The organism is Sagittula sp. NFXS13 (genome assembly GCF_040148795.1).
Taxonomy (GTDB): domain Bacteria; phylum Pseudomonadota; class Alphaproteobacteria; order Rhodobacterales; family Rhodobacteraceae; genus Sagittula; species Sagittula marina.
Window position 1 is genome coordinate 114622 of sequence record NZ_JAGEMH010000009.1, and the last position, 52453, is coordinate 167074.

Genomic DNA, 52453 nt, shown 5'->3' on the forward strand with positions numbered 1-52453 from the left:
CGCGTTACAGAGGCCCGTGTCGATATAGACGGCACGGCCGTCGGCCAGATCGGCCCGGGCGCCCTGATCCTGATTTGCGCCATGCAGGGCGACACAAAGGCACAGGCCGACAAACTGGCTGCCAAGATTGCCAAACTCCGCATTTTCAAAGACGACGAGGGACGCATGAACCGCTCCCTGCTGGACATGGGCGGCGGCGCCCTTATCGTCAGCCAATTCACGTTGGCAGCCGATACTTCACGCGGCAACCGCCCCGGCTTCTCTGCGGCGGCCCCGCCAGCAGAAGGCGAAGCGCTTTATACCTACTTTACCCAACAGGTCGCGGCGCAGGGCATTCAGACGGCCAATGGCCGCTTTGGCGCGGACATGCAGGTCAGCCTGACCAACGATGGCCCCGTGACAATCTGGATGGACACAGACGCCTGACCTCAGCATGTCTGTACCGCGAGATATCCACGCGCGGCAGACCCGAGGAGACCGCCAAAGGCGGACGAACGAGAAACGAAGCGCGCGCCAGCGCTCATTCGGATTACGGCTCGCGGAAGGCCTCCCGCGATTTGTACAGCGGTTTCAAGAGGTACTGCAGCACCGTCTTCTCTCCCGTGTGCAACTCTGCCTGCGCCTGCATCCCCGGTCGGATCGCCATGCTCACTTGACGATCGGTCAGCGACGTCAGATCCACCCGCACCGTCACCTTGTAGTGCGGCGGCATTTCCGGGCGCTGTTCGTCCTTGAACGTATCGGCAGAGATCACATCCACCCGCCCCTTCAGCGTTCCGTAGATCGTGTAGTCGTAGGCTGACAGCTTGATCGTCGCTTCTTGGCCGGGGCGAATGTTGGCGATGTCCTCGGGACGCACCTTCGCTTCAACGAACAGCTCCTCATCCACAGGAATGATCTGCATGATCTCCTCACCCGGACGCACAACGCCGCCGATGGTGGTGACCGACAACTTGTTCACCACGCCATGCATGGGGGAGGTCAGCACCGTGCGGTTCAACTGATCCACTGAGCTTTTGAGGTTCTGCTTCAGCGTCGCAAGCTCCTTGAGCGTCTCGGAATATTCCTCGGCGCGACCCAGTTCGGTCTGCGTCACGATCTCATCGTATTTTTTCCGCGCATCCGCATCGGCCTTGCGGGCGCGGGTTACTTCGATCAACGCCACGACCTTCTTGTCGAGGAGGTTCTCCAGCAGAGAAAGCTCTTCCGCCGCCTGGTCCAGCACCTTCTGCGCACCAGCACGGCGCGAGTAATAGTCTGATTGCCGTGCCGCCAGCAGAGATTGCTCCGACGCGACCATATTTGGCAGACGCTCCCGCAAGGCCTCTGGCACATCGACAACCGAGGCCCCCGCCAGTTCGGCCTCAAGCCGCAAACGCCGGATTTCAAGCGCGGTGATCTGGTCGTTCAGGTCGTCCACCGACGACTGGAACTGGATCCCCTGCAGCCGCGCCAGTGTATCGCCACGCAGCACCTCGTCGCCTTCCTTGACCATCAGTTCCGACAGGATGCCGCCTTCGAGGTTCTGAATGATCTGCGGACGCGAGGAGGAGATGATCTCGCCATCGCCCCGCACGATCTCATCCAGCCAGGCCATGGATGCCCAGATGATGAAGCACCAGACAGTAATCGCGCACAGCCAGATGGTCATCGACGGCCCGCGCATCCGTCCTGACAACTGCCGTTGCAGGTTGGTCGACGATATTGCCATCACGCGGCTCCCTTGCGCAGATGCGCCAGAACCTGATCCCGCGGCCCGTCCACGGCCATGCGCCCGTGGGCAAGGATCATTGTCCGCGTCGCCAGTTGCAGGATCGGCACCCGGTGCGTTGCAATGACCGCAGTGCGCCCGGCCAGCCATGTTTCCAACCGCGTGATAAGCGCCTTTTCCAGCGTCTGGTCCAGCGCGGCGGTTGGTTCGTCCAGCAAGCAGATCTGAGGATCCTGCAACCAAAGCCTTGCCCAGCCGATGGATTGACGCTGCCCGACAGACAGCCCTTCGCCACCATCATGGATGTCGAGGTCCAGGCCCTTGGGATGTGCCCGCACATATGGTCCGAGGCCTGCGAAATCGAGCGCCTCCATCAATCGGTCGTCATCGCGCTCCAGCAAGGACAGGTTCATGTTGTCGCGCAGCGTGCCGTGAAACAGACGCACGTCCTGGCCAAGATAGCCGATACCGCGTCGCAGATCCTTTGGCTCGATCTGCGTCATCTCGGTGCCGTCAATCAGCATCTTGCCAGAGGCGGGCGCATACAGCCCGGTCAGCATTTTCAGCAACGTCGATTTCCCGGACCCATTCGCCCCGAGCACGGCCAGCACCTGCCCCGGCAGGATCTGCAGCCCCTTGAGATCCAGCACCGCAGCGCCTTCGGGATCATAGCGGTAGGTCACGGCGTCCAGCTCGAACTTGCCCTCAAACCGTTCCCGCCGCAGATAGGTCCGCGTCGCGGAGCGGTCCTGCGGCACATGCGCGATCTTGTCCAACCCATCGAGCGCGGACTTCACGTTGCCCCAGCGCGCCATGATACCCGACAGTTGCGTCAGCGGGGCCAGTGTCCGCGAACACAGGATACCCACGGCGATGATGCTGCCGACGGTGAAGTCCCCGGCAAACACAAGGTATGTCCCGGTGATGACTGCCGCCACATACGTCGCCTGCTGCATCCCTTGGGACCAGAAGCCCAGGCTCGCAGCCAGCTTGCGCTGGTCCGATGATTTGAGCGCCTGCACGGCGGTCAGCTCTTCCCACAAACGGACAAAACGATCCTCTGCGCGCTGCGTCTTGATCGTGTCCAGTTCGACCACGGCCTCTTGCAGCAAACGCGACATCTTGGTTGAGGCGCCCTGCATTTCCTGTGTCAGGCGGATCATCTTGCGCTGCATCAGCAGGCCCGGCACGACCATCAGGACACCGCCGATGATCAGCACCCAGACGACTGACCCGGCAATGGACCAGACCAGCAGCAAGAAGACGAAGATAAAAGGTATATCCGCCAGCGCCCCGGCCGTGGAGGCGGTAAAGAACTCCCTGACCGACCCGAACTCCCGCATGGAGCTGAACAATTGCGCGGGCGACCGGCCCGGCAGATCGGACCTCATGCCCAGAAGCCGCTTCATCAGCAGGTTCTGCACGCCAAGTTCAATCTGGCGCCCTGCCCCATCCAGCAGTTGCGACCGCGCAACTTTCAAGAACGCCTCCAGCAGCAGCGCCAAACCGGCGCCTGCGGCCAACACCCAAAGCGTTGCCTCGGACTGGTGCGGGATCACCCGATCATAGACCTGCAAGGAAAACAGCGCCACGGACACGGCCAACAGGTTCGCCACGAAAGAGCCGAGGGCGACTTCGCCGAACTGCTTGGAAAATCTGCCGAACTGCCCCCAGAACCAGTGCTTTTCACGATCAACCTGCGCATGGGTCTCCGCCAGGAGTGACACCGGCGCCTCGGCCCGGATCAACTGCCCGCTGAAGTAACGCCCAAACTCAGCCACGCTCACTTCGGACTGACGTGACACCGTGGTGGTGTCATAGATCATCAGCTCGCCTGCGTCCTGGCTCAACACCAGAACCGCCTGGCCATTGGACATGACCGCGATGGCGGGCCACAGGTCGGGAACCAACTTGTCCGGCTCGTCTTCCAAGGCCAGCAAACCAGCGGCCTCGGCGCCCATGCGCAAGGCAAACGCGTCGTAACTGTCATCGCAGCCGGCGTTTTGCGACAGCGCTTCAAGGATGTCTGTCGCCTTGGCCTCGACCCCCATCCGCCCCGCCAGCACGCGGATCAGATCCGCGCGCGACGTCGCTTTCTGTGAAAACTTGGAGGTCTTCGTGCTGGACTTCGGAACCGCCTTGCGGACCGCAGCAGCCATCTGCAGGACTTGGCTCAAATCGAAGCTCCCTCCGCCAACGCGCCCCGCAGGCGTGACAGTTCAAGCTCCGCACGGGCGGCTTTGTACTTCAGCTGGATCTCGGTTTCGAGCGCCCGGGCAAAGGTCTCGTAGGTGCCGACCACATCCATCACCTGACGCTGGCCGCCTTCAAATTGGCGCTGGAACAGCTCAAGGTTCTGTTTCGCCGCTTGCCGCAGGCCAATCGCCTCTTCGGCCTGGCGGCGGTAAGCTGTCAGCTTCGATTGCTGACTGGCGATGTGACGCGCGGCGATTTCACGGGACTCGGCGACTCTGCGATCGGCGGTTTCCTTGGTGGCCTCGATCGCCTTGAACTCGGCCATGGTGCCCAAGCCGAACAACGTGTCGGTGGTCACTTCAAGACCACCCCCCATCGTGCCATCACGATCAATCGACCCATTGGCGGCGAGGCCCGGCAAATGGCTGGCGCGGGCGATGCGTGCCTCTGCCATGGCCTGCTCCCGCTCTGCCCGCGCGCGCAGCACGCCGAGCGGCTCACCCGCTTCGGCATCGCGTACCTGGCCAAGGCCACGCAGGTCGGACAGGGGCCGTGCGGACATCGCGTTCAGCTCCGCCAAGGCGGTAGACGCGGCCTCCTGGGCCTCCCCGGATCGCGCACGGATCGACGCCAGTTTTTGTTGCACAACATTGAGGTTGGACATGTCCGACACGCCGCCCTGAACCCTCTGTTGCATCACCCATTCAAATCGCGCCATGTCGTCGTAGGCGCGGTTCAAATGTGTCGCCAGATCACGGTTTTCCTCAGCCGTCACATACAGGGACAGCGCATCATAAACGCGGCTGTTGCCATCCTCGACCAACTGAACGGCGGCGCGTTCCACGTTGGCCTTGGCCAGATCGCGTTCCGCCACTTTGCGCCCGTTGTCAAAAAGCACCTGATTTATGACCAGTTGCGCCACCACATCGCCAAGCGATGTCAGCGAGATGTTCGGTCCGATGCGCGGCATCCAGTTCTTTTGCGCGGCCTCGGCCCGCAACTGCGCCACGCGCAACTCCGCAGCCGCCACACGGGTGTCGGATGCGATCACCGCGTCGGCAACCTGTGAATAGGGCGTGCCCGAAATGATCACCGTCGGGCGCGTCTGCAACGCATGGATCAGTTCAGACGCGTCCGATGGTTTCACCACGGCTTTTTGCACCGGCCCGGTGCCGGTCGGCGCCGTGGCCTCCGATCCGCGAAACCGCGAGACCGTTTCTCCCAAATCGCTCATACAGCCCGGCAGAAGCGCCAGAATAGCGATCATGCCCAAGCTTTGCCTGCTCTTGCTCATAGTCATATCCCCGTTATGGCGCGAAATTGTATTGCCGCGGGATCCGGGGCCCGGTTGATCCGGGCCTCCGGAAAATAATCGTTAAACGACCGTAGTGATGTTGGTAATATCGTCTTCGATCAGCACCGTCGTATCACCAAGGGTGAAGACGTTGTAATTCACACCACCTTCGGAATGGGTGCCTCCGGCCACTGCACCGTCAATCGTGATGCTGTCGTCGGCCCCGCCCCGGATCGCCACAGTGTCAGAGGTCGCGGACAGTTCCGCGATCTGCGACTCGGTGAGCGTCAGGTTGGAATCTTCGGCAAAGTGCAGATCGATGGTGTCGACGTTGTAGACCCGCAGCGCGCTGGCGATATCGTCAGACATCTGTACCTGGTTCGTGGCGGGATCGTCCGTCACGAGGTAGGCCCCAGAGGTGTTGCCCGCCGCATCGGTCGACGCCAGCACAAGGTGCGTGCCATCGGCCACCGGCGCATCAAGGAACAGGTAAGCATCATTCCCGGACTCGACGGTGTTCGCGATATTCACCTCGGACACGCTTGCCGAACCAGACGGATTGTCCACCTGGCCAAGGAACATCGCGTCATCCGTCGCCTCGGTCCAGACCTGCGCCACACCGCCGCCAGAGCGGCCATAGCCGGTCCAGCTCAGCGTCTCGGAGGCCTCGGTGTCGATGCTCAGCGTCTGGCTGATGCTGTCGGTGTTGCCGGCCGCATCGGTCGCCGCAATGGTCACCGGTGTGTCCAGCGTGCCCGTCGGGATGGAGGAGGACGGAATGTCCACGCTCCACGCGCCGGACGCTGCGACCACCGCCGTATGCACCACACCACCCAGCGTGACCGACACGGTGGAGCCGGGCTCCACATCGCCGGTCAGGGTGATCCCCGCCTGTGCCTCTGCTGCGTTCACCACGCCATCACCCGTGGCGTTGCTGTCCATGGACAGCGCATTCACATAGGTGTCGATGGCAAAGTTCACCGTGGTCGTCGCGGTGTTGCCCGCGATGTCGGTGGTGTCCACGGTCGCCGACGTGTTCATCTCACCCGACGGGATATCCGACGCTGCAAAGTTGACCGTCCAGCTGCCATTCGCGGCCACCGTGGCCGTCTGGGTCACGCCTTCGAAGGTCACGGTAACCGTGGCCCCCGCTTCGGTCGTGCCGTTCAGGCTGAACCCATCAGAGGCCTCGTCAGCGTTGATGACATTGTCCGTCTCCACCGGATCACCGGATGCGGCGAAGTTCAGAACTTCGGTGTCCACATGCACGCTGTCTGTCCGGGTCAGCGTGTTGCCAGCGCTGTCGGTGATGGTTGCCGTGATGGCGGCATCATAGGTGCCCGGTGCGATCTCGGACCCCGAGAACGGCGCGACCCAGGTGCCGGTGGCATCGGTCAGAACCGTGTGGCTGACACCGTTCATGGTCACGTCGACCCATTGCCCCGGATCGGACGTGCCGGTCAGCACCACACCGTCAGAGGCTTCGACCATGTTGACGACATCATCGCCCTCAACCGGATCGGGGGATATGGTCAATCTGCCCGCATCCGTGTCGATCACGACGTTTTGGGTCAGGGTGTCGGTGTTGCCTGCCAGATCGGTGGTGACCGCCGTAAGGGTGGTGGTCACTTCGCCGGAGGGCAGTTGGCTGGCACTGAAACGCGCCGTCCACGACCCGTCCGCCGCCACCGAGGCTGTGACCGTGTGGCCGTTCAGCGTCAGCTGAACCGCACCGCCGGGTTCCGTGGTGCCGGTCAGCTCCAGACCGGAGCTCGCCTCGGCCGCGTTGACGACACCGTCCGCGCCGCCGGGCGTGGATGTGATGCCGAAGTTGCGCACAAGCGTGTCAACGTCGATCGTGCTGGAGGCCGTTTCAGCGTTGCCCGCCGGGTCGATGGCGTTGGCTGTCACTGTCACGGTCTGCTCGCCGGTCGGGATTTCCGATGCGGCGAACTTCACGGTCCAGCTGCCATTTGCCATGACGGTGGCGTCATGGGTGACACCCGCCATGGTGACGGTCACGCTTGCGCCCGGCTCTGCCGTGCCATTCAGCACAACCCCGTCAGAGCGTTCGGCCGCGTTGACCACCCCTTCACCCTCGACCGTATCGGTCGGGACAGTGACAAAGGTCGTCGTGTCGATGTCGACCGCATAGACGTTGCTGTCGGTGTTGCCTGCTTCATCCGTGGCCGTGACGCCGACGCTCAGGCTGGTCTCTCCCTGCGGCACGTTGGCTGCGGGGATGGTGATCGACCATGTCTGTCCGGTGACGATCGCGTTGTATTCTGCGCCGCCCACCGCAACCACCACAGAGGCACCCGCCTCGGTCGTGCCGGTCAGTTGCAGACCATCCGCGCGTTCCGCGGCGTTCACGGTGCCATCGCCTTCGACCGTGGACGGGTCCATGCCGACGTTGGTGATCGTGTCGATCGCGATGCTGATGTTTGCCGCGCTGGTGTTGCCCGCCGGATCGGTGGCGCTCACGGCGGCGGTCATGGTGGTTTCGCCCGTCGGCACAATCGCCGCCGGCACGTCAACAGACCAAGAGCCATCGGCCAGCGCCGTGGTGCTCATGCTGACGCCCGCGACCACGACAGAGATCGCCGCGCCCGCCTCGGAGGTGCCGCTCAGGGTCACCCCATCCGCACGCTCGGCCGCGTTGATGATCTGGTCGCTGTCCTCGAAGAAGCCCAGGACGGTGGTGTTGGTGTCCACCGTGACCGACCCGGACGAAGACGCGGTATTGCCGGCAAGGTCTGTGGCCGTCGCGGTGATTGTGCCGGAATAGCCCAATTCAGAGTGACCCGGCCCGCCGTCGATCAGCGAGGGACTGAAGGCGATGGACCAGGTGCCGTTTGCGGCCACCGTGGTCGTGCCCAGCGTGTTGAAGCCCGAGGTAACGACGAGTGTCGAGCCTGCTTCACCCGCGCCGGTCAGCGTTACGCTGCTGGCATATTCTGCCGCGTTGACAGTGCCATCCCCGGCGACGATGCCCGTGTTGAGCGAAACTGCCGTCGTGGTGTCGATGTCGACAGCGTAGGATTCCGTCGCGGTGTTGCCCGCGACATCCGTCGCCGCAACGCCCACGGTCATGCTGGTTTCGCCCTGCGGCACTGCGTTTGCAGGAACGGTCACCGACCATGTGCCATCGGTGACGGTGGCCTCATAGGCGGTGCCACCGACCGTCACGACAACCGAAGCGCCCGCCTCGGTGGTGCCGGTCAACTGCACGCCATCGGCCCGCTCGGAGGCGTTGACCGTGCCGTCGCCTTCGACGGTGGAGGCATTCATATCGACAAAGACAGTGGTGTCCACGGCGACGTTGATGCTGGCAGAGGCGCTGTTGCCCGCCAGATCCGTTGCCGTGACCTCTGCGGTCAGGGTTGTCTCGCCGGTGGGAATCAGAGCGGCGGCGATATTCACCGACCATGTGCCATCGGCCAGTGCCGTGGTGGTCAGGGTTTCCCCCGCCACGACCACCGAGATGGCCGCGCCCGGCTCTGCTGCCCCGCTCAGGCTTACACCATCTGCGCGCTCGGACGCGTTGATGATCTGGTCGCCGTCGTCAAACATCCCGATAACGGAGGTATTGGTGTCCACAGTGACTTGGCCAGAGGTCGTCGTGACGTTGCTCGCCGCGTCAGTTGCCGTCGCGGTGATCGTCCCGGTGTACCCCAGATCCGCATCGCCCGGACCACCGTCCAGCAATGTCGGGTCAAAAACGATGGACCAGGTGCCATCCGCCGCCACTGTGGCGGTGCCCAGCGCGTTTGCGCCAGAGGCCACGACCACGGTCGCGCCCGCTTCACCCGTGCCGGTCAGGGTCACGTCAGAGGCAAATTCCGCTGCATTCACCACGCCGTCACCCGCAAAGGTGTCGGTGTCGATGGTCAACCCCAGGTCCGTATCGACAGAGAAGTCATGCGTGATCGTGGTGACGTTGCCCGCATCATCGGTGGAGGTGATTTCCGCCGTGGTGTCATAGGTCCCGTCCGCCAGATCGGTGGAAGAGAATGTCACGCTCCACGCGCCATCAGTGCCCGCAACCACGCTTTGGGACACACCCTCAATGGTCACGACGACTTCGGCGCCGGATTGCGTTGTGCCGGTCAAGGTCACGCCCGCGTCCAGTTCCTCGGCCGAAATCAGGTTGTCCCCGGTCAGCGGCGCATTGTCCAGCGACACGGTATTGACGGTGTCGACGCGCACGGCATCGGTGACGACGGTGGTGTTGCCCATCGCATCGGTCGCTGTCAGCGTAATGTCGGTGGTATATTCACCCTCGGCAAAGACCGTTTCGTCAAAGGTAAAGGACCATGTCCCGTCTTCGGCGATGGTCTGCGTCTCGGTGTAGTCGCCGACGGTGATGGTCAGCTCTGCGCCCGCTTCGCCAGTGCCGCCAACGGTCACACCGTCCTGAAATTCCTCGGCATTCTCGACATCGCCCAAGGAAACCGTGCCTTCGGCAATCTCGATGGCCGGAGGCGTGGTATCGATGTTGTACGACGGGCCGTCCAGATCCGTCACAGTGCCGTTCGGGTCGGTCACGGTCACGGGCACATCGTCGTACGTGCCATCACCGGGGAAGCTGCCCTCTTCGAAGACCACTTGCCATGTGCCGTCGTCCCCGGACGTCCCGACAGCCGTGCTGTCACCGATCACGATCTCGACGGTCGAGCCCGGCTCTGCCGTGCCTGTGATGACCAGGACAGCTTCGTCATTGCCGCTGATGCCGTGGGTGGCGTCCGCATCGTCTACGGTCGGAGCGGTCCAATCGCCTCCACCAGAGCCGCCGCCGCCGCCACCGTCGCCTTTACCGCCGACCAGCAGTGGCAAACCCAGCAACGCACCAGCACCGCCAGCCGCCGCACCGCCACCAAGACCCAGCAGAGGCAGCGCTGCGGCCATGCCCACTTCTTCGTCTTCGTACTCGCCCGCGACCTGCGGCATGACCTCTGGATCGTTGATGAAGATAAGCTCGTCCGAGGGGCTCCATTTGCCCCACGTCTCTGTCGGGCCGTATTGCGCGAACAATGCGCCGCCTTCGGCCTCAACGAAGCTGACCTCGTTCAACTCGCCATCGGCGCTCAAGAACAACCGGCTATTCGCCGCGCCCAGCGCACCCTCGCTGAAATAATTTTCCAGCACGATCACCCGGCCATCGGACAGCGTGATCAACAGGTCATTGTCTGCGCGGTCATAGCCGCTCAGGTCCATCTGGCTCAAATTTAGGGAAATATCGTTTCCGTATCCGGCATCCAGCAGAAATTCCTGCCCTTCACCGCCCACAGAACCACGCTCCACCGTACCCGCACCGGTACGGATCACGAAATCAATCGCGTTCATGAATACACCACTCTAACCTCTGTGCCCGCCTTGTTTTTTATGCGGCAGGCTTTTTGCTCTGACTTTTTGTTACCGTAACTTCGCCACATTCGCCAGATTCAAAGTGTCGTGGCGCCCAAATGACGGGGGTCTGTGGCACGTAAGCCCTAAAACCCTTTTAACCTGTGTTGAAAATGTGGCACACACCTTAGCGTGTAAAGCGCACCGTCGCGCCTTATGTCAAACGCGCGACATAGGCAGCGACGCTTGTGTCGATCCAACCACGCGACACTTCGGCACGGCGTCCCTCCTGATCGAAACTGATCCGCGTCGCACACAGCGTCAATCCACCCGGCGCCACCCCATAGGCAAGCGGCGCCCAAGCGGGCACCTCTGCGACGCTCATGCGATCCTCGACCCGGCGCACCGTCAACCCCAGCTTGTCGCGGTAATACAGGTAAAGCGACTCGGACAGGTCAGCCCGCGTGATCCGGGGCGCGTACTCCGCATCAAGCCAGATCTCCTCAAGGATCGCTGGCACCTTGTTGAGGAAGCGCAAGCGACGAATGCGATGTGCCTCGGGGCCTCGACCAAAGGCAGGGAAATCATCCGGCTTGCGCATCCGCGTGACGTCCAGCACCTGCGCTGTGGGCAGGCCGCCGCCTTCCAACAGCTCCACCCGAAAGAAGGCATAGACCGCCTGCACATCAACCTTGGCCCGGATATAGTTGCCGGAGCCCTGAACACGCTCCAAAAGCCCCTTTTGCACCAGCACTTCCAAGGCTTTGCGCAGGGTGCCGACGGAAATGCCCAACTCCTGCGCAAAGGCCCGCTCCGGCGGCAGGCGCACGCCATCCGCCAGCCGTCCGGCGTTGATGTCGCGGATCAGCATCTCGGAAATCTGAAGGTACAGCGGCAAGGCGTGGCGGTCAGGCATCTCTGGCATGAGGAGGGTCATACCCAATGAGCTACCGCATTCCCGGATCTGTGCAATGTGAAATTCTTGGCGGCCATACCGGCCTTTCGGCATCTACCGGCGCGGGACGTGCTGTGGCAGTGTGCCGGACAGCCACGTTTCGGAGCGCCCCCAATGACACTCAACCGCGTACAATTGACCGACGAGGTCTCCCTCTCCCGCCTTGTATATGGCATGTGGAGGCTGGGCGATGACCGCGACACCTCGCCGGAGCATGTGCGCGCCAAGATCGACGCATGTCTCGATCAGGGCATCACCACCATGGATCAGGCCGACATCTACGGCGGCTACATGGCCGAGCACATCCTGGGACAGGCGCTGACCCCTGAGCTGCGCAGGAAGGTGGAAATAGTCACGAAATGTGACATCGTCGCGCCTGTGGGCCGTCACGCCAGCGCCCGCGTCAAACATTATGACACCACGCGTCGCCACATTCGTCAGTCCGTCGACACCTCACTCAAACTGATGAAGACCGATTACATCGACCTGTTGCTGATCCACCGCCCCGACCCGCTGATGGATCACCTGGAAACAGGCGCCGCGCTGGATGAAATGGTCAATGCGGGCAAAGTTCGCGCGGTCGGCGTCTCTAACTTTCGCCCCTGGGACTGGGAGCTGCTGCAATCGGGGATGGAGACACAGCTCACCACCAATCAGATTGAGGTCTCACTGCTGCATCACGCCCCGCTGACCAATGGCGACCTCGCCTTTCATCAACGTCAGGCGCATCCGGTGATGGCGTGGTCCCCGCTGGGCGGTGGCACGCTGTTTGCGGAATCCTCCGCCGCGCTACGCGCCCGGCTGGACCAAATCGCCCGAGAGACGAATACCGATGCGGCCGCCGTCGCCGTGGCGTGGCTGCTGCGCCACCCCGCCTGCATCCTGCCAGTTCTGGGCACAAACACCCTGAGCCGCATTGCCCGGATTGGCGACGCGCTGGAGGTTAATCTTGATCGACAGACGTGGTTCGAACTTTATACCCTCGCCCTCGGGCATGAGGTGCCCTAAGTCTGCAGCATGACAGACCACACGCCACATATATTCGACCCCGCCGATGCCGACCCCCGCGCGTTTCGCGATGCGCTTGGGCGGTTCGCCACCGGCGTTTGTGTTGTCACCTGCGCGACGCCGGACGGCCCGTTGGGCATCACGGCGAACAGTTTCGCCTCCGTGTCGCTCGACCCGCCGCTGGTGCTGTGGTCGCCGGCAAAGCAGTCTTTCCGGCACCCGATGTTTGTGCAGGCCAAGCGGTTCGCCATCCACGTCATGGGCATGGACCAGGAGGCGATTTGCAACGGCTTCACCAAGTCGGGAGACGCCTTTGACCACTGCGATCTGACCTACGACGCGCATGGCACGCCGCTGATCGAAAACTGCCTGTCGCGCTTCGAATGCACGCAGGAAGCCGCGCATGACGCAGGCGACCACACTATTATCGTAGGCCATGTAACGCGGGTCGGGATCCGTCCGGCAGGACAGCCAAGCGCCCCGCTTCTGTTCCATGCCGGGTTCTACGGACGGCTTGCCGAAGCAGATTGATTCTCTGCCGGAACGCGACATGCGATCCTTTGATTAAGCAGATTAGACGCGCACCAGACCGAAAGCGGAAACAATTCCCGCAAACAGATTAGATTTCGCGTATTTCTGTGGGTAAGTCTGGCGACATAGCCGGTAATCAAAGACTTGCCTTCAGATCACATCCAGATCACATTTTAGTCAGTAGTTCTTTCATAACTTAGTCAAAGGTCTGCCATGCCTGCGATCCACATTATTTCGACCGCCCTTGGGCGACTTGTCCGTTTTGCCTGCCTGTTTGCCGGGGTCACCGCCGCTGCCGCGCAGGCCGACACCATTGGGCCGGATGATTTCACCCGGTTTGATCCTGCGCAGGCGCGCCTTGGACAGCTTTTGTTTTACGATAAGATCCTGTCCGGGAACATGAACATCAGTTGCGCAACCTGTCACCATCACAGCCTGAACGGCACCGATGGTCTGAGCCTGGGGATTGGCGAAGGCGGGTTTGGCCTCGGGACCGCCCGGCGCTCCGCCTCCATCGGCTCGACCCGGATTCACGAGCGCATTCCCCGCAACGCCCCTGCCCTGTGGAATGTTGGCCATAAAGACCGCCACACGTTGTTTCACGACGGCCGCCTGCAGGCCGACCCCGACCAGCCGTCCGGCTTCAGGACCCCCGCCAAGGATCAGACGCCGCTCGGCCTGAACTCCATCGCTGCAGCGCAGGCGTTGTTTCCAATGACCTCCGCGGCAGAGATGAAGGGACACGCCGATGACAACGAGGTCGCCGCAGCGTTTGACGTCAGCTTCACCGAAGGCTGGCAGGTCATCACGCAGCGTGTCCGCGAAAAACCGGGCTATGAGGCCGCTTTTCGCATCGCCTATCCCGATGTGAACAGCGCCGAGGACATCTCGATCACCCATATCGTCAACGCCATCGCGGCCTTTGAAGGCACGGAATGGCAGAGTTTCGACAGCCCGTATGACGCCTACGTCCGCGACGGCACACCATTGGAGCCGCTCGCCGAACGTGGGCGCGCGCTGTTCTTTGGCGATGCCGGCTGTTCATCGTGTCACGCCGGGCCGCTGTTCACCGATCAGAACTTCTACGCTGCCGGGGTGCCGCAATTCGGGCCGGGCCGTAAATTCGACGGCAACGACCTGCCGCGCGACATGGGCCGGATGGAAACCACCCGCGACCCCGCCGACGCCTACAAATTCCGCACGCCCAGCCTGCGCAACGTGGCGCTCTCGGGACCGTGGGGCCACAACGGCGCATATGACAGCCTGCGCGAGATGATTCGCCATATGTGCGATCCGGTCACCACCCGCGCCAAGTGGTCCCCGGGCATGGCCCGCCTGCCCGACGTGCCGTGGCTGGCCAAAGACGATTTCACGATTGTCGCACACGGCGAGGAACAGCAGCGCCAGATCTCCACGCTCGACATCACACCGGTCAAGATGATCGACGCCGACATTGATGCGCTGGAGGCTTTCCTGCACGCACTCACCGGAGAAACCGCCCTGCAACGCCCGATGGGCCGCCCTGACACGGTGCCGTCAGGTCTGCCAGTCGACTGATCGAAGCGGGCGCCTCAGGGCGCCTTCTTCATGAGGTCGCGCATACCAGCCTGCATCGGGTCACGATGCAACGACATCAGGATCTCGGCCAGCTCGTCCTCAGCCACTCTTTTCGCTGCGGCTTTCGGCGTGAACCAACGCCGGTCGCGCTGTTTACGCTCTTTCCAATCCGGTTTGAGCTTCTGAACAATCATCGGATAAACACGCACCGTACAGGGCACGATGCGCCCATCCTTCATGATCTTGGGATAGCGATAGGTGCCCAAAGTCTCCGAGGCGATGTAGCCGACGGCCCCTGCCTCTTCGAGCGCTTCGATCTCTGCCGCGCGCCACGGCTTCTTGCCGTCCATTTCCCAGCCCTTGGGCATGACCCAACGGCCGGTGTCACGAGAGGTCACCATCAAAACCCGCACCCGTCCGTCATCGACCCAGCGCAGGGGCAATGCGGCAATCTGCTCTCCGATCTCAGGCATGCGCCCCTCCCGAAGCCGCAGTTTGGCAAACGCAGCGCGTGCGTCTCAGGAACTGTATATGCGACAAATGAAAAGACCGTGTCAGCGAACTGACACGGTCTTTTGATGTTGAATGCCGCGCATTTCCGACTCTTTCCGGCGAAATTTCTGAATCTTGTCAGTGAGCCGTGCCAAGCAATTCCGACCCAAATGCCAAGCATTTCCGACCCAACCGGACCTTCGGTGCCAAGGCGCAAGAAGGTTCGACATGCGCGGGAAACGGGAATGGTTCCCGGAAAGGCTGCCCTCACGTCTCCTGACGCTTCCGGCCCTCTCCGGACATTCGAGAGGTTCAGCTTTGCTGCGGCGCAGCTTCCCCGAACCGCCCCTTCATGACATCGTGCAGCGAAACAGCGCCCTTCTAAGTCAGCTTTGCGGGACAAAGCCGTCATCGTTTGTGGTACTTGGACGGCTTCACCATAGGCTCTGGCCGTTGCTGGCGGTGAAGGTCGTGACTTGCCTCTCCGAGATGTTCAGTTCACCGGCTTGTCGCAGCGTTTCCGCAAAATCCGGGCTGGCGAGGTGGGCATCCAGAGCCTCGCGGTCGCGCCAGCCTTCGGCGACATGGAACAGGCCCGGCTCCTTCACGTCCTCCGCAAACGCGTAGTGAAGGCATCCATCCTTGGCACGGGTTGGCGCAACCGAGGCGGCTGCAAGCGCCCGGAACGCCTCGGCATCGGTGGGATGCAGCCTGTAATAGCCGATCAGGGCCAGATGTTCATTGGTTTCGGATGCCATTCAAGTCTCCTTTTTTGCGTGAATGCGCGCCCGCCATGACACGCCTATGCGGTAGAGCTTCGCATATGATGAAGGCTATGCTATTGGCAAGTACTACCTATTTGGTAAGTGTTAATTTGGAGAGACCGAATGACCAGCGACAGGTTCGGATGCGGATTAGAAGCAGTGCTTGATCTCGTGTCCGGTAAATGGAAACTGCTTGTTCTTTTTCACCTAAACGGCAGCCGGCTTCGGTTCGGGGAACTGCGCCGGGCGCTTGGTTCCGTGACCGAGAAGATGCTCAGCCAGCAGCTGCAACAGCTGGTCGCGGATGGACTGGTGACCCGGATCGACTATGGGACTGTGCCGCCTCGGGTCGAGTACGAACTGACAGATCTGGGCGCGGACCTTTCGGAAGCGCTGCGGCCCCTTTGCCAGTGGGGTACGACCAACATGGACCGGATCGACAGCATTAGCCGGTCGCGCGGAATTCGGCCTCAAAGCGCACCCGAAGAGACTCTGCACGATCAAAAGAAACCAACGACACATATCCAGCCGTAAGACACGGCAGATTTGGGCACGGAGCGGACACGCGGCGCTGCAGCGGGCCGCATACACATGCCGCCCAAGTGCTCCGTCTCTTCCGGCCCAGACCCGATCTTCAGCCTTAAATCAGGATGCTGCAACGCAGTCAGTCAAAGCTGCCGTTCGCCGCGCCGGCGAACTCGGTCGGGGGCCGGCGTTGTTGCACTACCCCGGCCTGAGGCGTGACTACCCCTTTCCCCGCTGACGTCAGGCCACGCGGACGATCTCGGCGGTGCCGAGAGCGTTGAAGCGGTTCATGAGGGCGATGCGGATTTGAACTTCGGCGGTTTGGCGGTCTGGGTCTCTTGCAGCGATCCGTTCGCCGAAAGCTTTGAAGCACCGCATCTTCGCCTCGATGCGACTTCGGATATGGTAGGCCGTTCAGCGCTTCCAGAACGCCCTGCCGTAGTGACGCGTGGCGCGCAGGGTCTCGTTTCGGACTCTGGCAGCCGGACCGTCGTCCTTCCAGGGCCTGCCGTTCTTGCGGATCGGAATGATCGGGACGGCCTCGCGTTCGAGGACGGCGGTGTGACAGCGGCGGGTATCGTAAGCCCCATCAGCCGTCACCGTGCCGATTGGTTCGTCCTGAGGCACCTGATCGAGCAGCTCGGGCAGGACCGGACTGTCCCCGTCCCGGCTCGGCGTAAACTCCACGGCCCGGACGTTGGACGTGGCGGGGTCCATGGCGATATGAACCTTTCGCCACTGGCGGCGACCCTGCACGCCGTGCTTGCGGGCCTGCCATTCACCATCGCCGAGAAACTTGATGCCGGTGCTGTCCATAAGCAGGTTGAGCGGGCCATCGGCGCGGCGATACGGGATCTGCACCGCCAGGGTTTTCTGCCGGCGGCAGAGCGTAGATGCGTCTGGAACGGGCCAGTCGAGCCCTGCTTGCTGCAAGAGGGCGGCGACCATCCCTGCGGTCTGTCGCAGGGGGAGCCTGAACAGAACCTTGATCGACAAGCAGAACTGGATCGCCGCATCGGAGAAGACCGGTGGCCTGCCGGCACGACCGTCGTGCGGCGCGAGCCACGTCATGTCATTGTCGAACCAGATCAGCATCTCACCGCGCTTGCGCAGCGCGGCATTGTAGGTGGACCAGTTCGTGGTGCGGTAGCGGGTTGGCGTCGGCTTCGGCATGACGCCCTACTAACTTGCTGGATTCCGGCTGTGAATCCTCACCGGCTCAGGTTTTGCAACAACGCCTCGGGGCCCAAGGTCAGCAGTGCGGAGAGGGTGTGTGAAAACTCCCCCATTTCGGCGTGACTGATGGTATAATTTCCGTATTCGGTACGGAGGTTGTTGATGACGCAATTTATCGAGGGTCTGGACCGGCAGCAGACGATGTTGCTGCCTGAATGCCTGGACGATTATGTTGATGAGATCAGTCCGGTCCGTGCCATTGACGCCTTTGCAGACCTGCTTGATCTTACGGTGCTGGGCTTCAATGCGACGCCAGCGGCAACTGGACGGCCCGGCTATCATAGCGGCAACTGGACGGCCCGGCTATCATCCAGGCTTGCTGCTTCGGATTTATCTCTACGGGTATTTGAACCAGATCCAGTCATCGCGCCGTTTGGAGCGCGAGTGCGGTCGCAATCTGGAACTCGTCTGGCTGACGGGTCGGTTGAAGCCGGACTTCAAGACGATTGCCGACTTTCGGAAAGATAACGGCCCCGCGATCCGCAAGGTGTGCCAGCAGTTTGTCGCGCTATGCCGCAACATGAACCTGCTCAATGGGGATGTGGTTGCCATTGATGGTAGCCGGTTCAAGGCGCTGAACTCCAAAGCCAAGAATTACACACGCGGTAAGTTGCGCCAGAAGTTAGGCGAGATTGACAAGGCAATCGAGCGCTATTTGGGTGAGTTGGATCGTGCCGACGAAGTGTTTGAAAAGACCGGCACGGTGCTGCCTGAGGCCCGCATCGAACGCACCTTGAGAAAGCTGGAGCATCTGCAAAAAGAAGCAGTGCGCTACAGATCAATCGAGCAGCGCATGGATGAGACCGGCGAAACCCAAGTCTCGCTTAGTGATCCTGATGCCCGATCCATGGCAACAACGGCCCGGATGCCGCGCATTGTCGGCTATAATGTTCAAACGGCCGTCGAAGCCAATCACCACCTGATCGTTGCGCATGAAGTAACAATGCTTGGGTTTGACCGGGATGCCTTGTCGATGATGGCCGCGGCGGCAAACGATGTCATGACGACAGATCAGCTCACAGCAATCGCGGATAAAGGTTACTATAAGAGCGAGGAGATTGTCGCCAGCGAAGAGGCTGGCATCTCGGTTGTCGTTCCCAAATCCATGACATCAAACGCCGCTGCACGCAGTCAGTTTGACAAGGCTGACTTCGCATATGTCAGCGACAATGATGTCTATGTCTGCCCGGCAGGCGAGCAGCTGACCTACAGATTTACCGGCCAGCAAGACGGCAAAGCTATCAGATCATATTGGTCGGGTGCCTGCGCCGATTGCGTCATCAAGGCCAAATGCACGGCCAGCAAGGAACGGCGCGTGCGTCGATGGGAGAAAGAGGGCGTGCTTGAGCGGGTGCAAGAAAGGTTGGACGCAGACCCCGCCCAACTGGCCGTCCGCAGCATGACTGTCGAGCATCCTTACGGCACGATCAAATCTTGGATGGGGGCCACACACTTCAAAATGAGACGGCTGAAAAATGTCGCCACGGAAATGGCGCTGCATGTGCTGGCCTACAACATGACCCGCGTCATGAACCTGATGGGCGTCCCGGCAATGATCACAGCGATGAAGACGTAAGCGCCTCCGTTCGCCTTGCAACTAGCCCGAGAACGCCGTGATGAGCCAGAGATTGCCTCAGCCGCCATCACAACACATCTAAAGCGTGGAAATGATGATGCCGCGCCAAAATGCCCGCAAACACCCAAAGCTCACGCCAACACCACGATCAACTGAGTTCTCACACACCCTCCGGACGAAGCGGACATTCATCCGTTTTGCCCGCCTTTGCTCCCCTACAACTGGAACAGACCCAAGGCGTTCACCACGTCGCGCTTCGTCGCCTCGGTGCGTTCTCGCGCCCGTTCTGTGCCCTCTCTGATGACCTCAAGAACGTATTCCCGGTCTTCGGAGAGCTGTGATCTACGCATGCGAATTGGGGCGATAAGCTCTTGGAGGATCGCTTCCAGGCGCGCCTTGATCTTGCCATCACCAAGCCCGCCGCGCTGGTACTGTGCCTTAAGCTCGGCAAGCCCATCTTGTTCGGGATCGAAGGCATCGAGATAGGTGAAGACCACGTTACCCTCGACGCAGCCCGGGTCTTCGACACGCAGATGGTTCGGATCGGTGAACATCGCCTTGACGGCATTTCGAACCTTCTCGGGCGAGGCGGACAAGGCAATGGCGTTGCCACCGGATTTCGACATCTTGGCCTTGCCGTCGATACCGGGCAACCGGCCCGCTTTGGGTATGATCGCCCGCGCCTCGGGCAGCACGTCGCGGCCTGCGGTTGCGTTGATGCGCCGCACGATCTCGTTCGATTGCTCTATCAGCGGGGCCTGATCATCACCGACTGGCACAACCGTCGCCTTGAACGCCGTGATGTCCGCCGCCTGTGCTGCCGGATAACACAGAAATCCGGCGGGAATGTCGCGCCCGAAGCCACGCGCGCGGATTTCATCCTTGATTGTCGGGTTCCGTTCGAGCCGCGCGACCGTGACGAAGTTCAGATAGAGCACCGACAACTCCGCCAGCGCCGGAAGATGCGATTGCAGGCAGATAGTGGTGCGACTGGGATCAATGCCCACGGCCAGATAATCCAGTGCGACCTCCATCACGCTGCGCCGCACCTTCTCCGGGTCACGGGCATTGTCGGTCAGGGCTTGGGTATCCGCCAGAAGCAGAAATTGTTCATGGCTGTCCTGATAGCGCAGCCGGTTTGAAAGCGAGCCCGCATAATGCCCGATGTGAAGCGGCCCCGTGGTACGGTCGCCTGTCAGAATGGTTGGTCTATTCACTTGGGTCTTCCCATGAAACGAGAGGCGGCGCATCGGGAAGCTCGGAAAACAAAAGGCCGCCCATGCGGCGGCCTCGGAATACGATTGGTCATCCGGCCACCCTGTCAGGAGGCCAGCCACCAAGTCATTGCGATGATCGAAGTGCTTTCCATGGAAAGCTGCCTATCGTCGCCGAGGTCCCTCGTCAAGCAAATGGTATTATGGGCTCGAGGTGGACCTTCGCCGCGCACTGTGTCAAGGTCCGGTGAGCAGGACAAAGTCCCACTTCGCTACACATGCGCCAATGTCGGCTATTCGGATTTCGTCGTCTTACGGCTGTAGTATTTCGCCGATTTGGCTCTGCTACCACATGCGGCCATGCTGCACCAACGACGCGCGCGTCCGCGCCCCCGATCAATGAACAGCCAAGAACAGCGATCACAGTTCCGCATCCGTGCAAGATCATCGCTCCGAAGTAGTGCTTCAAGCAATAGGACGATCCTCACTTTGGGTAGCTTCAGATCGGATTGTTGGGCTGAAGTTACCCATCTGTAGGTATCTCCGTCGCTTTCAAGATGCGCGTTCCAAAGTGCTTGGCGAATGGCGTCCATGACTTGACTGCGTTCAGGCTCGGGCCAGTCCAGGTCCGCTTGTTTAGCCATCAGGCATCTGTGCAGTACTTCGCGAAAGCGCCGTGTGTCTGCCAAGACAGCTTGCGCCGCGTCAGCGTCGTCCTGCGCGCGCGCATGCAGGTCGCGGGCCTCCTGCTCGGACAGGACATCGGCCGCAACTGTCCACCACAGAAAGGTCGGAAAGTCGGTCAGTCGCTCCATATCGCGCAGCTTAGTGCGACCGCCAGCGGAATTTAGAAAATCCAAGACAGGATGACCTCCGACAAGGTCATCGCTGGTCCACTCGCTTCGATCCAACTTGCTCATATCTTACCTTAAAACACTTATTTGACAGTGTGAAGCAAGCGGGCATCCTACCATCAATGTATCTTTAAAGGTAAGAATGGAGATCGGAATGTCGGGTTGGACCTTGGATGAAACCTATGAGACGGCTGCGGGCAGAGTTGCGGCGGGGCGGATCGGCGAAGGACCGGACCTCGTGCTGGCCCACGGATGGCCCTAGTCATCATTCTCATGGCATCGCGTAATTCCCGATCTGGCGAAGAAGTTTCGCGTCCATTGGTACGATATGCCCGGCTACGGCCAATCGGCCAAAAACGCCGAACAACGCACATCGCTTGATGTTCAAGGCGAGGTCTTCGCTGAAATGCTGGTTCATTGGGGGCTATCGCGCCCGCTCGTCGTTGCGCACGACTTCGGCGGCGCAACGACATTGCGCGCCCATCTGCTGCATGGCTGTGATTTCGAGAAATATGTTCTCATGAACGTTGTGGCGATGCGCCCCTGGGGGTCAGATTTTTTTGACCACATGGGGCAAAATGTCGACGCTTTCCAAGGTTTGCCAGCACACATTCATCGCGCGCTGGTAGCTGCTTACCTTGAAGGTGCGCTCGTCAATGACATACCGGCAGACGATCTGGAAAACCTTGTTGCACCTTGGCTGACGGAGGACGGCGCTTCGAGCTTCTATCGTCAGTTCGCACAGGCTGACGAGAAATATACGGCAGAAGTTGAACCGCAGTTCGGCGCGGTTCGCTGTCCAACAAAAATCGTCTGGGGTGAGGATGATCCCTGGATTCCCCTCGAACGCGGGCGATCTCTTCACGATCTGATGCCGGATGCAGAGTTCGCGACCATGCCGGGTGTCGGGCATTTGCCGCAGCTCGAAAACCCTGATGCTGTGCTCGATCAGGTGCGGAAGTTTCTCTGAATGACAGTCGGTCCAATCCAACAAGCCACCACTCGCACACCGCGCAGCATCAGGCGCAATGGGCTCGTGGCGGCGGATCAACCTTCGCCCGCCTCGGGCTCAGCCTCGCCCCGGGTTTTCGCCATTTGAAGGCAGGTCGCGGGCGGGGATGGCCCCGCTACCCTCCTCCCGCCGGATATCATCGATCACATGCCCCCAGGCCCGCGCGATTGTCGTGGCTGCCAACTCGCGGTCAAAGGAGGCCCCGCGCAGGTGCCGCTGGAAGAAATGCAGCAGGGGCGAGGCGATAACGGCGGCGGTGATTTCACAGCGCCTCTGTTCAAGGCCGGGAAATGCCTGCTGCAACGCCTCGGTGAACTCGCGGATGCCGGGCATCTCGTCAGGAAAGAACGTGCGGAACAGCGCCGCGTCGGCCTCGGCCGCCTCATAGACGGGGCGCATGAAATCCGCGACCTCGTCCCACAGCGTCATGGCCTCGATGATCCAGTTTTCCAGCAAGGATTCGTCGCCGACGCGCAGCACGCCCGGAAGCCTGCCATAGAGCGGCCTGAACGGATCCCCGCCCCCCTGCAGCAAGAGCGGCAGGAAATCGCCTTTCCCCTTGAAATGCAGATAAAAGGTGGCGCGGCTACAGCCGGCTTCGGTGGCGATCTGCTCGACCGTGGCCTGGTGGTAACCATGACGGGCAAAGGCCCGCCGCGCCGCCTCGATCAGCACGCCGTGGGTGACATCCTTGTCGGTGTCGCGAATCCGGGGCCGACCGCGGCGCCGCGGTTGCCGCGAACTGTGGTGGCCGTCACCCGTCACTGCCTTTCCCCCATCACTGTCGCTCACCTGTCATGACCTGCCCCTTATCTGTCCCATCGTTTTGTTGACAGCGCGCTCAGAGGCGCGGTACCAATTTAATTAGACGGTGTGTCAATTTAAATAATGACACTGCCGGAGGAGGAGATCATGCACCACAGTCCGAGCTATGACAACGAGCTCGCCCAGACCCTTGGCAGCCTGCCGCAACTCGATCTGAACGATATCCCGGCCACGCGGGCGATGCTTGCCGAGCTTCAGCGCGCCCTGCCGCCCTATCAACCCGGCCCCGGCGTGACCCACCGCCAGACCGAGGTGCCGTGCGCCGATGGCCGCCCCCCGGTCCCCCTGCATATCCTGGCACCCAACCGGGACGATACCCCGATGCCGGCGCTGATGTGGCTCCACGGGGGCGGCTTCGTGCTTGGCAACGCGACGGAATCCCTGCCTTTTCTCGACGAAATCGTGCGCGCGACCGGGGCCATGTGTCTGTCCGTCGGATACCGTCTTGCGCCTGAAGCGCCGTTTCCTGCGGCGCTCGAGGATGCCGCCGCGGCGCTCGACTGGCTTTGCCGGCAGGCCGCCGGGCTGGGCGTCGATCCGGCCCGCATCGCCATCGGCGGGCAAAGCGCGGGCGGCGCGCTCGCCGCCGGTCTGGCGCTGTCTCATCGCGACCGCGGCGGCCCGCCATTGTGCCTGCAGCTGCTCGACAATCCGGTGACGGACGACCGGCTCGCGACCGCGTCCATCCGACAGGGCGACGCCACCCCCATGTGGGACAAGCATTGTGCAACGCTCAGTTGGCGCGCTTATCTGGGCGGCGCGACCGATGTATCGCCCTATGCCGCTCCGGCCCGCGCAGAGGATCTGACGACGCTGCCGCCCGCCTATGTTTCCCTGGCGCAGCACGACCCTCTGCGCGACGAGGGCCTCGAATATGGCCGGCGTCTGGCCGAGGCGGGCATACCGACCGAAATGCAGCTCTACCCCGGCACGTTCCACGCTTCTGCCTCGCTCATGCCGGGTGCCGCAGTTTCCCGTCGCCAGGGGGAGGACCTGCGACAGGCGCTCAAGCGCGCGTTCGGCGCCACAACCTGAAAGTCTCTGGGAGGAGAATATACATGACAGTCACGACACCCCCGACCGAAGTGGATGCCGTCATCATCGGCGCCGGTTTCGGTGGGCTCTATGCCCTGTACGAGCTGCGCCGCCGCGGCTTTCGCACCGCAACGTTCGAAGCCGGCAAAAGCGTCGGCGGCACATGGTTCTGGAACCGCTACCCCGGTGCACGCTGCGATGTCGAAAGCCTGGCCTACCAGTATTCCTTCAGCGAAGATCTGGTCAGCGAATGGACCTGGAGCGAACGCTACGCCACGCAGCCCGAGATCCTGGCCTATGTGGAGTGGGTCGCCGACCGGCTCGACCTTCGCAAGGATATCACTTTTGAAACAAAGGTGACCGCCGCCGAGTTCGACGACGACACCTCCCGCTGGAGTGTCACCACGTCGGACGGGCGCCGCTGGTCGGCGCGCTTTCTGATCGCCGCGACTGGCGCGCTTTCGGCGACCAGTGTGCCGCCCTTTGCCGGGGTTGACGACTATCAGGGCCAGGTTCTGCATCCCGGCAACTGGCCCGCCGGCGGCGTCGACCTTACCGGCAAGCGGGTCGCGGTGATCGGGGTCGGATCATCCTCGGTTCAGCTGATCCCCGAAGTGGCCAAACAGGCCGCCCAGCTGACCGTATTCCAGCGCACGCCCGCGTACACGATCCCGGCCCGCAACCGGCCCCTCTACCAGGATGAGATCGCCTCGGCCCGCCGCAACCACAGCGCGCTGGCGCAAAGCGCGCGCTGGACCTATGCGGGGATCAACCTGCCCATCACCGGCGACCGCATTCTCGAAACCGACCCGCACAAGCGTCAGGTCATGCTCGAAAAGAACTGGAAGCTCGGCGGCAACCTGTTTCTGACCGCGTTCATCGACACCGGCTCCGATCTGGACGCGAACGAGATCATGGCCGTATTCGTCCGGGACAAGATCGCGGACGTGGTCACCGATCCCGACACCGCCCGGCGCCTGACACCGACGGATTATCCCATCGGGGCCAAGCGGATCATCACCGACACGGATTACTATGCCACCTTCAATCTGCCGCATGTCCGGCTGGTCAGCGTGCTGGAGACCCCGATCACCCGGATCACGCCCAGCGGGATCGAGACGCCGGAGGAGGCGTTCGAGTTCGATACCATCATCTACGCCACCGGATATGACAGCATGACAGGCGCGCTGACACGGATCGATATTCGCGGGGCTGACGGGCTGACCCTGAAAGAGGCCTGGAAGGACGGCGCCCATACCTATCTGGGCCTTGGCGTGTCGGGCTTTCCCAATCTCTTTACTGTCACCGGTCCGCAAAGCCCCTCGGTCCTGGCCAATGTCATCGCCTCGATCGAGCAGCACGTCGAATGGATCTCGGATTGCATGACCCATATGCGCGATGAGGGCGCGGAGCGTATCGAAGCCGAGCCCAAGGCCGAGGACTGGTGGGCCGGACAGGTCGAGGAGGCCGTTCAGGGCACGCTCTACCTTCATGCCAAATCATGGTATCGCGGCACGAATATCGAGGGAAAGCCAAGCACGTTCCTGGTCTATTGCGGCGGTCTCGACCGGTATCGGCGCATCTGCGACGAGGTTGCCGCCGAGGGATATCGCGGCTTTCGCATCGACAAGGCGTCGGCGGGCAACCCGGCCAACCCCATGAGGGCCCAGGCAGTGACAGGGGCACGATCCGAATGACACGTCTTGCCGGAAAGACCGCGCTGATTACCGGCGCGGCAATGGGAATGGGCGCCGCCGTTGCCCGCATGTTCGTGGAGGAAGGCGCCAATGTGGTCCTGGCGGATGTCGCAGAGGACGAGGGCAGGCAGCTTGCCAAGGACCTGGGCGACGAACGGGCGCTGTTCGTGCTGCTGGACGTCACCGACCCCGCCGCTTGGGAGGCGGCGGTTGCCGCAACAACCGAGCGGTTCGGCCAGTTGAACATTCTGGTCAACAACGCCGGCATCTTCAACACCGGGTCGCTGGAGGACTACCCGCTCGAAACCTGGCACCAGACCATCGCGATCAACCTGACGGGTCCATTTCTTGGCCTGCGAGCCGCGCGGGATGCTCTGGTGGCCGGGGTCCCCTCCTCGGTGATCAATATATCCTCTACCGCCGGGCTACAGGGCTATCCGGGCTTTTACGGGTATTCGGCATCGAAATGGGGGGTGCGCGGCCTGACACGCTCGGCCGCGCTGGAGCTGGCGGATGTCGGGATACGGGTGAACTCGGTCCATCCGGGCGGGGTTGCAACCCCGCTGATGGACGGGGTCGCGCATCATCCCGGCTCTGATCCCGGGGCAAGCTCGCTCAACCGGCTCGCCCGGCCCGAAGAGATCGGCAACCTGATTCTCTTTCTCGCCAGCGACGAGGCCAGCTATTGCACCGGCTCCGAATATGTCGCCGATGGCGGGCATACGGCGGGCGTCATCCCCTGACCGCCGACTTCCCCGGTGAACAGACGCGCGGCACGTCACGGGGGCCCCCCGTCCTCGCCCGCGTCATCACCCGGGCCGTCAGGAGCCGGGATATGGAAACAGCGCAGGCGCGCAGTCCCGGGATCGCTCTTGCGGATTCGCCTGGACAGTCCCGGCCCCCGCACAGGCCATCTGGACGCGCCGCTCTCAGGTCATTTCGTGACACACGACGTCACCGGCGCGGCGGGTCGAGAAATATCTCAGATGCCGCAGGATCTGGGCGACCATCTCGATCACCATCAGACCGAATGCCAGCGGCACCATCATCATGAAAGGCCAGACCGGAAAGTACCGCGACCCGAGTTGCATGGTCCGCCCCGCCTCCATGCCATTGATCGCGAACACCCCAAGGCGCCATGTGAGATACATGAACACCGCCAACTCGACCAGCAGCGCCAGCACCGCCAGCGCATTGCCGAGGCGCGGCTTCAGAAGCTGCGGCAGGATTTCCAGCCTGGGAAACACACCGTCGCGATGCGCGATCGGCAAGGCCCAGAAGACCATGAGCGGGAAAAGCATCCGCTCGATGATATTGTACGAGCCGGGGATGAGATCGACCATCAGCACGTACCGCCCGAACACGCTGATCACTGTGATCATCATGATGGCAAGGAGGCAGATACCGGCCCCGATCGATGCAAGGCCCCATTCGAAGCGACCCAGCGCGGCGTAGAGAGTTCTCATGGCTCAGTTCCCCACATGGCTGGGCAGGAAGGTGACGATTTCCGGAAAGAGCACCGCGGCCCCGACCACAATCAGCGCCGCTGCGAGCGCGAATTTCGATGCCGGTTTGAAGACCTCCGACACCGGATATCTCTGCGCAGCAGCCGCCGCGTAGGCGGCAAGCCCGACAGGCGGCGTCAGCAGCCCCAGCGAAATCATGAAACCCGCAAGCACGCCGAACCAGAGCAGATCGACCTCGGCGGCTTCAAGGATCGGCAGCACGATCGGGATCATCAGCAGGATCACCGCCGCGCTCTCGAGGATCATGCCAGCGATGAAGAGGACCAGCATCAGGATCGCGACAAGCAGGGCCGGCTGATCGATATAGGGTGTCGCCAGCTCCAGCAGCTCCCGCGGGAGTCTGGAGAACGCGAGGAACCGCGCAAAGATCTGCGCCCCGATCACCAGCAGCATGAGCATCGCGGCGATCTTTGCGCTGTCGGCAAGCGACGCGGCCACGTCGGACACGCCGATGCGGCGCATCGCCATCAGCCCCGCCATGGCGGTAAAGGCTCCGATGGCGCCGGCTTCGCCCACCGTGATGATGCCGCCATAGATGCCTCCGAACACGACAACGAGCAGAGCGACGAGAAAGACCGACGCCCAGACCGCATTGCGCCCGGCGCCGTCCGGGCCTGTCTCGGTCGCGGCGCGTGGCGGAGAGAGGTCGTCCTGCGGCGCGGCATCCGCCGTGGTTTCCGCGAAGATCGCGAGACAGACCGCATAGACCGCAATGCAGAGCAGACCCGGCCCGAGCAGCCCGATGAACAGCTTGCCAATCGGGACCGAGGTGATCGAGCCATAGATGATCACGATCAGTGACGGTGGAATGACCGCCGACAAAGAGCCCGAGACCGTAGCGATCCCCAGCGCATAGCGCCGGGAATAACCAACGCGTTCAAGTTCTGGCCCCGCAAGCGTCGCCAGCGACGCCGCCGAGGCGGCCCCGGAGCCGGAGACCGCGCCGAGAAGCCCGCCGATCAACAGCGTTGCCAGACCTAGAGGATAGCGCCGGTAGCCCGCCAGCCGGTGGCCGACCCTGAAAAGATCAAGCACCAGCCCGCCGCGCATCAGCAACTGCGCCATGAGCAGGTAAAGCGGAATGATCGAAAGCGAATAGTTGGAGGCGGTAAAAAAGATGTCCTGCCCCACCAGCCCGTTAAGAACGGCCGGCTTTGTCCAGAGCATGACACCGATCACCCCCGTGCCGATCAGAACCGTGGAGACATGCTGGCCGATCAGCAGAAAGAAGGAGAACCAGGCCAGGACGATCGTAAGCGTGGCAATATCGGACACGTTGATTTTCCATGCGAGAGTGCGATGATTTGCCTGTCGCCGCGCGCTCGCGGCGACAGGCCACTGCCGGAAAAGTCCTCAGTCGCGGGACTGGAGATAGGCCTCGACGCCCTCGGGCAGCGCGCCGCCGTGCTTGCGCGTCAGCTCTGCCCAGAGACGGGCGGTTTCAAGCCCCGGATGGCCGGCGCTCTCGGTCTCTTCGATCCAGCGCGTCCAGGTGTTGACCGAGGCCTGCTCGATCCGGCTGCGCAGATCGGCGGGAATGTCCGCGACATCGACGAAGACGCCACCATCCGCCTCCGAGGCCTGCCGCACTTCGCCCTCCTGGCGGTCGATACCTTCGGCATTCTGCCGGGCGATTTCATGCGCGGTCTCGGTCCAGGTCTCGCGCTCCGCATCGCTGAGATCGGACCAGGCGGCGTCGGATATTGCAAGATAACTGCCCCAGTGGCCCACCGCCACACCGGTAATCGTGTAGCTCAGAACATCTTGGAGCGAATAGCTTTTCCAGTCGCCGACAGACAGGATCGTTCCCTTGATCGTGCCCCGCGCCAGCGCCTCGTAAGAGGCCGCCGCCGACATGGTGACCGGCGTCACGCCCAGCTCTTCGAGAAACACCGTATGGAGCGCGGATCCGGACCGCAGCGGGATCCCGGACAGCGCATCGGCCGATGCGGGCTCCATGCCGGCGAGACTGATCGAGTAGGCCGCCGTGGCGGCGACCGGCCAGGCATGGATGTCCTTCGAGCCGATCTCGTACTCATAGAACGTCTTGCCGTCCGCCAGTTCCACATCCGAGGCCATGAGGTCGAGAAACGCCTCGGTCTGCTCAACGGAACTTGTTCCGATCGTCGGTAGCTGGGTGACGTCGGTCAGTGGAAACGCCCCTTCGTGATAGGGTGCCAGAAGCGGCGCGACCGCATCCACGACACCGCCGGTCAGCGCGTCGAGCTCGCGCCCGACAGAGGTAATCTCGCCCGCGTAAAAGCGTGTGAAGGTCACGTCGGCGCTGTCTTCCATGACGTCGGCGAACGGGTCCATGAACCCGCCGACCCAGAAATGAACCTGAGGCAGCGACGATGCAAAGGTAAGATCCGTCGCCCTGGCCGAGACCGGCGCGATGGCTGCGGCTGCGATGGCCGCCGTGAGAATATGGCTTTTCATGTTTCCTCCCTGAGAACCCCTCCGCGCCCCGCTTGCGAGGCGCGGAACAAGGACACCTCACTCCCCACTTAGTGTCCTACAAACTTACAATCAGTCAATAATGCAGCCTTGTCAATACACCTGCGCTCCGCAGGGTCAACCGGCGCGGCAGGCGCCACCCACCGCAGCCGCGCGGCGGTGAGCCCGCCCGCAATGTCAGTGAGGGGAGACGAAATGATGCAGGTTTCGGTCCGGTGCGGCCTTGGCCCGCTTGAGCTCCTTGCGGGCGATGACCCGCATGTGAACCTCGTCGGGGCCATCGAGAAAGCGCATCGCCCGCCCCCAAGTCCACAGGAAGCTGAGCGGCGTGTCGGGCGTGATGCCCGCGGCGCCGAACACCTGGATGGCACGGTCCACCACGCGTGTCTGAAGCTGCGCCGCCGTCACCTTGATAGCCGACACATCCACCCGCGCCGCCTTGGCGCCGTCGCGATCCATCTTCCAGGCGGTTTGCAGCATCAGCAGCCGAGCCGCGTCGATCTCCATGCGGGACTGGGCAATCCAGTCCTGAATATTTGCGTTGTCGGACAGCGGCTTGCCATAGGTCTGGCGTTGCAGCGCCCGGTTGCACATCAGTTCAAGCGCCAGTTCGCACTGCCCGATCGTGCGCATGCAATGGTGAATGCGACCGGGCCCAAGCCGGGCCTGGGCCAGCAGGAACCCGTCGCCCGGCGCGCCGAGCATGGCATCGGCGGGCACGCGCACATTGCGGAACAGGATCTCGCAATGCCCTTCCGGGGCGTGGTGGTGCATGATCGGAACATCGCGCACGATCTCGACACCGGGCGCATCGAGCGGCACCAGTACAAAGGAGTGTTTCTTGTGCGGGTCGGCATCGTCAGACGCGTCCGAGATGCCGAAAACGATGGCGAATTTGGCATTCGGATGCTTGGCCCCTGTCGAGAACCACTTGCGACCGTTGATCACGAAATCCTGCCCGTCGGGAAGGATCGTGGTCTGAAGATTGGTCAGGTCCGACGACGCGGTGTCGGGTTCGGTCAGCGCCACGACAGAGCGGATCTCGCCGGTCATCAGCGGATCGAGCCAGCGCGCTTTCTGCTCCGGAGTCGCGAAACGCTTGAGGATCTCCATGTTGCCCGTATCGGGGGCCGAGCAATTGAACACCTCCGAACACCACGGAACCCGGCCCATGACCTCGGCCAAGGGCGCATATTCGAGATTGCTCAGCCGGGTGCCGGGATCCTCGTCCTCCAGTTCGGGCATGAAGAGGTTCCAGAGCCCGGCCTCATAGGCCTTTGCCTTGAGCGGCTCGATGACCTCCAGCGGATAGACGCCCTGGTTGGCCAGCTCGTGATATTTGCGGTTGGCCGGCAGCACATGGTTTTCCATGAAATCCCCGAGCTGGCCGAGAAGCGACTTGGTGCGATCTGAGTACTCGAAATGCATAATATCCTCTGGTGGTTGTCCTAGACGCGGCAGATGTCCTTGGAGATGATCTTTTCGGCCAGACCGGTGCAGACCGGGGCCAGCGCGCCCACTTCGAGCGCATCCGCGCTTGCGGCCTGTCCGGTGCGCGCCCGTGCCAGGATCCCCTCGAAGATGATGGCCATGCGGTAGAAGGCAAAGGCCCGGTGAAAGGGCAGGCATTCGGCCTCTTCGCCGCCAGCCTCGCGGTAGAGATCAAGGAAGCGCGACGCGGACGGGATGCCCAGCCCGGCAACGCCCAGCCCGGCGATGCCGCCAAGCTGCGACGGCGCGAACTCGTAGAACATTAACCAATGCGCCAGATCGGCCATCGGGTCGCCCAGGGTCGACAGCTCCCAGTCGAGCACCCCCCTGATATGGGCCGTGGCCGGATCGTACATCAGATTTCCGATGCGATAGTCGCCATGCACGATCGTCGTTTTGTTCTCGGCCGGAATGTTGGCCCGGAACCACGCGGTCAGCTCTTCGATCCGCGGGTTGGCCTCGCTGCACGTGGCCTCCCATTGCCGGCTCCAGCGTTTCACCTGCCGCGCATAGTAGCCGTCGGAGCGACCGAATTCCGCCAGCCCGACCGCGTTCCAGTCAACCCGGTGGAGCTGAGCCAGCGTCTGTGCGGCGTCGGCATAGAGCGTTTCGCGCCCCTGCACATCCAGCTCCGGAAGCGAGCTGTCTTCGCTGACAGTGCCCTCAAGCCGCTGCATGAGGTAGAAGGGCGTTCCCAGCACCGTTTCGTCAGCTTCGAACAGCACCATGGCGGGCACTGGAACGCTGGTCGTTCGCAGGGCATTCATCACCGTGTACTCACGATCCACCGCATGGGCACTGGACAGGGTTGTGCCGCTCGGCTTCTTGCGCAGAACCAGGTCGCGTGTACCGCAGGTGACGAACCAGGTCGGGTTGGATTGGCCGCTCGTGACCGGACGCAGCTCTACCGGCCCGCCGAGAACTTTCTCCAGGGCGGATGGATCGAAATCGGGTTTTACCACTGATTAGCTTCCTTTTATTTTCGCCATCGGCGTCTCGTCCTCAAGCCGCGCAAGCTGGACGCCGCGCCAGAAATCCTCGATATGCCGGCGCGCCCAGAGCCGCGCGCGCTCTGGATCGCGTTTGCGGATTGCCTCCAGCACCTCGGCATGTGCCACGATCTGACGATCCAGCGCCTGGGGCACGTTCGGGGCCACTTTGGAGAAGCCCTGAAACAGCAGCAGAGCGATGGGCTCGCGCGCGAGGCTGAGCACCCTGTTCTTGCTGATCTCGGCGATTTTGGAGTGAAACGCCGTGTCCAGCTTGATGCTCAGCTCTTCGTCATCGGTCGCGTCAACCAACTGCCGGTGCAGCTCCTCCAGCTCTTCAAGCTCGTGGTCTGTTGCGCATTCCGCCGCCAGCGATGCCGCCAGAGGCTCGGTTTCCAGCGCGACCTGCCACAATTCGCGAAATGTCACGTTCATCAGCACCATGGCCCGCCAGGATCGGGTCGCAAGCTGGTCGATCCGCGGCATTGCGACCTCCAGCCGGCGCGGCGTGGGTCGGCATACGAGCCCGTCGCTTTCAAGCTGGCGCAGCCCCTCCCGCACGGTGCTGCGGGTCACGCCGAACATCTCGGCAAGCTCCGTCTCGCCGGGCAGCCGGTCGCCGGGGGTGATCGTCCCGTCCAGGATCTGCGTCTGGATCTGCTCGGCGATCTGCTTGTATGCGTAGTTCACCTTCAAAGGCTGGCCTCTAAGGCTCATGTGCTAACCTCTTATCTTCAACTTGTTGATGGGGCCGGATCGCCGAAGCGAGCTGACAGGTCTTTCTTTACGATTTTGCCATTCGGATTGCGCGGCAGCGGTGTCTCGCAAAACACGATGCGGTCCGGAAGCTTATAGCTCGACAAGTGCTTTCGGCAGAACGCCACAAGGTCGCCCTCGTCCAGATGTGCGCCGCCGGTATGGACGAAAGCCCAGGCTTTCTCGCCCATCACGTCGTCGGGCCTTGACACAAGCGCGGCCTCCTGCACCGCGTCATGCCGCGCCAGGATGGCCTCCACTTCGATGCAATAGATCTTGTAGCCACCCCGGTTGATGATGTCCTTGCGGCGGTCGACGATATGCAAGGCGCCGTCGGCATCGACAAAACCCAGATCACCGGACCGCCAGCGCCCGTCGGCATCGAAGGACGCGGCATTCGCCTCTTCGTTCTGCCAGTATCCGGGGATCACCATCGGGCCGGCGATCATCAGCTCGCCCGTCTCACCGGGGTCGGCGCTCTCGCCACCCTCGCCGACCACCTGGATATCGGCGCAAGGCACCGGCGTGCCAACGGTGGCAGAGGCCTGCTCGAACGCCCCGAGCCGGACCATTGTAGAGGGCGAAGTCGTCTCGGTCGCGCCGTAGACGTTGCTCAGCTGCACGTTCGGGATCAGCTCATGCAGGCGCTCGACCGTGCTCGGCGCGATCGGAGCGCCGCCATATCCGGCAACACGCCAGGCGCTCAGATCGAAGCCGGCCACATCGGGCTCGAGCAGGCAAAGATTGTACATCGCCGGAACCATCAGAGTATAGGTCATCCGCTCGCGCTCTGCGAGTTCCAGGAAGGGGCGCGCCTTGAAGGCCCTGACCAGAACGCAGCAGCCGCCGCAGGTTGCCATGCACAGGATCAGCGCAATCAGCCCGGTTGCGTGCGAGGCGGGCACGGCGCTGATCGCGACATCCTGCTCCGAGAGCCCGTACACCCCCTGATAGGACATCAGCGAATGCACAATGCCCAGATTGGTCAACATCGCGCCCTTGGGCTGCCCCGTTGTCCCCGAGGTATAAAGTAGGCAAACGCAGTCTTCGGCTTCGCCTGCGGCGAAATCGCCCGCGGCCGGGGCGGTGTCGAGCATCGTCTCGAAGCTGTCCGCCCCCTGCGGATCACCGCCGACCCAGATCACCGGCGCAGCCCCCGCACCGCCCCAACCTTGGGGCAACTTGTCCTGACAACCTGCCTCGCAGATCAGCAACGCGGCCTCTGAATGCGTCATGATATGGCCGGTCTCGCGAGAAGATTGGCGGGGGTTCATCGGCACGACGATGTGACCGGCCCGCAGGCAGGCCAGCAGCGACACGACGAACTCGGACGTGTTGTCGAGCAGAAGCGCCACCCGGTCACCGCGCCTGAGACCTCGCGCGGCAAGACCCGACGCCACCCTGGTGGCAAGACTGTGCAGCCCGGAAAAGCTGATCCGGCGATCCCCCGACACAATTGCGGGGCGATCCGGGAAACGTCTCGCAGCAGTCTCGAACATCTCCCATACGGTTGCCGGGTGCTTACTGAAGCACCGCACCGTGCGAGATCCGTAAATCGTCTTTGGTTCGGTCTCGAAATGAATATCCATCGGGGCTTCCCTCCCACATTCTGAAACGTCGGCCCGATCCAGACCAAACGGTAGCGGCGCGTTGGCCGCCGGTCAATGACTGATTGTCCTACGATAAAGCAACCGACCTCTCCGTTCGGATGCCACCGCAGGCGCGGCCCTATCACTCGGCCCCGGTCCAGACCGGCGGGCGTTTCTCCCGGAACGCCCGCGCCCCCTCCTGCGCATCGGCGCTCACCAGAATCCGCTCGATAAGCTGGTCGCTTTGCACCCAAAGCGCCGCCTCGGCGGTGCACTCGGCGAGACGCGACAACAAGAGACCGTCGCGCACGGCGAGCGGTGCGCTTTCGGTGATGCTCTGGGCAAGTGCCATGGCTGCCGAAAGGGCGGCCCCGTCCTCGACCACCTCGTTGAGCAGACCGTAGCCCTCCGCCTCGGCAGCACCAAAGCGCCTGCCGGTCAGCACAAGTTCGCGCGCCTTGACCGCCGGAATGCGCGCGGACAGGCGGAACACGCCCCCCGCTGCGGCCAGAAGCCCCAGCCGCGCCTCGGGCAGACCGAAGGTCGCGGACCCGGAGGCAATGGCCATGTCGCAGGCGAGCATGATTTCCAGCCCCCCGGCCAGCGCCGCCCCCTCGACCGCCGCGATGATCGGCTTTGTCCGTTCGAGCGAGACGAACCCGGCAAAGCGGCCTTGGCCAAAAAGCACCTCGTCCACGGCACCATCCGAAAAGGCCTTGAGATCCATCCCGGCACAGAACACCTTGCCACGCCCGGTCAGCACCGCAACACGCAAGGCGGGGTCCGCCTCGAACCGCTTCACCGCATCGCGCAGCCCGTTGGCCACCGCGGCATTGATGCAATTGCGCTGGTCGGGACGGTTCAGCGTGATGATTGCGACCGGGCCGTCGCGTTCGAAAAGGACCGCATCCGCGTCGGTCCGGGAAGTCGGTGTCATGTCTTGCCTCACAATGCTTCGACGATGGTGACATTGGCGGTGCCGCCACCTTCGCACATGGTCTGGAGCCCGTAGCCTGCGCCTTTCGCGCGCAGGGCGTGGATCAGCGTGGACATCAGGCGCGTGCCGCTGGCGCCCAGCGGATGACCAAGCGCAATGGCCCCTCCATTCACGTTCAGTTTCGCGGGATCGGCCCGCAGCTCCTTGAGCCAGGCCAGCGGGATCGGCGCAAAAGCCTCGTTGACCTCGAACAGCGCGATATCCTCAAGCGACAAGCCCGCCTTTTCCAGCGACCGGCGCGTGGCCCGGATCGGCTCTTCGAGCATCACCACAGGATCTCCCGCGGTGACGGTCATGTCGACGATGCGCGCGATCGGGGTCAGCCCATGAGCCCTGAGCGCCCGTTCGCCCACGACCAGCACGCCCGAGGCACCATCGCAGATCTGGCTGGCATTTGCCGCGCTCAGCACGCCGCCCTCCTGGATCGGCTCGACACCGGCGATACCCTCCGGCGTCGCATCGAAACGGATGCCCTCGTCGCGCAGATGGGTGCCCTGCTCCAGTTGCAGCGGCAGAATCTCGCGTTCGAAGGCGCCCGCCTCGGTCGCGGCGGCCGCACGGCGGTGGCTCTCCAGCGCATAGGCGTCGAGCGCCTCGCGGCTCAGGCCATGGCGCTCGGCGATCATCTCGGCGCCGACAAACTGGCTGAAGCTGTCGACGCCGAAACGTTTGGACATACGCGCGCTGACCGGGCCCTCGCCGATGCCCGCCTTGGCCAGCACCGTCATATCGGCGAACATAGGCACCCGGGTCATGCTTTCGACGCCGCCCGCGATGACCATATCCTGCGTCCCTGACATCACCGCCTGCGCGGCAAAATGCAGCGCCTGCTGCGAGCTGCCGCATTGCCGGTCCACTGTTGTGGCCGGCACCGAGGTCGGCAGATCCGACGCCAGCACACAGTTGCGGGCGATGTTGAAGCCCTGCTCACCGGCCTTGGTGACACAGCCCATGATCACGTCGTCGATGGTTTCCGGGTCAATCCCCGTTCTTGTCACCAGTGCATTGAGCACCTCGGCGCCCAGATCAGCCGGGTGCCAGCCGGCGAGCGCGCCCTTGCGTCGCCCTCCCGCGGTTCTGATGGCGTCTACGATATAGGCCTCGGCCATGGTGTTGCTCCTCCGAATTGACTGACAGGTCAGCGCCTGCTCAGAAACGTCCTGATTGCAGCCGCGGCGTCCGGACGGCTTGCTGCCTCGGCGATGCCGGTGGCTTCGGCGTCGAGATGATCGCGCAGCGAGGCACTACGGCCCTGCGCCAGCAGGTGTTTGGTGCGGCGCAGCGCCCAGCCCGGCGCCTTGGCCAGCCGCGCCGCGACGCTCTGCGTTTCCTCGTGCAGCCGGTCATGCGGCACCACGCGGGTGATCAGCCCGCAGGCGGCAGCCTCGTCGGCATCCATGGTCTGACCGCACAGCAGCATTTCTGTCGCGCGCCGCGCACCAACCAGCCGCGGAAGATGCCAGGTGGTGCCGCCATCCGGGGTCAGCCCGATGCCAAGATAAGCCGGGTGGAACCGGGCGCGGTCCGAGGCAAGGGCGATATCGCCGAGCGCCGCAAGCACCAACCCGGCGCCGGCGGCGGTGCCCTGGATCGACGTCACCAGCGGCTTGTCCAGTTGGTCGATCAGCGCGATGCTGCGATGAAGCGACCGCGCCAGCGCGCCGATCTGCTCGGGCAGCGCATCGGTGGCCTGCCCGAAGGCAGAGATATCGCCACCGCCGCAAAAGAGCTTGCCCTCTGCGCCAAGCACGATGCAGCGCACGGCATCGTCGCCCGCCGCATGATCGAGCGCGTCGAACAGCGCATCGGCCAGATCGAAATCAATCGCGTTCGCGGCATCCGGCCGGGTCAGCGTCAGCCGGGCGATGCCATCTGTAATCTTCCGCCTGACGCTGGTCATCTGGGCGCCATCCGGATTGCTCCGTCCAAGCGAATGACCTCGCCGTTGAGCATCGGATTGTCGATGATCGCAGCGGCCAGATCGGCGAATTCCGAGGGTTTTCCAAGGCGCGACGGGAACGGCACCTGCTGGCCCAGAGACTCCTGCGTGTCCTGCGGCAGCGATTCAAGCATCGGCGTCAGGAAGATCCCCGGTGCGATGGTGTTCACCCGGATCCCAAAGCGCGCCAGTTCGCGCGCAATCGGCAAGGACATGGAAACCACGCCCCCCTTGGACGCCGCATAGGCGGCCTGTCCGGTCTGCCCCTCGAAGGCGGCGACCGAGGCGGTGTTGACCACCACCCCGCGCTCTTCGCCAACGGGATCTTCCTTGTGCAGCCGGGCGGCGAATTTCGAGATCACGTTGAACGTGCCGATGAGGTTCACGTTGACGATCTTTGCGAAATCCGCCAGCGGTTGCGGCGCGCCCTCGCGGGACAAGACCTTCGAGGGCGGCGCGATGCCGGCACAATTCACCAGGATGCGGGCGCTGCCAAAGGACTGCGCGACCTCGTCCACGGCCTTGGCGACGCTGTCCTCGTCGGTTACGTCTACCCGGAAGAACCCTCCCTTCACCTCTTCGGCCAGCGCCTTGCCGGCGGCCTCGTTCATGTCGAAGATCACCGGCGTTGCACCGCCCTGCGCCAGACGCCGCGCGACCGCCGCCCCCAGCCCGGACGCACCGCCGGTGATGATCGCCGTAACTCCTTCAGTCTTCATGTTGTCCTCCAGTCGTTCCGTGTCCGGGCCGCGCCCGGGTTGTCTCAGGTTCCGTGAAATTCGGGCGCGCGCTTTTCGAGAAAGGCCTGCATCCCTTCTTTCTGGTCCCGCGTCGCAAAGAGCGAATGGAAGATCCGCCGCTCGAACAGAAGACCTTCGGCCTGGCTGCCCTCTTCGGCCCGGTTGACCGCATCGCGGGCCAGCATGGTCGCGGGCTTGGAATAGCCGGCAATCGTCTCTGCGGCCTCCGTCGCCTCGGCAAGCACCCGGTCATCCGCGACGACGCGGGCCACAAGCCCGGCGCGCAACGCCTCGGCCGCGTCCATCATCCGGCCGGTCAGGTGCATATCCATCGCCAGCGACCGCCCGATCAGCCGGGTCATGCGCTGGGTGCCGCCAATGCCCGCGATCACGCCCAGCTTGATCTCGGGCTGGCCGAATTTGGCGCCCTCGCCGGCGATGGCGAAATCGCACATCATCATCAGCTCGCAACCGCCGCCAAGCGCATAGCCGTTGACGGCTGCGATCTTGGGGGTCCGCAGCTTTGCAAAACGCTCCCACTCGCCGAAGACATCGCGCGCGGCGGCGTCGGCATAGGACATGCCCGCCATCTCGGCGATATCGGCACCAGCCGCAAAGGCGCGCTCGTCTCCGGTGATCACGAAACATCCGACATCGGGATCGGTATCGAGCGCCACCATGCCTTCGATCAGCTCGGATGCGAGCTGGGTGTTGAGCGCGTTGCGTTGCCTCGGGCGGTTCAGGCGAGCCTTCACGACGCGCCCGTTGCGGGTGAAATCCACCAGTTCGGACATGGCTCAGCTCCTCGTCCGGTCAGCGAGCCGGGGCAGCATGGCCGAGAAGTCGCGCCCATTTCCGCCTTCGTGCTCGACGAAGGTTGTGTATAGCTCTTCGGCCAGCCGGCCCATGGGCGTATCGGCCTCGGCGGCCTCGGCGGCCTGCTGGCTGAGCCGCAGATCCTTGAGCATCAGCTCGGCGGCAAAGCCGGGCATATAGCCGTTATCCGCCGGCGATTTCGGCCCGACCCCCGGCGCCGGACAATAGCTGTTCATCGACCAGGACGACCCCGAAGAGGTCGACACCACGTCATAGACCGCCTGCCGCGACAGACCCAGCTTGTCGGCCAGCGCAAAGGCCTCGCAGGTGGCTACCATCGTCACGCCGAGGATCATGTTGTTGCAGATCTTGGCCGCCTGCCCGGCCCCCGGATCGCCGCAGAAGACAGACTTTTGCCCCATGATCCCGAAAAGCGGTCTGGCGATCTCATAGGCGGCTTCGCTGCCGCCGACCATGAAGGTCAGTGTCCCCGCCGTCGCGCCACCGACGCCGCCGGAAACCGGCGCATCGAGCGCCTTCAGCCCCGCGTCCTGCGCCATGGCCGCAACCGCCCGAGCGCTTTCGACATCCACCGTCGAGCAATCGACAAAGCTTGCGCCGGTGGTCATCGCCGGAATGATCTCTGCGGCGACGCTGCGCAGGATATCGCCGTTCGGCAGCATGGTGACCACGACATCCGCCCCTCCCGCCGCCTCGGCCGCCGACGCCGCCATGGCGACGCCCTCGATCTCGACCGCGGCCATGTCAAAGCCGGTCACCTCGTGGCCGGCGCGTGCCAGGTTGGCCGCCATGGGTCCGCCCATATTGCCAAGCCCGATAAATCCGATCTGCATCTTTCCTCTCCCGTTCGGTTCAGACGACAAGGTCGCCTTCGGGGGCCGGCGCACCAAGGATGCGACGCACCTCCGGCGACACGCTCGACAGATCCGTGATCTTCCAGCGCGGCGCGTTGGTCTTGTCCAAGAGGCGTGCACGCACGCCCTCGACGAAATCGCCCTCGATCAGGGCACGGCTGACGAACCGGTATTCCCGCGCGAGCGCCGCCCGGAGCGAAGGCTCGGCCCGCGCGGCCCGGATCGCCTCGAGCGTGGCGCAAAGCGCCACGGGCGCCCCCCGATCCAGCGCCGCCGAGGCCTTCTGGGCGAATTCCGATTGCGCGCCCGACAACATCGCGCGGATTGCGGCGATATCCGCCTGACCGAACACCGCGTCGATCTCGCCCTGCAGCTCGGCCACCGAAGACGCTCCGGGATCCGCGGCAAACGACTGGATGCAAGCCGGGTCGCCTTCCGCACAGAGCGCCACGACCAACGCATCAAGCCTGTCCGACGGGACGACGTAATCGGCCAGTCCGCCATGCAGGCAGTCGGCGCCGGCGAGGCGCGTGCCGGTCAGCCCGACATATTCCCCGGCGTGGCCCGGCATCTGCGCCAGCAGATGGGTGCCGCCGACATCCGGGATCAGCCCAAGGACACATTCGGGCATGGCAAAGACAGTCCGTTCGGTCACGATCCGGTGGCTGCCATGGGCCGAGACCCCGACCCCGCCGCCCATCACGATCCCGTCCATCAGCGCGATGAAGGGCTTTGGATACTCGGCGATCATGGCATTGAGCCGGTATTCATCGCGCCAGAACTGCCGTGCGCCGCTGTCGCGTCCCGAAAGCCCCTCTTCATACAGCGCGATCACGTCGCCGCCCGCGCAGAAAGCCTTTTCGCCCGCGCCGTCGATCAGCACCGCGCGGACGGTGTCGTCGCCGACCCAGCCTGCAAGCGCAGCCTCGATCTTCAGGCACATGTCATGGGTCAGCGCATTGAGCGCCTTGGGCCGTGTCAGCGTGATGCGCCCGACGCGCCCGTCGATGCGAATATCCAGATCGGTCATGCCGGCCCCACCAGATGGCGCGCGACGATCACGCGCATGATCTCGTTGGTGCCTTCAAGGATCTGATGGACACGCAGATCGCGCAGGATCTTCTCGATGCCGTAATCCGCCAGATAGCCGTAGCCGCCATGCAGTTGCAGGCAGGCATCGGCAACGTCCGAGCCGACCTCGGTTACAAAGGCCTTGGCCATGGCGCAGAAACGCGATGCGTCCGGCGCGCCCTGATCGAGTTTCCAGGCCGCCTGCCGCAGAAAGACCCGCGCGGCCTGCAGACGGATTTCCATATCGGCCAGGCGGAATTGCAGCGCCTGGAACTGGTCAATCGATTGCCCAAACGCCTTGCGCTCGGACATGTAGGTGACCGTGGCCTCCAGCGCCGACTGCGCCGCGCCCAGCGAACAGGCGGCGATGTTGATCCGCCCACCGTCCAGCCCGGCCATGGCATAGCGAAAGCCCGCGCCCTCGTCTCCCATCAGGTTGCCTGCCGGAACAAGACAATCGTCAAGCTGCACCTGCCGGGTTGGCTGGGCCTTCCAGCCCATCTTCTTTTCCTCGGCCCCAAAACTCAGCCCGTCACTGCCATCCTCGACGATCAGCGCAGAGATGCCCCTGGGGCCGGCATCGCCGGTGCGGCTCATGACGATATAGGCATCCGAATAGCCGCCGCCGGAGATGAACGCCTTGGTGCCGGTCAGCGCATAACCGCCATCGCGCTTCTCTGCACGTGTGCGCAGCGCCGCCGCATCCGATCCGGCGCCGGGCTCGGTCAGGCAATAGGACATGATCCGTTTCATCGAGACGACGTCTGGCAGAAGGCGGGCCTTGAGCTCGGCGCTGCCATAGCGGTCGATCATGCCCGCGCACATGTTGTGGATTGACAGGAACGCCGCGACCGAGGGGCATGACCGGCTCAGCGCCTCGATCACAAGCGACGCCCCCAGACGGTCGAGACCGGCACCGCCGAACTCTTCCGACACATAGAGCCCGCCGAAACCCAGCTCGGCGCATCCGACCCAAAGCGTGCGTGGTATGGTCCCCTCTTCTTCCCACTTCTCCGCGAAAGGCTTGATCTGCTCTTCACCAAAAGATGCGGCGACATCGAAAACCATCTGCTCTTCACCCGACAGCGCGAAATCCAAGGCAACTCCTCCCAACAATGCGTGCATTCGTCACGGATCCCTGCAGGCTTTCGCCCTCATCCGGATCCATTTATTGTCTGACAATCATTCATACCTACACAAAGGTCGCCGTCAACCGGATTTTCGCGGCATTCGCAAACGCCGGCGAAACCCGGCGCGCGCCCCGCACGCGCGGGTGCCAAACATGAAACGAGGCGCCAAAGGGCGCCTCGCAGAGGGTCCGCAACCCGGCGCCGAACGCTCACGCCCGGCACCGGACAGGGGCAATGTCAGCCCGATGCAGCAACCTGTTCGGCCGACACGACCTCCTCGGGGTCGGACGAATCGTCTTTCCGAAGCACGAGGGCGAACATCACCGCCGCAACCAGGAAGCTGGAGGCGATGAAGGCGATGGCGTATTCGTAGGTGCCGCTCATCTCGAACACGACACTGGACAGTGGCGTCAGGGCAAAGACGAACGGCAGGCTCGTCAGCGTCAAAAGTCCATAGGCCCGCGAGAAACGCGCCGATCCGTAGTGACGCACCAGAAGCACACCGAGCGCAGCCTGCACGCCGCCACCGCAGGCCCCCACGGCAAAGGCGTCGAGCACGAGAAGCGGCATCGAAAGCTGAAACAGGAAGATGCTCCAAAAAACCGTCTGAAGCAGCGCATTGAAGATCAGCGCCTTGCCGCCGCCAAACCGGTCGGCAAGCAGACCAAAGAACAGCGACCCGAGCAGCCCGGCGCCCCCCGACAGCCCGAGAAGCATGTTGGCCTCGGCAAAGTTACGCCCCTGCTCCAGCACGAGCGGCACGAAATGCGCGATCTTCATGGCGCCGCCGCCCACGACAAGGCCGGCCCCGATGGTGATGATCCAGAAAGACGGGCGATTGAGGATCCCGCCCGGCGTTTCTCCGGCGTCGCGGCTGCGCGACGCCACGGGCAGACGTGCGGTGCGATCGATCGCCAGCAGCAGAAACGGCACGAGCACCAACTGCCCGACCGCGAGCCACAGAAAGGCGGCGCGCAGGGAATAGGTCTGCAGAACCCAACCGATCACCAGCGGCACCACCATCACGAGCGCCGGAACGTTCACCAGCCCAAGCGCGCGCCCCTGAAGCCGCTCGGGCACCACCCGCGTGGCCAGCGTCATCGACGGCAGTACCCCCAGCAGCGACACCGCAGGACCAAGCAGAAGAGCATAGATCGCCAGAAGCGCCGAACCGCTCTGCGCGACCGCCAACAACCCGTATCCGGCCGCGCCCAAAAGGGCCCCACAGGCCATGATGAAATGTAGAGAAACCCGCTCGATCAGGCGCCCGACAATCGACGCGGTCAGGGCGAGGCTCACAAGTAGCAGCGAAATCGCGAGCGAACTCTGCGACCGACCGATGACGAACTCCTCCTCGATCGCCATGATCAGTGAGCCAAAGCTGCCAAAGGCAAAGCCCGTGGCAACGTTCTGCGCCAGAGCCGCTATCGCGACCTGCCCCCACCGCGCTTCTGCTATAGGTTCATTCGGCATTCTTTCCTCCCAGCGAATGCAAGTGCAAACACGGACCTGCCCCCTCGACCGGCCCGCTTGACTGGCAAGATCGTACGCTTGGATGGCAAACGTCAAGCTTAATGTCCGACAATCAGTCTTGACGACGCTAATCGCCGAACCTAGGCTCACGCCATCGAGCGATGTCTCCCGCATGTCCCTGCCCCGTCAAATCGGACGGACGGGAGGGATTGCGGTACGAAAGGGAGGACCACAATGAATGCAAAGCCCCGCCAGCACCCCGCCGGCAGCGTCGAATCCCTGGGGGAACGAATTGCCCGCCTTCTTGTGCAGGAAGGCGTCGACCGATTCTTTTCGCTGCCCGAGGTGACCTTCGGAAAGCTGCACCACAAGCTTGACGATCTGGGCTGCAAGCTGATCGCCCCCCACCACGAGACGGTCGGCGGCTACATGGCGGAAGCCTATGCGCAGATGACCGGCAATATCGCCGTGACCGGCGCCAATTCGGGGCCCGGGGTGATGAATCTGTATCCGGCGGTCGCCAATTCCTATGCCGAGAACCTTCCTGTCCTGTATCTGGGGTCCGAGCGCACTTTGCTGGCCCGCAACTCGCCCAGGACATCGCAGTTCCAGCAGGTGCCCAACACCGATGTACTGACCCCGATTACCAAATTCAGAGCAATTCTCGAAGATCCGCTCGAGGCGGACACCCTGTTCCAGGAAGCATTCCGGCAGATGCATACCGGGCGACCGGGTCCATGCTATATCGGTTTGCCCTTCGACCTGCTTCTCGAAGAGCGGGAGTTCGGCCCGCTGATCCCGCCCGAACGCTATCGCCCTGCCACCTTCCTCGATCTGGTGAGCGAGGCAGACCTGTCGCGGATCGCCGATACGCTCGCCAATGCCAGGCGCCCGCTGATCATCGGCGGCAGCGGCATCCGCCTGTCACGCGCGCAAGAGGCGTTCCGCGCGTTTGTCGAATCGCTCGGCGCGCCGGTCATGCTGACCGTCGGCGGGCGCGGCGCGCTGCCCGACACGCATCCGCAGGTGCTGCGCCTCGGCGAGGGGCCGGGCGACCGCATTGCCCGCGAGGCGGATGTCATCATCACCCTCGGCAGCTCCATCGGCGAAAAAACCGGGTTTGGCGGAAACCCCTATGTGCGCAGCCAGACCGGTTTCCCGCAGTATTTCGGCCCCGAGGGCAGCCAGCACTGGATCCAGGTGGATCGGGATCCCGCCGCGATTGGCCGCAACCGGCCTGTCGACGATGCTTTGCTGGGAGACGTGGCACGGGTGCTGCCGCGCCTGACAGGCGCAATCGCAGAGCGCCGTCCGCAGCTTGACCGCGCCGCCACGCACACTGCAAAGACCGAACACGAGACCTATCTGGCGGAGCTCGGACAGGCCGCGACCGGCCAAAGCCCCCTGCATCCGGGCAAGCTGGTGCTGGAAGTGCAAAAGGCCCTGCCCAAGGATGTGATCTGGGTGCGTGACGGCGGCGCCACCTCGGTCTGGCAGATGAACCTGCTGAACCACGAGATCAGCGATGAGCTGACGGCGATGAAACACGGCAACCTGGGCACCGGACTGCCCTATGCAATGGGGGCTGCGATCGCCGCCCGCGACGACGATCGCCACGTCGTGCTTTTCACCGGCGATGGCGCCTTTGGGTTCTACCTGATGGAGTTCGAAACCGCCGTTCGCTACGAGCTGCCCATCGTCATCGTCGTCGCCTACGATGCAGGCTGGTCGCTTGAACTGCCGTATTACATGCATGTCTGCGGCCGCACCTTCGAAATCGACCACCGCCAGATGCGGCTGGACGAAATCGCGCGCCAGATGGGCGGGCATGGCGAATATTGCGACAAGCCGGACGAGATCGTGCCCGCGGTGGAACGGGCGCTGGCCTCTGGCAAGCCGGCCATCATCCAGGCCCATATCGACCGCGACATCAACGCCTACCAGATGCCGAATACGCATATCTGGTCGCGCTGGCATGCGGACAAGGCGGTCTACAGCAGCGACTGAACGACCGCACATACGACGAACCACAGAGCATGAGGGAGGAAGCCACATGACCGAAACAGAGTACAAGATGCTGATCGACGGGTCCCTGACGGGATCGGACCTGACGCTTGACGTCGTCAATCCCGCCACCGGAAATGTCTTTGCCACGGTCCCGCGGGCGAGCGAGGCGGATGCCGAGCGCGCCATCGCGGCAGCAGCCCGGGCCCAGCTGGACTGGGCCGCGCTGGATGTCGAGGCGCGCGCGCAAAAGCTCCTCGCCTTGGCGGATGCCATCGAGTCCGAGCAGGATCTGCTGGTCCGGACACTGGTCATGGAGCAGGGCAAACCACGCGCCGATGCCGAGGCCGAGATCGGCTTTGCCACGATTTTCCTGCGTCACTTTGCCGATCAGCGCCTGCCGGTCGAAGTGCTCGAGGAGTCCGAAGGCTATCATATCGAACTGCACCACCGACCGCTGGGCGTTGTTGCCGGCATCGTGCCCTGGAACTTTCCGTTCCTGATCGCGGCCTACAAACTGGCCCCGGCGCTGATCCTCGGCAACACGTTCATTCTCAAACCCGCGCCCACCACCCCCCTGACCGCGATGGTTCTCGCGCGGATCGCCCAGCCGATCCTGCCCGCCGGCGTGCTCTCCGTTCTGGTGGATGACAACGATCTCGGCCCGCTGCTCGTTGCGTCACCGGATGTGGCGAAAGTGTCCTTCACCGGCTCTACCCCGACCGGTCGCAAGATCATGCAAACCGGTGCGCCGACGCTGAAACGGCTCACGCTGGAGCTGGGCGGCAACGATCCGGGCATCGTCCTCCCCGACGCCGATATCGAGGCCACCGCCGAGAAGGTCTTTGCCTCCTCTTTCATGCTGTCGGGCCAGGTCTGCATCGCGCTGAAACGGCTGTACGTGCACAGCGATGTCTATGACCAGATGTGCGACGCGCTGGCGCGGCTGGCCGAGGCGGCGCCGGTGGGCGACGGTCTGGCACAGGGCACCCGCATCGGACCTCTGCAGAACAAGGCACAGTATGAGAAGGCCAAGGGCTATCTCGACGTGGCCCTGCGTGACGGCAAGGTCATCGCCGGCGGCGAAATCATCGAAGGCAACGGCTATTTCATGAAACCGACCATCGTGCGCGACATCAAGGACGGCTCACCGCTCGTCGATGACGAACAGTTCTGCCCGATCCTGCCGGTGATCCGTTTCGACGATATCGACAACGTGGTGAGCAAGGCGAATGCCGGCGAGTTCGGGCTTGGCAGCTCGGTCTGGAGCCGCGATATCGAAACGGCACGCGACATCGCCGCCCGCCTCGACAGCGGTACGGTCTGGATCAACCATGCCACGCATTTCGCGCCGCACGTTCCCTTCGGCGGTGCCAAGCAATCGGGCCTTGGCACGGAATTCGGCAAGGAAGGCCTGACCGAATTCGCCCAGCGTTCGGTCGTCAGCCTCGCTCATGCCTGATCTTGTGAAAACGGAGTACGCACAATGAGCGAGAAGCGTTTCGATGGAAAGGTCGCCATCGTCACCGGCGCCGGCGGCGGGCTGGGCTATGCCTATGCACGCCTGCTGGCCGCCCGCGGCGCCCGGGTTCTGGTCAATGATATCGGCTCGGATTTCAGCGGCGCAGGCAGCTCGGCCTCCTATGCTCAGGAGGCCGCCGAAAAGATCCGTGCCGAGGGCGGAGAGGTCGAGGCCAACACCGACAGCGTCGCCACCTCAGACGGCGCGGAGCGGATCATCGCCGACGCCATGGACCGCTGGGGTCAAGTCGATATCCTGATCAACAATGCCGGTGTCGTCAGTTCGACCGGGCCGCTTGACGGGGTCACCGATGCGCAATGGCAGCGCGACATGGATGTCGCGGCGGCCGGGACGTTCTTTCTCTGCCGTGGCGTCTGGCGGCAGATGTGGGACCGCGATTACGGTCGGATCGTCAATATCAGCTCGGGCTCGTTCCTGGGTCTGGGAAGCGCTGTGCCCTACCCCGCGGCAAAGGGCGCCGTCTGGGGCATGGTGCGCGGCATGGCGGTCGCCGCAAAGGTCAACGGCAAGAACATCAAGATCAACTCGGTCATGCCGATTGCCGCCAGCCGTATGACGACTCTGATGGGAGAGGAAATCGACGGCATGATGCGCCGGGACTTTCCGCCCCATTCCGTGGCCCCTGTCGTCGCTTCGCTGGCACATGAAGATGCGCCCTGTTCCGGAGAGATGTTCACCGCCGGAGGAGGCGGTTTCTCACGCCTCTTCATTGGCTCCACCCCGGGCTATCGCGGTACCGACAAGGACTGGAGCATCGAGGACGCGATGTCGCGCTTCGATCAGGTCATGGACACGACGGGTTTCAAGATACCGGGCGACGCCATGGAGGACGCGAATGAATATCCATCCGAGGTGCCCTGGATGACGTTCCGCGACGCATCCGTCTAAAACAAACATAAAAAACAAAATCTTGCCAAGAAATTGGCGATGCCAGCACCGGCGGCTTTCGGCGGTGCACCGGGACAGTCATTCGCAAGGCAAGCTTCACGGCAGGAGGAGCCACGGAAGCGCGCCACTCATCATGGGAGGAAACCACATGATCAATAAGACACGGAACGGGACGAAATTCTTCAGCGAGCAGGGCGCCAGAACCGGCCGCGCCGGCAAGGCCCTGAGCCCCCTGACATCGCTTCTGGCGCTGGGGCTGGGCTTGGGCATCGGCGCCAGCGCCACGGCCCAGGAGCTCAGCTTCGACCTGACGGCGGCGGCGGAGGACCCCACGGAGGCCGAGGCCAGCACGGATCTGATCCGGCGTGACCTGCAGTGGCTCGACGAGCACTACAACATGAAGGGGCTCAACCTGCCGGTGCCGCCCTTCGCCGACTCGATCCTCAAGGACAAGGGCGGCCTGCGCTCGAAGTTGAGCAAATATGGCTTCGGGTTCGTGGCGACGTCGATGAACATTGCGGCGCAGAACCTGCTGAACGGCCCAAGGCGCGGGCCGGGCCCGCTGCTCGAGGATGGCAGCTACAGCGATCAGCAATATTGGGGGCAACGCGCTTCGGGCCTGTCGACAAACACGTTCTATCTCAATTACGACACGAGCCGCTGGGGCGTGCCGAACGGCCAGATCTCGGGCTCGGTCATCAAGAGCTTCAGCAGCTGGGATGCCTATTCGCCAGAAGCCTTCTCGCTCGTCGGCCTGTCATGGTATCAGACCTTTCTCGACGAAAAGCTCGAACTCAAATTCGGCTATCTGCAAAGCAGCCTCGAATGGATCGGCCTGTCGACCGGCGGCAACACCGCCAACCCGCTTGGCTCGGCGACGGCCATTCCCTACGAATTGGGGATGTCGACCTCGCCGTCCCCGGCACCCGGCATCTGGGCGAAATACCACTTCAACGATGAATACTACAATCAGATCGGCGTTTTCCGCAGCCTGCCGATCAACGGGCCGACCGGAAACCCGATCTACGACAGCACGATCCTGAACCCCGATGGCCTGTCCTTCAACATCGAGAACGGCAAGGCGTTGGTGATGAATGAATTCGGCTACAAGAGACCGGCGACCCCCGGGCGCGGCCAGAAATGGATCCGTGGCGGGTTGATGTACAACGATTCCGATTTCCCGAACTTCCGGGACGGCGGTACGCAACAGGGCTCCTGGGGCGCATATCTGGTGGGGGACTGGCAGGTTTCACAATTCGCCCCCGGCTCCCCCGCGACCGCCTATAAGGGGCTGTATCTGGGGGCCAGTGCGATGTTCGGCGACGAGAAGAGCCTTGCATTCTCAGACTACTACGAACTGCGCGCCTATGTGGTCGGCCCATTTGAATCGCGACCGGCGGACCAGGCCGCGCTGGTCGTCACCAACAGCGGCATCAGCCCCTTCCTGGTCGATAATGTGAACAGCGCCTCCGATCTAACCGGGGTCTATGCCAACAGCGACACCAGCAGCGTGGTTGGTTCCTATACCGCGCGGATCACCGACGGTGCCTATGCCACATTTGGCCTGTCCTATACCGACAATCCAACCCTGACCTATCAGAAAGGCGACAAGAGCAGCCTGAATTTCATGACGGCGCTGTTCGTGAACTTCTAAACGGCCGCCTGCCTTTCGCAGCGACCGCCCCCCGGACATCCGTAACGGCCCAATTGATGCCACCTGCCTGACGACGGCGGGGCGCGCTAAGACATGTGCATAAAGACGTCGTTATGCACGTGTCTTAGCGGGCGAGGCCATATTTGGCGAAGTTCTGGGCGTTGAGCGACGCCGACGGTGGAGTGACGACGAGAAGAGAGGTGGTCGCGGAAATTCGGACCAGCACGTAAGGTGGGTCGCATGACGAAAGAAGTGATCCAGAATGAAGAAACGAAAGAACCATTCGCCAGAGTTCAAAGCCAAGGTTGCGCTTGAAGCGATCCGTGAGGAGATGACGCTGGCGGAGCTGTCCAAGAAATACGGCGTTCATCCGACGCAGATCGGGACCTGGAAACGAGCGGCGATAGAGAACATGGCCACAGCATTTACGCGCCGAGGTGCGGCCCCGGAACAAGTGGGTGCGGCTGACGTCGACAAGCTGCATTCCAAGATTGGGCAGTTGGTCGTGGAGCGGGATTTTTTGGCCGAAGCCTCGCATCAGTTGCTCGGGGCGCGAGGCAAAAAATGGTGAGCAGAGATCATAAGCTGAGCGTTCGCCGCCAGTGCGCACTTCTGACGCTGACACGGTCCAATCTGTATTATGAGCCGAAGGCCGAGAGTGCTGAGAACCTGCGGTTTATGGAAGTCATCCATTGCCCGGCAGTCGATACGCAGTATCGATGAGAGGGGACAAACAGTTCCTGGAAACGCCCTGGTATGGGTCACGCCAAATGGCGCGCTTTATGCAGCGCAACAACCACAAATGTGGGCGGCATCGTGTGCGCCGCCTGATGCGTCTTATGCGGCAGGTGCCGATTTACCAGGAACCCAACACCAGCAAGAAGCATCCACAGCACAAAATCTGGCCATATCTGCTCAGGAACGTGGTGATCGACCGGCCCAACCAGGTCTGGTGCGCTGATATTACCTATATCCCAATGCGACGTGGCTTTTTGTATCTGGTAGCGATCATGGATTGGCACAGCCGCAAGGTTCTTGCCTGGAGGCTGTCCAACAGCATGGACGCGGACTTCTGCGTTGAGGCCCTGAAAGAGGCTTTGACCAAGCACGGTAAGCCGGAGATATTCAATACAGATCAGGGCAGCCAGTTCACCAGCGGTGCTTGGATCGACGAGCTGACGGACGCAAAGATCAAGATCAGCATGGACGGGAAAGGTGCCTGGCGCGACAACCGCATGATCGAGCGGCTCTGGCGGGCACTCAAGTACGAATGCGTCTATCTATACGCCTTTGAGAGAGGCTCAGAGGCAAAGATTGGCATCGGAAAGTGGCTGGCCTACTACAACGCCGAACGCCCCCACTCGACACACGGCATATTGACCCCCGATGAAGCCTATGCCAGCAAAATAGAACCAATGAGATTAGCAGCCTGAAATGAAACCCTGATCCACCTTAACAGGGCTGCAAACTGGTCGAAAATCTAGGACCACCTCTCTATGGCGCATTGCGACGCCGGTTGAAGCAGGAGCCATCCACCCCATCAGCTCTCCGCCCTTTTGTGCCAGCGCCTGGTCCGAGGCTCGAAGGTCGTGGAGGGGCTGGGAGCGGTCAACGGCTGTTCACTTCATGGACGGCATTTTGGGGCCGAAGGTTACATATCTACCGCTGTGCCCGACCGAGATATCCGCTTTCCTCGCCATTCGGGAGTATGTAGCAAGCACCGAAACGGCCCCCCGCCACTACTTCCAGCTTTCATCCATGAAGCGTTTCATGTCGAAATCCGGATCTCGTGGCCCCATGCGTTCAACCTGCTCCTGAAGCGAATGCACACGTTTGCGCAGGTCTTCGATAGCCGTCAAACTATGGAGTTCACGAAGCAAAACCGACCTTAGGTGGTCATTGTAAACATCAGACGACACATCCGCCTCGGCCATCCGCAACAGCAGAGACTTCAAGCGCTCAACTTCATCGTCCATCGCTAATGCTCCTTGCAAAAATCTCACGCTCTGCCACTTGCGATCGCTCGTAGGCACGAACGTGTCGGCCACCGCAGGTGACTGTCGGGCCCCCTTCCCTATCCAGCCGCCGCGCCAGATGTATCGGGGCAACCCGCGCCGAGGTGGCAAGCTGTCCAAGCGTGAGGAAACGCGCCTCAAATTCCCAAATACTGGATTGGGTTATCAGGGAATGACGATGATTGGTATCTGCGTTGAGGCGTTTCGCGTGACCAAGGTAGCCCGCATCCCGAAGCGCCCGAATGGATCCGACGCCGATTTTCAGGTAGGCTGCGGCTTCCAGCGGCGTGAGGTCTCGCGTGGCGGTCGGGGTGTCGCGCACGCCAACGTCCACATCTTGCGGCACATAGATCGCCTGAAGTCCTATCGCGTCTGCCCCCCCGGACAAAACCGCCGACCTTGCCCTCCTGCCAGAGAGTGATCAGACGAACCAGTCCAATCCGTTGATGTCGGCAATGGTCGCGAAGCGGAAGGAAGGCCCCGGCATCGGGCAGTTCAGGCAAGGTAGCCGCTTCTGGACCTGTCGCGCTTTCGTGCCGCCCCAGGTGCTCGTTTAGGCCACCTTCCGCTCGAACGCGACAGGGCTTTTCCAGCCCAACGCTGAGTGTCGGCGTCGCGGATTGTAGAAGCCGTTGATGTATTCAAAGATGGCCATCTGAGCTTGCCGCCGTG

40 protein-coding genes and 4 pseudogenes (1 of these 44 cut by a window edge) are annotated in these 52453 nt (G+C 62.8%); 15 read left to right on the forward strand and 29 right to left on the reverse strand.

Going from position 1 to position 52453, the window contains the following annotated elements; all coding sequences use genetic code 11:
- Positions 1-426 carry the 3' portion of a D-aminoacyl-tRNA deacylase gene (gene dtd / locus J4E08_RS16860; protein ID WP_349539496.1) on the forward strand. Its footprint begins 18 nt before the window's first position, so 426 of the gene's 444 nt are visible here — the last part of the coding sequence; the start codon falls outside the window, past its left edge; the stop codon is at positions 424-426.
- A 103-nt stretch (positions 427-529) separates the two neighbouring features.
- On the opposite strand, the gene J4E08_RS16865 is transcribed toward dtd, so the two are convergent.
- The 5 genes from J4E08_RS16865 to J4E08_RS16885 all read right to left on the reverse strand — a co-directional run bounded on the left by J4E08_RS16865 (position 530) and on the right by J4E08_RS16885 (position 11463).
- Positions 530-1711, reverse strand: a complete 1182-nt coding sequence (locus tag J4E08_RS16865; RefSeq protein ID WP_183966778.1) for an HlyD family type I secretion periplasmic adaptor subunit — start codon at positions 1709-1711, stop codon at positions 530-532.
- Positions 1711-3870 carry an ATP-binding cassette domain-containing protein gene (locus J4E08_RS16870; protein ID WP_349539535.1) on the reverse strand — a complete coding sequence of 720 codons (2160 nt, stop codon included), beginning with the start codon at positions 3868-3870 and terminating at the stop codon, positions 1711-1713. The genes J4E08_RS16865 and J4E08_RS16870 overlap by 1 nt, the downstream gene beginning before the upstream one ends.
- Before the next feature lie 14 nt (positions 3871-3884).
- Positions 3885-5201: a TolC family protein gene (locus J4E08_RS16875; RefSeq protein WP_349539497.1), complete on the reverse strand. Its 1317-nt coding sequence runs from the start codon at positions 5199-5201 to the stop codon at positions 3885-3887.
- A gap of 81 nt (positions 5202-5282) precedes the next feature.
- Positions 5283-10547 carry an Ig-like domain-containing protein gene (locus tag J4E08_RS16880; RefSeq protein ID WP_349539498.1) on the reverse strand — a complete coding sequence of 1755 codons (5265 nt, stop codon included), beginning with the start codon at positions 10545-10547 and terminating at the stop codon, positions 5283-5285.
- A gap of 214 nt (positions 10548-10761) precedes the next feature.
- The gene (locus J4E08_RS16885) at positions 10762-11463 is read right to left on the reverse strand and encodes a GntR family transcriptional regulator (RefSeq protein WP_502949290.1); all 702 of its coding nucleotides are present in this window, start codon (positions 11461-11463) and stop codon (positions 10762-10764) included.
- Between the two features lie 153 nt (positions 11464-11616).
- Here J4E08_RS16885 and J4E08_RS16890 point away from each other — a divergent pair, with 153 nt between their 5' ends.
- The 3 genes from J4E08_RS16890 (at position 11617) to J4E08_RS16900 (ending at position 14598) form a co-directional block, all read left to right on the forward strand.
- Positions 11617-12510, forward strand: coding sequence for an aldo/keto reductase (locus J4E08_RS16890; protein WP_183966760.1), 894 nt, complete (start codon positions 11617-11619; stop codon positions 12508-12510).
- Between the two features lie 9 nt (positions 12511-12519).
- Complete coding sequence (locus J4E08_RS16895; RefSeq protein ID WP_349539500.1) at positions 12520-13041, forward strand: flavin reductase family protein; 522 nt, start codon at positions 12520-12522, stop codon at positions 13039-13041.
- A 213-nt stretch (positions 13042-13254) separates the two neighbouring features.
- A complete protein-coding gene (locus tag J4E08_RS16900; protein WP_349539501.1) occupies positions 13255-14598 on the forward strand; it encodes a cytochrome-c peroxidase in 1344 nt (447 codons plus the stop codon).
- A gap of 14 nt (positions 14599-14612) precedes the next feature.
- Here the strand turns inward: J4E08_RS16900 and J4E08_RS16905 are convergent, their stop codons facing one another.
- Positions 14613-15071, reverse strand: coding sequence for an NUDIX hydrolase (locus tag J4E08_RS16905; RefSeq protein WP_349539502.1), 459 nt, complete (start codon positions 15069-15071; stop codon positions 14613-14615).
- Between the two features lie 453 nt (positions 15072-15524).
- Positions 15525-15848, reverse strand: coding sequence for a putative quinol monooxygenase (locus J4E08_RS16910; protein ID WP_349539503.1), 324 nt, complete (start codon positions 15846-15848; stop codon positions 15525-15527).
- Between the two features lie 129 nt (positions 15849-15977).
- On the opposite strand from J4E08_RS16910, the gene J4E08_RS16915 reads away from it, so the two are divergent.
- Complete coding sequence (locus J4E08_RS16915; protein ID WP_349539504.1) at positions 15978-16388, forward strand: winged helix-turn-helix transcriptional regulator; 411 nt, start codon at positions 15978-15980, stop codon at positions 16386-16388.
- A gap of 231 nt (positions 16389-16619) precedes the next feature.
- Here the strand turns inward: J4E08_RS16915 and J4E08_RS16920 are convergent.
- Positions 16620-17552 (reverse strand): annotated as a pseudogene (locus J4E08_RS16920) (IS5 family transposase).
- Between the two features lie 165 nt (positions 17553-17717).
- On the opposite strand from J4E08_RS16920, the pseudogene J4E08_RS16925 reads away from it, so the two are divergent.
- A pseudogene (locus J4E08_RS16925) lies at positions 17718-19191 on the forward strand (IS1182 family transposase).
- 215 nt (positions 19192-19406) lie between these two features.
- On the opposite strand, the gene trpS reads toward J4E08_RS16925, so the two are convergent.
- Positions 19407-20408, reverse strand: coding sequence for a tryptophan--tRNA ligase (trpS, locus tag J4E08_RS16930; protein WP_502949289.1), 1002 nt, complete (start codon positions 20406-20408; stop codon positions 19407-19409).
- A gap of 290 nt (positions 20409-20698) precedes the next feature.
- The gene (locus J4E08_RS16935; RefSeq protein WP_349539505.1) at positions 20699-21325 is read right to left on the reverse strand and encodes a CGNR zinc finger domain-containing protein; all 627 of its coding nucleotides are present in this window, start codon (positions 21323-21325) and stop codon (positions 20699-20701) included.
- Between the two features lie 211 nt (positions 21326-21536).
- Between J4E08_RS16935 and J4E08_RS16940 the strand changes: the two are divergent.
- A pseudogene (locus tag J4E08_RS16940) lies at positions 21537-22229 on the forward strand (alpha/beta fold hydrolase); the annotation flags it as partial.
- Between the two features lie 99 nt (positions 22230-22328).
- Here the strand turns inward: J4E08_RS16940 and J4E08_RS16945 are convergent.
- On the reverse strand, positions 22329-23063 hold the full coding sequence (locus J4E08_RS16945) for a TetR/AcrR family transcriptional regulator (protein WP_349539506.1): 735 nt from the start codon (positions 23061-23063) through the stop codon (positions 22329-22331).
- Between the two features lie 96 nt (positions 23064-23159).
- Between J4E08_RS16945 and J4E08_RS16950 the strand changes: the two genes are divergently transcribed.
- Genes J4E08_RS16950 through J4E08_RS16960 form a run of 3 tightly spaced genes read left to right on the forward strand, consistent with a single transcriptional unit; the run spans position 23160 to position 26571 of the window.
- Positions 23160-24131 (forward strand): alpha/beta hydrolase, encoded by a 972-nt coding sequence (locus tag J4E08_RS16950; RefSeq protein ID WP_349539507.1) that lies wholly within the window; start codon positions 23160-23162, stop codon positions 24129-24131.
- A 23-nt stretch (positions 24132-24154) separates the two neighbouring features.
- On the forward strand, positions 24155-25828 hold the full coding sequence (locus J4E08_RS16955; protein ID WP_349539508.1) for a flavin-containing monooxygenase: 1674 nt from the start codon (positions 24155-24157) through the stop codon (positions 25826-25828).
- Complete coding sequence (locus tag J4E08_RS16960) at positions 25825-26571, forward strand: glucose 1-dehydrogenase (protein ID WP_349539510.1); 747 nt, start codon at positions 25825-25827, stop codon at positions 26569-26571. The genes J4E08_RS16955 and J4E08_RS16960 overlap by 4 nt, the downstream gene beginning before the upstream one ends.
- 186 nt (positions 26572-26757) lie before the next feature.
- Here the strand turns inward: J4E08_RS16960 and J4E08_RS16965 are convergent, their stop codons facing one another.
- From J4E08_RS16965 to J4E08_RS17040, 16 genes are all read right to left on the reverse strand, one after another.
- Positions 26758-27294, reverse strand: coding sequence for a TRAP transporter small permease (locus J4E08_RS16965; protein ID WP_349539511.1), 537 nt, complete (start codon positions 27292-27294; stop codon positions 26758-26760).
- Positions 27295-27297: 3 nt separating this feature from the next.
- The gene (locus tag J4E08_RS16970; RefSeq protein ID WP_349539512.1) at positions 27298-28629 is read right to left on the reverse strand and encodes a TRAP transporter large permease; all 1332 of its coding nucleotides are present in this window, start codon (positions 28627-28629) and stop codon (positions 27298-27300) included.
- Positions 28630-28707: 78 nt separating this feature from the next.
- Positions 28708-29793, reverse strand: coding sequence for a type 2 periplasmic-binding domain-containing protein (locus J4E08_RS16975; RefSeq protein ID WP_349539513.1), 1086 nt, complete (start codon positions 29791-29793; stop codon positions 28708-28710).
- 195 nt (positions 29794-29988) lie between these two features.
- Complete coding sequence (locus J4E08_RS16980; RefSeq protein ID WP_349539514.1) at positions 29989-31239, reverse strand: acyl-CoA dehydrogenase family protein; 1251 nt, start codon at positions 31237-31239, stop codon at positions 29989-29991.
- Between the two features lie 20 nt (positions 31240-31259).
- Positions 31260-32264, reverse strand: a complete 1005-nt coding sequence (locus J4E08_RS16985; RefSeq protein ID WP_349539515.1) for a phosphotransferase family protein — start codon at positions 32262-32264, stop codon at positions 31260-31262.
- A 3-nt stretch (positions 32265-32267) separates the two neighbouring features.
- A complete protein-coding gene (locus J4E08_RS16990; protein WP_349539516.1) occupies positions 32268-33008 on the reverse strand; it encodes a FadR/GntR family transcriptional regulator in 741 nt (246 codons plus the stop codon).
- Positions 33009-33025: 17 nt separating this feature from the next.
- Positions 33026-34636 carry a class I adenylate-forming enzyme family protein gene (locus J4E08_RS16995; protein ID WP_349539517.1) on the reverse strand — a complete coding sequence of 537 codons (1611 nt, stop codon included), beginning with the start codon at positions 34634-34636 and terminating at the stop codon, positions 33026-33028.
- A gap of 142 nt (positions 34637-34778) precedes the next feature.
- Positions 34779-35573 carry an enoyl-CoA hydratase-related protein gene (locus J4E08_RS17000; RefSeq protein ID WP_349539518.1) on the reverse strand — a complete coding sequence of 265 codons (795 nt, stop codon included), beginning with the start codon at positions 35571-35573 and terminating at the stop codon, positions 34779-34781.
- Positions 35574-35581: 8 nt separating this feature from the next.
- Complete coding sequence (locus J4E08_RS17005) at positions 35582-36742, reverse strand: acetyl-CoA C-acetyltransferase (protein ID WP_349539519.1); 1161 nt, start codon at positions 36740-36742, stop codon at positions 35582-35584.
- 29 nt (positions 36743-36771) lie between these two features.
- The gene (locus tag J4E08_RS17010; RefSeq protein ID WP_349539520.1) at positions 36772-37533 is read right to left on the reverse strand and encodes an enoyl-CoA hydratase/isomerase family protein; all 762 of its coding nucleotides are present in this window, start codon (positions 37531-37533) and stop codon (positions 36772-36774) included.
- Positions 37530-38291, reverse strand: coding sequence for an SDR family NAD(P)-dependent oxidoreductase (locus J4E08_RS17015; RefSeq protein ID WP_349539521.1), 762 nt, complete (start codon positions 38289-38291; stop codon positions 37530-37532). Before J4E08_RS17015 ends, J4E08_RS17010 begins: the two co-directional genes overlap by 4 nt.
- 44 nt (positions 38292-38335) lie before the next feature.
- A complete protein-coding gene (locus J4E08_RS17020) occupies positions 38336-39106 on the reverse strand; it encodes an enoyl-CoA hydratase-related protein (protein ID WP_349539522.1) in 771 nt (256 codons plus the stop codon).
- A 3-nt stretch (positions 39107-39109) separates the two neighbouring features.
- Positions 39110-39982, reverse strand: a complete 873-nt coding sequence (mmsB, locus tag J4E08_RS17025; protein ID WP_349539523.1) for a 3-hydroxyisobutyrate dehydrogenase — start codon at positions 39980-39982, stop codon at positions 39110-39112.
- Between the two features lie 19 nt (positions 39983-40001).
- Positions 40002-41033: an enoyl-CoA hydratase/isomerase family protein gene (locus J4E08_RS17030; protein WP_349539524.1), complete on the reverse strand. Its 1032-nt coding sequence runs from the start codon at positions 41031-41033 to the stop codon at positions 40002-40004.
- Positions 41030-42172 (reverse strand): acyl-CoA dehydrogenase family protein, encoded by a 1143-nt coding sequence (locus J4E08_RS17035; protein ID WP_349539525.1) that lies wholly within the window; start codon positions 42170-42172, stop codon positions 41030-41032. Before J4E08_RS17035 ends, J4E08_RS17030 begins: the two co-directional genes overlap by 4 nt.
- A gap of 269 nt (positions 42173-42441) precedes the next feature.
- The gene (locus tag J4E08_RS17040) at positions 42442-43851 is read right to left on the reverse strand and encodes an MFS transporter (protein ID WP_349539526.1); all 1410 of its coding nucleotides are present in this window, start codon (positions 43849-43851) and stop codon (positions 42442-42444) included.
- A gap of 60 nt (positions 43852-43911) precedes the next feature.
- Here J4E08_RS17040 and J4E08_RS17045 point away from each other — a divergent pair, with 60 nt between their 5' ends.
- The 5 genes and pseudogenes from J4E08_RS17045 to J4E08_RS17065 all read left to right on the forward strand — a co-directional run bounded on the left by J4E08_RS17045 (position 43912) and on the right by J4E08_RS17065 (position 51199).
- Positions 43912-45684, forward strand: a complete 1773-nt coding sequence (locus tag J4E08_RS17045) for a thiamine pyrophosphate-binding protein (RefSeq protein WP_349539527.1) — start codon at positions 43912-43914, stop codon at positions 45682-45684.
- 46 nt (positions 45685-45730) lie between these two features.
- Complete coding sequence (locus tag J4E08_RS17050; RefSeq protein ID WP_349539528.1) at positions 45731-47143, forward strand: aldehyde dehydrogenase family protein; 1413 nt, start codon at positions 45731-45733, stop codon at positions 47141-47143.
- Between the two features lie 24 nt (positions 47144-47167).
- Complete coding sequence (locus J4E08_RS17055; RefSeq protein ID WP_349539529.1) at positions 47168-48112, forward strand: SDR family NAD(P)-dependent oxidoreductase; 945 nt, start codon at positions 47168-47170, stop codon at positions 48110-48112.
- A gap of 148 nt (positions 48113-48260) precedes the next feature.
- A complete protein-coding gene (locus tag J4E08_RS17060; protein ID WP_349539530.1) occupies positions 48261-49766 on the forward strand; it encodes a carbohydrate porin in 1506 nt (501 codons plus the stop codon).
- Positions 49767-50028: 262 nt separating this feature from the next.
- Positions 50029-51199: pseudogene (locus tag J4E08_RS17065) on the forward strand (IS3 family transposase).
- 306 nt (positions 51200-51505) lie between these two features.
- Here the strand turns inward: J4E08_RS17065 and J4E08_RS17070 are convergent.
- Entirely contained in the window at positions 51506-51742 is a 237-nt protein-coding gene (locus tag J4E08_RS17070; protein WP_349539531.1) for a hypothetical protein, read from the reverse strand.
- 592 nt (positions 51743-52334) lie between these two features.
- On the reverse strand, positions 52335-52453 hold a 119-nt coding region (locus J4E08_RS17075), incomplete at its 5' end, for an IS3 family transposase (protein ID WP_349539537.1).

Coding starts and splice junctions, on each gene's coding strand:
- J4E08_RS16865 (WP_183966778.1), bottom strand. CDS start 1,711: ATGGCAATATCGTCGACCAACCTGCAACGGCAGTTGTCAGGACGGATG.
- J4E08_RS16870 (WP_349539535.1), bottom strand. CDS start 3,870: ATGGCTGCTGCGGTCCGCAAGGCGGTTCCGAAGTCCAGCACGAAGACC.
- J4E08_RS16875 (WP_349539497.1), bottom strand. CDS start 5,201: ATGAGCAAGAGCAGGCAAAGCTTGGGCATGATCGCTATTCTGGCGCTT.
- J4E08_RS16880 (WP_349539498.1), bottom strand. CDS start 10,547: ATGAACGCGATTGATTTCGTGATCCGTACCGGTGCGGGTACGGTGGAG.
- J4E08_RS16885 (WP_502949290.1), bottom strand. CDS start 11,463: ATGCCTGACCGCCACGCCTTGCCGCTGTACCTTCAGATTTCCGAGATG.
- J4E08_RS16890 (WP_183966760.1), top strand. CDS start 11,617: ATGACACTCAACCGCGTACAATTGACCGACGAGGTCTCCCTCTCCCGC.
- J4E08_RS16895 (WP_349539500.1), top strand. CDS start 12,520: ATGACAGACCACACGCCACATATATTCGACCCCGCCGATGCCGACCCC.
- J4E08_RS16900 (WP_349539501.1), top strand. CDS start 13,255: ATGCCTGCGATCCACATTATTTCGACCGCCCTTGGGCGACTTGTCCGT.
- J4E08_RS16905 (WP_349539502.1), bottom strand. CDS start 15,071: ATGCCTGAGATCGGAGAGCAGATTGCCGCATTGCCCCTGCGCTGGGTC.
- J4E08_RS16910 (WP_349539503.1), bottom strand. CDS start 15,848: ATGGCATCCGAAACCAATGAACATCTGGCCCTGATCGGCTATTACAGG.
- J4E08_RS16915 (WP_349539504.1), top strand. CDS start 15,978: ATGACCAGCGACAGGTTCGGATGCGGATTAGAAGCAGTGCTTGATCTC.
- J4E08_RS16935 (WP_349539505.1), bottom strand. CDS start 21,325: ATGAGCAAGTTGGATCGAAGCGAGTGGACCAGCGATGACCTTGTCGGA.
- J4E08_RS16950 (WP_349539507.1), top strand. CDS start 23,160: ATGACACTGCCGGAGGAGGAGATCATGCACCACAGTCCGAGCTATGAC.
- J4E08_RS16955 (WP_349539508.1), top strand. CDS start 24,155: ATGACAGTCACGACACCCCCGACCGAAGTGGATGCCGTCATCATCGGC.
- J4E08_RS16960 (WP_349539510.1), top strand. CDS start 25,825: ATGACACGTCTTGCCGGAAAGACCGCGCTGATTACCGGCGCGGCAATG.
- J4E08_RS16965 (WP_349539511.1), bottom strand. CDS start 27,294: ATGAGAACTCTCTACGCCGCGCTGGGTCGCTTCGAATGGGGCCTTGCA.
- J4E08_RS16975 (WP_349539513.1), bottom strand. CDS start 29,793: ATGAAAAGCCATATTCTCACGGCGGCCATCGCAGCCGCAGCCATCGCG.
- J4E08_RS16980 (WP_349539514.1), bottom strand. CDS start 31,239: ATGCATTTCGAGTACTCAGATCGCACCAAGTCGCTTCTCGGCCAGCTC.
- J4E08_RS16990 (WP_349539516.1), bottom strand. CDS start 33,008: ATGAGCCTTAGAGGCCAGCCTTTGAAGGTGAACTACGCATACAAGCAG.
- J4E08_RS16995 (WP_349539517.1), bottom strand. CDS start 34,636: ATGGATATTCATTTCGAGACCGAACCAAAGACGATTTACGGATCTCGC.
- J4E08_RS17000 (WP_349539518.1), bottom strand. CDS start 35,573: ATGACACCGACTTCCCGGACCGACGCGGATGCGGTCCTTTTCGAACGC.
- J4E08_RS17005 (WP_349539519.1), bottom strand. CDS start 36,742: ATGGCCGAGGCCTATATCGTAGACGCCATCAGAACCGCGGGAGGGCGA.
- J4E08_RS17010 (WP_349539520.1), bottom strand. CDS start 37,533: ATGACCAGCGTCAGGCGGAAGATTACAGATGGCATCGCCCGGCTGACG.
- J4E08_RS17015 (WP_349539521.1), bottom strand. CDS start 38,291: ATGAAGACTGAAGGAGTTACGGCGATCATCACCGGCGGTGCGTCCGGG.
- J4E08_RS17020 (WP_349539522.1), bottom strand. CDS start 39,106: ATGTCCGAACTGGTGGATTTCACCCGCAACGGGCGCGTCGTGAAGGCT.
- mmsB (WP_349539523.1), bottom strand. CDS start 39,982: ATGCAGATCGGATTTATCGGGCTTGGCAATATGGGCGGACCCATGGCG.
- J4E08_RS17030 (WP_349539524.1), bottom strand. CDS start 41,033: ATGACCGATCTGGATATTCGCATCGACGGGCGCGTCGGGCGCATCACG.
- J4E08_RS17040 (WP_349539526.1), bottom strand. CDS start 43,851: ATGCGGGAGACATCGCTCGATGGCGTGAGCCTAGGTTCGGCGATTAGC.
- J4E08_RS17045 (WP_349539527.1), top strand. CDS start 43,912: ATGAATGCAAAGCCCCGCCAGCACCCCGCCGGCAGCGTCGAATCCCTG.
- J4E08_RS17050 (WP_349539528.1), top strand. CDS start 45,731: ATGACCGAAACAGAGTACAAGATGCTGATCGACGGGTCCCTGACGGGA.
- J4E08_RS17055 (WP_349539529.1), top strand. CDS start 47,168: ATGAGCGAGAAGCGTTTCGATGGAAAGGTCGCCATCGTCACCGGCGCC.
- J4E08_RS17060 (WP_349539530.1), top strand. CDS start 48,261: ATGATCAATAAGACACGGAACGGGACGAAATTCTTCAGCGAGCAGGGC.
- J4E08_RS17070 (WP_349539531.1), bottom strand. CDS start 51,742: ATGGACGATGAAGTTGAGCGCTTGAAGTCTCTGCTGTTGCGGATGGCC.